Below are 57,671 nucleotides of genomic sequence, written 5' to 3'. Positions count from 1 at the left end.
CGATGGGATCACGTTCGCCCACGACGGACTGTCGACTCCGTCCGGCGATGTGCGGTTGATTCCGGTGATCGACAACGCGTCGAGCGTGGTCGCACTGGCCGGCCAACCAGGTTTGTCCTGGGTACACGGCAGGCAGCTGTCGGCGGACGGCTCTCCCTGGCCCTACGATCAACGCTCGGTTCTCGAGCGGCAGGTGCAACTGGCGGCCGATGCCGGTTTCGAGGTGCGGGCCGGATTCGAGATCGAGTTCGCGCTGACTCGCGAATCGGACGGCCTGTCCGCTCATCGGGGACCTGCCTACTCCGCGAACGCAGTACGCGACGTCGACGAATTCGTCGTGCTGTTGCTCGACGCGCTTGCCGCGAACGGTCTGAGCGTCGGCCAGATTCACGCCGAGTACGGCGCTTCCCAAATCGAGATCGCGCTCAGTCCACTCGATCCACTTGCCGCGGCCGATGCGCAAGTTCTCGCGCGGCAGACCATCCATGCAGCAGCACGGGCCCAGGGGCTGCGGGCAAGCTTCGCTCCCCTGCCCTCGTCGAGCAGTGCGGGTAACGGGTGGCACCTGCACACGTCACTGGTTCGCGACGGCCACAACGCGCTCACTGGCGGCGGAGAGCACGGATTGTCCGAGACCGGGCGGTCGTACATCGCTGGCCTGGTTCGAGAACTCTCGGGACTCACGGCCATCACGGCACCGAGTTCGGGGTCCTTGCTGCGCCGTCGACCCGGCTATTGGGCCGGTGCCTTCGGATTTTGGGGCGTCGAAAACCGGGAGGCTGCAGTGCGACTCGTGCCTGCCACTCCCCTTCTCGGCCCGGAACACACCAACGTCGAGTTGAAGGCGTGCGACGCGTCCGCCAATCCGTATCTGGCGCTGGCCGTCACGATCGCGGCCGGCCTGTCGGGTGTGGCAGATGGCGCGCAGTTGCCGCCACCGGTTCAGGAAGATGTGGGCAGCTGGGATGATGCCCGACGCGACGCCGCGGGCATCTCCCCACTCGCGACGACCCATGCTCAGCAGCGGGAGAACCTACTGTCGTCCGAACTGGTCGCGGATGTGTTGGGCGAGGATCTTCTGGGCGCGTTCGTTGCGTGCCGGGACGCCGATGCAGCATGGGCGGACAGTCACACGGAGGACGAAATGCTCGAATCGTTGCGCTGGATCTACTGACATGCTGCGACGGTTCCCCGGCGCAGGTTCCATCGTCTCTGCACTCGATCGTGTTCTGCCGCAACCGGATCAACTCTGCGGACCGTTCTCGGCATCGGTAGCGCTGACAGCGGTCATCGGCGACGACGCACCGGACGTCACCGCACTTGCGATCGCATCGGGATCCGCGATTTGGCCGGGCGAGATCGAGTCGGCCCGTCCTCCCGGAACGCCCCGGCTCACCGATGGGTGGGATGTGTTGCCGCCGGCCGTATCGACCGACACGGCCGGGACAACAGCGGCAGGTCTCGCGGCGGGCATCGAGACGGCGACCGTCCACCGCGTTGCCGTCGTTCCGATCATGGGGCCCGGTGCCGAGGGATTGCGCCTGTTACTTGCTCGCCTTGCCGACGCGCCCTTCCGATTCGGCCTGGTGGCGAATGTACATACAGCCGAACTGACCGAATTCGATTGGAGCGTAGGACATTTCGTGACCGTCTGGGGATTCGATCCGGTCGCGGACGTCGTAGCGATTGCCGACACCTATCGGGAACTCGGAGCCCCGGATATGCCGCCGGGATGTAGGACCGTCTCCGCCGACGCCTTCGCGTCGGCGATGTCCGAGCGTGGTGTGCTGCTGATCGTCGACAACGAGGTTCATCATGCGGCGGTAGGTCTGGTCCGCTCGCTGGAGCTACGACACGACCTGTGGTCGGTATGAGTCGGAAGCCCTGAGAAACACGAAATGGGCGTGGGTTCCTGTCGAAACCCACGCCCATCAGCGTGGTGTGGTGAAGCCCGGAGGCCTCAGATCACCAGGAGCTCTTGCGAACTCCTGGAAGCTCTCCGGCGTGTGCCATCTCGCGCACGCAGATACGGCAGAGGCCGAACTTGCGGAACACGGAATGGGGACGGCCGCAGCGGTTGCAGCGAGTGTATGCACGCACCGCGAACTTCGGCTTCTTGTTGGCCTTGTTGACCAATGCCTTCTTCGCCATGGACTCAGTTCTCCTTGAACGGGAAGCCGAGGTGCTTGAGCAGCGCGCGGCCTTCTTCGTTGTTGGTTGCGGTGGTTACTACGGTGATGTCCATGCCGCGCGGACGGTCGATCTTGTCCACGTCGATCTCGTGGAACATCGACTGCTCGTTGAGGCCGAACGTGTAGTTTCCGTTGCCGTCGAACTGCGTGCCCGAGAGGCCGCGGAAGTCCCTGATTCGGGGAAGGGCAATGGAGACCAGACGGTCGAGGAACTCCCACATGCGGTCGCCACGGAGGGTGACGCGTGCGCCGATGGGCATTCCTTCGCGCAGCTTGAACTGTGCGATGGACTTGCGAGCCTTGCGGATCTCCGGCTTCTGGCCGGTGATGGCAGCGAGGTCGGCAACTGCACCGTTGATCAGCTTGGCGTCACGGGCGGCGTCGCCGACACCCATGTTGACGACGACCTTGACGATGCCGGGGATCTGCATGACGTTCTCGTATGCAAATTCGGTGTTCAGGGCGTCTTTGATCTCGGCGCGGTAGCGCGCCTTGAGGCGGGGCTGTTCGCCCGCGATGTTTTCGGTGGTAGTCATCTCAGATGTCCTTCCCGTTCTTGCGGGAAACACGAACGCGCTTGCCGGATTCCTCATCGGTCCGGTAGCCCACGCGAGTGGGGTTTCCGTCCGAGTCGACCACTGCAACGTTCGATACGTGGATCGGGGCTTCCTGAGTGACGATGCCACCCGAGGATGCGCCGCGCTGGTTGGCGGAGACCGCGGTGTGCTTCTTGATGCGGTTCACACCCTCGACCAGAACCTTGGAGTCAGCGGGGTAGGCCTGAATGACCTTGCCCTTGGCGCCCTTGTCCTTGCCTGCGATCACGAGAACGGTGTCGCCCTTGTGCACCTTCATTTACAGCACCTCCGGGGCGAGCGAGACGATCTTCATGAACTTCTTCTCACGCAGCTCACGGCCGACCGGGCCGAAGATACGAGTTCCACGGGGATCGTTGTCGGGCTTGATCAGCACCGCAGCGTTCTCGTCGAAACGGATGTACGAGCCATCCGGACGGCGACGCTCCTTGATGGTGCGGACGATGACGGCCTTGACGACCTCACCCTTCTTGATGTTTCCACCGGGAATGGCGTCCTTCACCGTAGCTACGATGATGTCGCCGATTCCGGCGTAGCGACGTGACGAACCACCGAGAACGCGGATGCAAAGGATTTCCTTCGCGCCCGTGTTATCAGCGACGCGTACTCGCGACTCCTGCTGAATCACTAACTTCTCCTTGACCTGGATGTACGTACGTGCCGGATTTCCGTCCCGACACGCGCGGTCGGCTGCCGGGAGCGGGCGCACGAAGGCACACCGCTGCCACAGGCAACCGGTCAAGTGTAGGGGAACGGGCCTCCAGGATCCAAATCGCCATCGTTCGAGCACCGGCCGTCGCCTGCGAACACAGAACTCTCGGTACGGTTTCGGAGATGGGACATCTTCGGATCAGCGGGGCGCGGCGATGACGTCGACGGGCGACGACGGCGGCTGGTGGTCGAGTCTGCCACTGGATCGGGTCGTCCGACTGCACGGTGCCACCGAGCGGGAACTCGCCGAGTCCGTGAACCCTCTGCCGTCGGACGCGCCCTCGATCGTGTTCTTCGCGGTCGATCCCGCGACGGCGAACCGTGCCGTCGATCTCGTCGACGCGGTGGTCGCAGAACTCGAGAAGGCGGCAGTCGACTCGGTTCCGCTGTTGCTCACGGAATTCGACCACCACGAAGGCTCGTCGACGTTGGATCGGCGCGCTGCACGCGTCGCTGCCGTACGGTTCGCCGGCGGCACAGGGCACTTCGGTCCGTACGTCGGGGCCCTCGCCGACGCCGCAGTCGCGGGGCGGTCGCCGCGTCGAACCGCATTCACCGTCGAGACCAGAGCCGCAGGGTCGGCTCGAATACTCGCCTCCGCTCAGCAGCGAAGCACTGCTGCCCTCGTGTCGGTCGTGCCCGTCGGAACGGACGCCGGAGTCGTCGCCGCAGCAGCGGAATGGTTGTGCACGCACGCCGAGATGGCGGTGTGGGTCATCGGAGACGGGGCGTCGGGCATGGATCGGTTCCCGTCGGTGTCGGTGCGTGCACCCGCAGTGCCCACCGGCGTCAGCACTGTCCTCGATCGCTTTCGCCCACTGAGCTATCCACCGATCGCCGGACATCCGCACCCGGCCAGTGATCCGGAGAAGCGCTTGTACCGAGCGCTGGACGTGCACGAGTGGGCCACCGGAAGGGAGCACAATCGCTCGATTCGGCTCGGCGAGCTCAGCAGACCGTTCACCGTCGACGTACTGTGGCGCACCGAGAAGATCGTCGTGGAAATCGACGGCAGCGAACACCGCGCACCCGAACGTTTCGCCGAGGACCGCGTCCGTGACAACGAGCTGCAGACACACGGCTACATGGTGCTGCGCTTCACCAATGCTCAGGTGATCGACGATCCGCAACGTGCGGTCGCTACCATCCGCGAGGCAGTATCGAGAAGACGATCGAAGGGGGATCCTCGATGAGTACCGAAGACCTGAACGGGACCGAAGCGGCTGTGCTGCTCGTCCTGATGGCCGAGGCAAGTCCGGTCAAGAATTCCGAACTCAGAGCGATGGGCCCCGAGCTCGCGAAGCCGTCCCGCGACAAGCTGAAGAACGCCGGTCTGATCGAAGTGAATTCATCTGTGCGCCCGATGACACTCGAACTCACCGACAAGGGGTGGCGCACCTGCGGCGACCTCATCGGCGGTGAACCTCCGGCTCGATCGACCGGCGCAGGAAAGGCCATGTTCACCGTGTTGGCGGGGTTGCGTCGGTGGCTCGATCGCACCGACAGCCGCCCGGCGGATGTGTTCTCACCCCGATCGGACGAGCCTGCACCCGTCGAGAGGACCGACACGACCGTCGACATCGAAGCCTCGATTCGCGCGGCCTACGCACGGCTCGCGAGCGAACCCGGCAGCACTGTCCGACTCTCCAGGCTGCGAAACGAGTTGCGGGACATACCCAGAACCGATCTGGACGACGCACTGGCGCGCCTGCGCCGCGCTGCGGACGTGGCGTTGATTCCCGAAGAGAATCAGAAGACTCTGACCGACGAAGAGCGCGCTGCGGCCGTCGTCGTCGGTAACCAGCAGAACCACCTTCTCTCGATCGAACCATGATGGGCGTTGAGTCGACGATGACGGACAACGAGCAGATCCGAGCTCTCGAATCGGTGCGGTTGAGCTGGGCACCGACACCCGACGACGTGTGGCGTTCGCAGTCGAACGTGCACGTGCCGGGAATGCACGAACGTGTGTTCCTCGAGGTGATGAATGCCTACGACGACGCGGACGCCTCCGACGACGCCAGTCCGCTGGGCGTCGTCGTGCGCGGCCCGGCCGGCTCGGGCAAGACGCACCTGCTCGGCCAGGTACGAGAAGAAGTGCAGCTCAAGGGCGGCTACTTCTTCCTGATCAGGTTGCTCGACGCCGCTGGATTCTGGCGCTCGACGCTGATGGGGATGCTCGACGACCTGATGCGTCCGTCCGGCCGCGGATCGGACAGCCAGCTGGCACTACTCCTCCGACGCCTGTGCGAGATCGGCGAGATCCCCGACGATCAGCGCGCAAAGATCATGGGCGAGAACATGATCGACGCGGACACGTTGAACGACTTCGTCACTGCGGTCTACAAGGTCCACCCCCGCCATCGACGGACGTCGCAGCACACGTTGCGCGCGCTCGTGCTGTCCATCGCCCCCGACTCGGCCGTTCAAGATCTCGGTGACGCGTACCTGCAGTCGATCGACGACGTCGATCCCGACGAGTTCTCGGCCTGGGGCATTCGCCGGGCCGAGCTCGGCCATCAGGGCATCGCCGAGAACATCTCGCGCCTGCTCGCCATCACCGGTCCGACGATTCTCGCGATCGACCAGATCGACACGCTCGTGGCGCAGTCTCGTACCGGATCGGATCAGGAGTTCGCCGACGCGCAGGAAGACAAGGTCGTCGAACAGCTCGCGCACGGTTTGATGTCGCTGCGTGAGACCCTCCCTCGCACAGCCTCGGTCCTCTCCGCGCTGTCGAGCGCCTGGGAACTGATCGCCGCGCGCGGAGTCGCGCCGATGCGTGACCGTTTCCGAGTTACTCAGTCGCTCAAGCCGATTCCGTCGTCGGACATCGGTCGTCTGCTTCTCGGACGGCGCCTGGCAGCGTGCTTCCTCGAAGCCGGCTTCACTCCACCGCACCCGACGTGGCCGGTGGCCCCCGACGCGTTCGAGCAGGCTCCGGACTTCACTCCGCGCCAGCTGCTCATCGCCGTCGACCGGCACATCAGGCACTGCCTCGACACCGGCGTCGCGTCGGAGTTGGAGAGCTTCACCGACAGGTCGGGTCCGACCGATGCGCCGGACCTACCCCAGGCACGGGTCGACGAACTCGACATCCTCGACGATCGCTACAAGCAACTGCGCGAGCAGGTCGACGTCTCGGTTCCACTGCGACCCGACAGCGAGGACTCGATCGTTCCGGCACTGCTGTCGGCGGGATTGACTGCGTGGATTCACGAGCATCAGTCGTCCGACGACAGCCTGGCCCAGGACCCACCGCCGAGCGGCAAGCCCGCGCTGCACGCCCGCCTGCGCCACACAGTCGACACCGATACCGACGACGAGGAGCACTGGTGCTTCCGCGCGGTCACGTCCGGCAACGCCCGCGCCGCGCTGGCACGAGTCGAGCGAGCAGTGACAACGGCTGGCCTGCGCATCGACATGCCGAGGCGACGGTTGATCCTGATCAGAAACGAGCCGTGGCCGAACGGCGCGAAGACCGAGCAGACGATCGCGGCCTTGCGCCGCGCCGGAGGCATCGTGGTGCCCTTCGGCGACGAGGACCGCAGGGCGCTGGCGGCGTTGTCGATCCTGTTGGCCGAGAACTCCCCCGCGCTCACGTCCTGGCTGCTCGCACGTAAGCCGGCACACGATGTCGAACTCTTCGGGGCTGTTCTTCCCGCTGTGAGTGTCGTCGACGACGACACCGCCCTCATCGAACCCGAGATTCCGAGCGTTGCCGCGCAGCCCGCCGCGGCGCGGCGACCGTCCATCGTGGTCGGTGCCGAACTGAGCACCGGCGCGGACGTCGCCATTCCACTCGAAGCGCTGCGCAAGCACACGGCGATCTTCGCGGGATCCGGCTCGGGCAAGACGGTTCTGATCCGCCGATTGGTGGAAGAGTGCGCCCTGCAGGGTGTTTCGGCGATCGTGCTGGACGTCAACAACGACCTCGCTCGGCTCGGCACCGCATGGCCCGAGGACGAGAGGACCTGGCCACCGGGTGACGAGGCCAAGGCAACGGCGTACCTGCGCGACACCGACGTCGTGGTGTGGACGCCGCGCAAGTCCGCCGGTCGTCCACTCAGCTTCCAGCCCCTTCCCGACTTCGCCAGTGTCGTGGGTGACGCGGACGAGTTCGAGGCCTCGGTCGAGTCCGCCTTGGCCTCGCTCGAACCGGCCGCAGGTGTGCTCGGCACGTCGCAGAAGGCCAAACATGGTCGAGCAGTACTGAAGTCGGCCCTCGGTCAGTTCGGTCGTCGTCCGCAGGGCGGGGATCTGTCCGACTTCATCGACCTGTTGGAAGAGTTCCCCGAGGACGCGAGCGAGATGCGCGACGCGGTCCGCATCGCTGCCGGTCTGGCCGAGAACCTCAAGGCCGCCGCCGCGAACGATCCGATGTTCGCCGGCGCGGGCACGCCGGTCGATCCTGCTGTTCTGCTGACTCCGGCCGAGGGTAAGAAAGCCCGGGTATCGGTGATCAACCTCGCGGGCCTGACCACCGACGAGCAGAAGCAGAGCTTCGTCAACCAACTCCAGATGGGGCTGTTCGCCTGGATCAAGAAGAACCCCGCCGGCGACCGGCCCCTCGGTGGACTGTTCGTCATGGACGAGGCGCAGAACTTCGCGCCGTCCGACCGGAGCACCGCGGCCACCCACAGCACCCTGGCCCTGGCGTCACAGGCACGCAAGTACGGACTGGGCCTGGTGTTCGCCACGCAATCCCCGAAGGGCCTGCACAACCGCATCGCTGGCAACGCGTCGACTCAGTTCTACGGCCTGCTCAACAGCCCATCGCAGGTCGAGGCGGCCAAGGAGATGGCGCGGGTGAAAGGTGGCTCGGTTCCCGACGTCGGACGCCTGCCCGCCGGCCAGTTCTACGCGGCGGTGGAGGGCGCGGAATTCCGACGCACGGCCACTCCCCTGTGCCTGTCCTACCACCCGAAGAGCCCGCCGACCGAAGAAGAAGTCATCGAGTTGGCTCGGCAGTCCTGACGCCGTGACAGTGGCACACTGGGTTCGATGAAGACCCTCGCTCGCGGGGAGAACTGCCCCGCTCCGGCCGGCCCCCTGACGGTGACGCTCGCGGCGTCGACCTCGGTCGGCGTCTCCGCGCTGCTGCTGGGGCCGGGCGGCCGGGTGCGTTCTGACGCGGACCTGGTGTTCTACAACCAGCCCACCGCCCCCGGCGTCGAGTACCGCCGTGTACCGACCGGGCACCAACTGATGTTCGACGCCACCGCCGTCCCGGCCGGCGTCGATACCGTGGCCGTGGCGGCGTCACTCGACGGAACCGGACCCGCAACGTTCGCCGCTGCAGGCCCGACGGCGGTGACGGTGTCCGATGCGTCGGGCACCGCGCTGATCGGATTCACTGCCGATGCGCTCGGAGACGAGAGCGCGCTGGTGTGTCTCGAGTTCTACCGGCGCGGCGAGCAGTGGAAGCTCCGCGCCGTCGGCCAGGGATACGCCGATGGACTCGCGGGGTTGGCCACGGCGTTCGGTATCAGTGTCGAGCACGACGAGCCGACGCCCGACACTCCGCACGAGCCATCGCCGACCACCACCTCGCCACCCGTGCATTCACCCGTACCTCCAGGAGTTCTGGCCATGAGAAGTGAACTGTTCACGCCCGCCCACGCCGAGGTTCCCGGTTCGGGTATTCAGAAGCAGGGCAGCAAGATGTGCCGCATCGGGATGAACGGCGACGTGATGGCCCGGGCCGGTTCGATGGTCGCGTATCAGGGCAATCTGCAGTTCGAGGCCAAGGGCTCGGGTGGCATCGGCCGGGCGCTCAAGCAGGCGCTCTCGGGCGAGGGTGTCCCTCTGATGAAAGTCACGGGTCAGGGCGACCTCTTCCTCGCCAATGCCGCACAGGACGTGCACCTCATCGATCTGGACGGTACCGACGGATTGACCATCAACGGTGCCAACGTTCTCGCCTTCGAGAGTTCACTGAGGTACGACATCAAACGTGTACAGGGAGCTGCAGCGGGCGGTAACGCGGGCTTCTTCAACTGTGTCTTCTCCGGGCGCGGTCGGATCGCCATCACGACCGACGGGATTCCGGTGGTGCTGAACGTCGACCAGCCCACCTTCGCCGATCCGCAGGCTGCGGTCGCATGGTCGTCTTCCTTGCAGACGAGAGTCAAGAAGAACGATTCGTTCGGCCTCGGCACACTCATCGGGCGCACCACAGGAGAAAGATTCACCCTCGAGTTCGCGGGTCAGGGATTCGTCGTGGTTCAGCCGTCGGAGCAACCGCCGGGCGGACTGGTCGGCGGCAGCGGTAGCGGTGAACAGGCAGGCGTCGGCGGGGCACTCGGCGGCTTGTTGGGCAGGTAGGGCCGAGGCCGAAACACAAAATGCCCGCTCCCAGGAAGGGAGCGGGCATTTGCGGTGCAGGTACTACTTGGCCTTTTCGAGAACCTCGACCAGTCGCCAGTGCTTCGTGGCGGACAGCGGGCGGGTCTCCATGAGCTGAACGCGATCGCCTACGCCGGCGTCGCCCTTCTCGTCATGTGCCTTGACCTTGGTGGTGCGACGGATGATCTTGCTGTAGAGGGGGTGCTTGACCCTGTCCTCGAGCTCGACCACGATCGTCTTCTCCATCTTGTCGGATACGACGTAGCCGATCCGAACCTTACGGTTGTTGCGCTCTTCAGTCACAGTCTTTTCCTCGCTCATGCCGCGTCACCTGCAGTGTCCTCGGAAGGACCAGATGCCAAGCCGAGCTCACGCTCGCGCAGGACGGTGTAGATGCGCGCGATCTCGTGACGGACGGTGCGCAGTCGACGGTTGTTGTCCAGCTGGCCGGTAGCCATCTGGAAACGAAGGTTGAACAGCTCTTCCTTCGACTCACGCAGCTTGGTGACCAGCTCTTCACCGGTGAGCTCGCGGAGCTCTGCGGCTGGGGTTCCGGTAGCCATCAGAACTGCTCCTCCCTGGTGATGATGCGTGCCTTGATGGGCAGCTTGTGGATGGCGCGAGTCAGTGCCTCACGCGCGATGGTCTCGTCGGGGTACGACAGCTCGAAGAGCACGCGACCCGGCTTGACGTTGGCGATCCACCACTCGGGCGAACCCTTACCGGAACCCATGCGGGTCTCGGCAGGCTTCTTGGTGAGCGGGCGGTCCGGGAAGATGTTGATCCAGACCTTGCCGCCACGCTTGATGTGGCGAGTGATCGCGATACGAGCGGACTCGATCTGACGGTTGGTGATGTAGGCGGGCTCGAGAGCCTGGATGCCGTAGTCACCGAATGTCACCTGAGTTCCGCCCTTGGCGGCACCCGAACGCTTCGGGTGGTGCTGCTTGCGGTGCTTGACCCGGCGGGGGATCAACATGCGTCAGCCCTCCTGAGTGGGTTCGGTCGAGGCCGGAGCCTCGGTTGCGGATGCCGCGCGGCCGGCCTCGGTGCTGGTCGCCGTGGTGCCCGAGGCACCGCTGCGACGCGGACGAGTGGGACGCTCACGACGGGGACGGTCTGCACCGGCGGCCGGAGCCGCAGCGGCAGCGAGTTCACGCCGTCCACCGACGATGTCGCCCTTGTAGATCCAGACCTTCACGCCGATGCGGCCGAAGGTGGTCTTGGCCTCGTACAGCCCGTAGTCGATGTCGGCACGGAGCGTGTGCAGGGGAACGCGTCCCTCGCGGTAGAACTCCGAGCGAGACATTTCGGCACCACCGAGACGGCCGGAGCACTGAACACGAATGCCCTTGACGTTCGGCTGACGCATGGCCGACTGGATGGCCTTACGCATCGCGCGACGGAATGCGACGCGGTTGCTGAGCTGCTCGGCAACACCCTGGGCCACGAGCTGAGCCTCGGACTCGGCGTTCTTGACCTCGAGGATGTTGAGCTGAACCTGCTTGCCGGTCAGCTTCTCGAGAGCTCCGCGGATGCGGTCGGCCTCGGCGCCACGACGACCGATGACGATGCCCGGACGTGCCGTGTGGATGTCCACGCGAACACGGTCACGGGTGCGCTCGATCTCGACCTTCGCGATTCCTGCGCGCTCCATGCCGGTGGCAAGAAGCTTGCGGATCTCGACGTCTTCCTTGACGTACTCCGAGTACTGCTTGTCTGCGTACCAGCGCGACTTCCAGTCAGTGGTGATACCCAAGCGGAAGCCGTGCGGGTTGATTTTCTGACCCACTACTGAGCCCCTTCCTTGGACGCCTGGCCCTTACGACGGTTGCGAGACGTTCCGCCGGTCTTGGGCAGGCTTTCGACGATCACCGTGATGTGGCTGGTGCGCTTGCGGATCCGGAATGCCCGGCCCTGAGCGCGCGGCTGGAATCGCTTGAGGGTTGCACCCTCGTCGACGAATGCAGTGGCGACGATCAGCGTGCTGGGATCGAGATCCAGGTTGTTCTCGGCGTTGGCCGCTGCGGAGGCGATCACCTTGGCGACCGGCTCGCTCGCTGCCTGCGGCGCGAACTTGAGGATGTTGAGCGCGTCCTCGACGGAGCGCCCGCGAACCAGATCCACGACGCGACGTGCCTTCATCGGCGTGACGCGAACGTGCTTCGCTACGGCCTTGGCAGTCGGATTGGCGGTGGGGGTGAAGTTGGTCATCGCCTCTTCGCCTTCCGGTCGTCCTTGATGTGACCCTTGAACGTGCGGGTCGGTGCGAATTCCCCGAGCTTGTGGCCGACCATGGAGTCGGACACGAACACCGGTACGTGCTTGCGACCGTCGTGGACGGCGAAAGTGTGACCGATGAAGTCGGGCAAAATTGTCGATCGACGGGACCAGGTCTTGATGACCTGCTTGGTTCCCTTGTCGTTCTGGACGTCAACCTTCGCGAGGAGGTGATCGTCTACGAACGGGCCTTTCTTCAGGCTGCGTGGCATTCTGAACTCCCTCCTAGCGCTTGTTCTTGCCGGTACGACGACGACGGACAATCAGCTTGTCGCTCGCCTTGTTCTTGCGGGTACGGCCTTCCGGCTGTCCCCAGGGGCTGACCGGGTGGCGTCCACCGGAGGTCTTGCCCTCGCCGCCACCGTGCGGGTGGTCGACCGGGTTCATCACGACACCACGAACTGTCGGGCGCTTGCCCTTCCAGCGCATGCGGCCGGCCTTGCCCCAGTTGATGTTCGACTGCTCGGCGTTGCCGACCTCGCCGACGGTTGCGCGGCAGCGCACGTCGACGCGACGGATTTCACCGGACGGCATACGCAGCGTGGCGTAGGGGCCTTCCTTACCGAGGAGCTGAATGCTCGCTCCGGCGGAGCGGGCCATCTTCGCGCCACCACCCGGACGGAGTTCGACCGCGTGGATGGTCGTACCCGTCGGGATGTTGCGCAGGGGCAGGTTGTTGCCGGGCTTGATGTCGGCGTTGGCACCCTGCTCGATCGGCGAGCCCTGGGCGATGCCCTTGGGTGCGACGATGTACCGCTTCTCGCCGTCTGCGAAGTGCAGCAGTGCGATGTTCGCGGTGCGGTTGGGGTCGTACTCGATGTGAGCGACCTTGGCCGGCACGCCGTCCTTGTCGTTACGACGGAAATCGATGAGACGGTACGCACGCTTGTGACCGCCACCCTTGTGCCGGGTGGTGATACGACCGTGTGCGTTACGTCCACCGCGACCGTGCAGCGGGCGGATCAGCGACTTCTCGGGGGTCGAACGCGTGATCTCAGCGAAATCGGAAACGCTGGAGCCACGACGGCCCGGGGTTGTCGGCTTGTATTTACGGATTGCCATGAGTCTTCTCGTCCTCTATATCCGAAGAGTCCCAGTCGCTTACGCGACCGGACCTCCGAAGATCTCGATGGGCTTGCTGTCGGCGGAGAGCGTTACGAGCGCGCGCTTGGTGTCCTTGCGCTTGCCGTAACCGAACCGGGTCCGCTTACGCTTGCCCTGACGGTTCATCGTGTTGACGCTGGTCACGGTGACGTCGAAGATCTTCTCGACGGCAATCTTGATCTGCGTCTTGTTCGAGTCCGGGTGCACCAGGAACGTGTAGGTGCCTTCTTCGATCAGTCCGTAGGACTTCTCGGAGATGACCGGTGCCAGCAAGATGTCGCGGGGATCGGCGATCGTGGTCACTTGCTTGCCTCCTCGTTCTTTGCAGGCCCAGCGATGAAGGTGTTCAGCGCTTCCACGCTGAAAACCACATCATCGGCGTTGAGCACGTCGTAGGTGTTGAGCTGGTCGGGTGCAATGGGGTGCACGCCGTCCAGGTTCTGAACGCTCTTCCAGGCTGCGATGTCCTCGCGGCCGACGACGAGCAGGACCTTCTTGCGGTCCGAGATCTCGGCGAGGAACGTCTTCGCACCCTTGGTGGACGGAACCTGTCCGGCAACCAGTTCGGTGATGACGTGCAGACGCTCGCTGCGGGCCCGATCGGAGAGGGCTCCGCGCAATGCGGCGGCCTTCATCTTCTTGGGGGTCCGCTGGCTGTAGTCGCGCGGCTGCGGTCCGTGGACCGTGCCACCGCCGACGAACTGAGGAGCGCGGGTCGAGCCCTGACGGGCGCGGCCGGTGCCCTTCTGCCGGTACGGCTTCTTGCCACCGCCGCGAACCTCGCCACGAGTCTTCGTGGAGTGGGTTCCCTGACGAGCAGCTGCCAGCTGTGCGATGACGACCTGGTGCAGCAGCGCGATGTTCGCCGGAGCGTCGAAGATCTCCGCGGGGAGATCGACGGTGCCGTTGGTCTTGCCGCCGGCTTCCTTGACATCGAGCGTCAGCTTGGTCTCGGTGTTCTTCTCGAGGCTGGTCATGCCCGTGCACCACCCTTCAATGCAGACTTGACGATCACGACGTTGCCGCGACGGCCCGGGATCGCTCCCTTGATCAGCAGAAGACCGTTCTCGCTGTCCACCTTGTGGACCGAGAGGTTCTGCGTCGTGACGCGGTCGCCACCCATACGTCCGGACATGCGCATTCCCTTGAAGACGCGACCGGGTGTTGCGCAGCCACCGATGGATCCGGGGCGACGGTGCACGGCCTGTGCGCCGTGGCTCGCGCCCTGACCCTTGAAGCCGTGACGCTTCATGGTTCCGGCGAAGCCCTTGCCCTTGCTGGTGCCGGTGACGTCGACGTATGCGCCGTCCTCGAACACTGCAGCGGTGAGCTCCTGGCCGACCTCGAACTGCGAGGCGTCGGCTACGCGAATCTCCACGATGTGGCGACGCGGCGTGACACCTGCCTTCTCGAACTGGCCGGTGGTGGGCTTGTTCACCTTGCGCGGGTCGATCGCACCGAATGCGACCTGGACGGCGCTGTAGCCGTCACGTTCCTGGGTGCGGATCTGGGTGACCACGTTGGGGCCTGCCTTGATCACGGTCACCGGAACGACGCGGTTGTTCTCGTCGAAGACCTGGGTCATTCCGAGCTTGGTGCCCAGAATTCCTGTTGCAGGCCGGTTCTTGTTATCAGTCATCGTTGTCTCCGCGCTCACTGGATGTTGACGTCGACACTGGCCGGGAGGTCGATGCGCATGAGCGCGTCCACCGTCTTCGGTGTCGGGTCGAGGATGTCAATGAGCCGCTTGTGAGTACGCATCTCGAAGTGTTCGCGCGAGTCCTTGTACTTGTGCGGCGAACGGATGACGCAGTACACGTTCTTTTCTGTCGGCAACGGCACCGGTCCGACGACGCGGGCACCCGTACGGGTGACCGTTTCGACGATCTTGCGCGCTGACGCGTCGATCGCCTCATGGTCGTAGGCCTTGAGCCTGATGCGGATCTTTTGTCCCGCCACGCTTAGTGTCCTTTTCTTGCCGCTTGGTCGTAGAACGGGCCGTTCGGCCTGCTCCACCTCGTCTGCACAGTCCCCGAGCCGTGGGAAACCCACCGACTCGAACTGCCTTCGTGCACACACGACAGTGAAAAACGTTGACGACCAGGCGTGACCTGATTCCGTTGCCGCTCTTCATCTGTCATGGTTCTCCGGTCCACGCGGTCGGGCGTGTCGCGATTCCGCTCATTCTTCTGCGCTGAAACTTTCGCCTCAACCATCCGAATCGAACGAAATCCGCACCGATCGAGCTGGTGTTCCGGACGCGCTCACGTGGAGCGCTGGTCTCATGTTCTTGCTCAGTCGGCTTTTCGGCCGACTCACCTGTTTCAGGCCGCACGCATGCGCGTCCCGTGTCCAGGCAACCCGACCAGTATGCCGCAGACCGGGCACCAGATCAACTCGGGCCCGATCGATGGCCGCCGCATTACCTTACCGAGCAGTAAGGTAGCGCCATGACCACCGTCGAGAATACTACCGGCGCGACCTATCGCGCCTGGTCGAAGCTACCGAACAACACTATCGGCTCCACTGTCTTCTCCGTCGGCATGTGCCTGCGGGTTCCGTACTTCGCATCCGTACTGCCCCGTGTCGTCGCGCTCGAGCCGGGACGCTGCGAGGTCACCGCACCCAAGTGGTTCGGCATTCGCAACCACCTGGGCACGTTCCACGCCATCGCCGCCTGCAATCTCGCCGAGGTCGCCATGGGCATGCTCGCCGAGGCGACCGTCCCCACCTCGCACCGGTGGATTCCCAAATCCATGACCGTGCAGTACCTGACGAAGGCCACCACATCACTGCGCGCGGTCGCCGAACTCGACGAGGTCCCCGACTTCGGGACGATCATCGACGGCATCGACATCGTCGTGCCCGTAGCGATCCGAGACACCGCGGGCATCGAGGTCGTGCACGCGGACATCACGATCTGGGTCTCCGCCGCATCGCGTTGACATACTCGAACGATGAATTCGAGGACACGGTCGAAGCCCGACGACTCCGTGGTCGTGGTCGGAGGCTCGGGAGCGGTCGGCCGCTTGATGGTCGGCCTCCTGATCGCGGACGGCGTGCCGGTGACCATCGTGGACGTGCACGGCGGCTCGGTACCCGGTAGTTCGGCGGTGCTCGCAGGCGATGTCACCGCCCCCGACCGCCGGGTCGAATCGGCGCTGGAAAAGGCTGCCACCGTGATTCTGGCGGTGCCCGAATCCGTGGCACTGCGGGCCGACCTGTCCGCGGTGCACCCCGACGCGCTGCTGGTGGAAACTCTGTCGGTGAAGTCCGGCTTCTCCGACCGTGTGCAGGACGCACGTCCGATCGGAGCCGCGGTGGGAATCAATCCCATGTTCGCCCCGTCGCTCGGAATGACCGGACGCCCCGTCGCCGCCGTTGTGCACCGACCCGGACCGCCGGTGGATGCCTTCCTGGAGAGCATCGCGCGGTGGGGCGGTCGAGTGGTCCTGCTCGACGCAGCACGCCACGATCGCCTCGCCGCGGCGACGCAGGCGCTCACGCACGCCAGTGTGCTGGCGTTCGGCCTGGCTCTGGCCGAACTGGACCTTCCGTTCGTCGACATCGACGCCGTTGCGCCTCCCCCGAACGCAACGATGCTCGCGGTGCTGGCTCGGATCACCGGCGGTGAGCCCGAGGTCTACTGGGACGTCCAGGCAGGCAATCCGCACGCCGCCGAAGCCAGGGCTGCGCTGCGCCGAGCCACGCAGACGGTGAGCGAGACCGTCGATTCCGGTTCCGAGGCCGACTTCGCTCGCCTGTTGGTGCAGGCCGAGGCTGCTCTGGGCGGGAACGGAGATCGGTATCGAGCTCTGTGTGCGGAGATGTTCGGTATCGTTCGAGGTAGCGGTGATCGCCGATAGCCGCGGTCGGACGAGTGCGGAAGCAGAGGCACGCGATGTTGGAGCAACCGTCGTTGCCGGAATTCGACTCCGACGATGTCGTCGAGAGCGCAGTCGTCGCACGGTTGGCGAAGAACTGGTCGCAACGCGCGACGGTCAAGAAGCCCGAACCCGAGCTGGACGATCTGTTCGACGCGTCCAAGCAGGATTTCCCCGACGCTCTGATCCCCTTCGGTGAGCACGACACCTTCACCGGTGCCACTCCCGAGCAGCAGGATCGACTTCGGGCGTGGGGCTGGATCGCGTTCAACAAGAACGTGATGGACGTCGAGCAGCATGTCGTTCATCCCGGTTTCGCCCTGTTGGCGCAAGACGTGTTCGAGACCGGAATGGGTGACACCCTCGCGGTGGCGGTGACCCAGGCCATGGTGGACGAGCAATACCACACCTTGATGCACCTCAACGCGAGCGCAGCCACCAGGCGCGGACGCGGTTGGGCTCTGTCGGAACGCTCACTGCCGTTCAGCTCCACCGTGCGCCGGCAGCGGGCGGCGCAGGCGACCAGCGACGACCCCTGGTCTGCCGCGATCAGTTCGCTCGCGTTCATGACGGTTGCGGAGATCTCCATCACCTCGTACCTGGACCTGATCGAGGACGACGACGTGATTCAGCCCATCAACCGGGCAACCGTCAAACTGCACAACCGCGACGAGTACTGCCATGCATCGATCGCCGACGACATGGCTGCGATCGTCTTCGACCGACTCGGTACCGACGACCGGCAGAAGTTCCTGGACGGCCTGGTCGACGGTATGGACGCGTTCTCGAGCAGCGATTTCTCCACCTGGGCACGCATTCTCGAACTCGAAGGCGTGCGCGGCGGCGACGCGATGCTCACCGACGTCGAGCAGGACAAGAGCCGACGCGCATTGGTTCAGGACTACAGCGGGTTGCGGTCTCTGTGCCGAAAACTCGACGTCGAGAACAGTATCGATATCGACTGGGACTGACTGCGAAGGTCCCTCAGCGACGACCCACAAGTAACATCCACGGCGAATTTCGCTATCAAGTAGTGGCCCTCGACTCCACGGGGTCCGGTCCCACCACTCCCCCCGACAGCTCGGAGATTCGATGTCGTCAGCACAACACGCAGCCGTACACGTGGAGGACGTACACAAGTCCTTCGGCGATGTGCAGGCGTTGCGCGGCATCAGCTTCTCCGCAGAGCGGGGAACCGTGCTGGGCATCCTCGGCCCGAACGGCGCAGGCAAGACGACGACCGTGAAAGTGCTCTCCACCCTGATCGCACCCGACAGTGGCAGAGCGTTCGTCGCGGGTCACGATGTCGCGGCCGACGCGCCGGCAGTACGTCGCTCGATCATGATGACCGGGCAGTACGCGGCCCTCGACGACACCCTGTCCGGCCGCGAGAACATCGAGCTCTTCGGTCGTCTGATGGGTCTGGACAAGAAGGCCGCGAAGGCCCGAGCCAAGGCGCTGCTCGACGAGTTCGACCTCTCCGACACCGGCAAGCGCCCCGTGCGTGGCTACTCGGGCGGTATGCGCCGCCGCATCGACATCGCCTGCGGCCTCGTCGTGCGACCGGAGGTCGTGTTCCTGGACGAGCCGACAACCGGACTCGACCCACGCAGCAGGCAGGGCGTGTGGTCGTTGGTCGAAGCACTCAAGGCACAGGGCATCACCGTGCTGTTGACGACGCAGTATCTCGAAGAAGCAGACGTTCTGAGCGACAACATCATCGTCATCGACAAGGGCACGGTCATCGCAGAGGGCACCTCGGACCATCTCAAGGCCATGACCGGCGGCAGTTACTGCGAGGTCGTTCCACTCGATCCCGGCCAGCTCCGTGCAGCCGCCGAGGCCCTGGGCGACATGGTCCCTGCTGCGGTCCACGCCGAGATCACTGCTGCCTCGGACCGGCTCTCCGTTCCCGCACCCGACGGCGCAGCCACTCTGTCGGAGATTCTGCGCCGCATCGATGCGGTGGGAATCGTGCTCGCCGACATCGCGCTCCGCCGTCCGTCGCTCGACGACGTGTTCCTCACTCTCACCGGGCACTCGCAGACGAGCACCACGCCATGACGGCCACGACGCGAGGCGTAGCCGATTCGCAGGCCAGGACCGTGCAACGGACCGATGTCGGTTCGACGGCGCGGCAGCCGAAGCGGCGGTCGAGGACGAAACCGTCGGGATTCGTGCAGTGGCAGGCACTGACCGGGCGTGCACTGTGGACGATGCTGACCAAGGGTGAGTTGTTGGTCGCGGTCATCGCCCCGCTCATCTTCACCGTCGGCTTCTACCTCCCTCTCAAGTTCGTCATGGGTTTGCAGGGCATCGACTACGCCCAGTTCCTGATGCCGATCATCGTGTTGCAGGCCATGGCGTTCACCGCGATCTCGGCGGCACAGCGCGCCTCGGCCGAGGCGATGAGCGGCCTCAACTCGCGGTTGAAGACCATGCCTGTCGTGCGGGGTGTGCCCCTCGTGGCACGAATCTCGAGCGGTGTCGTCCGCTCGTTGGTCTCGCTCGTATCCGCCCTCGGTTTCGGTTATGTCATCGGCTTTCGCTTCACGGCAGGGTTCGGTCAGGCCCTGCTGTTCTGCGCACTCGCCATGCTGATCAGCACCACGTTGTCGATCGGGGCCGATGCGATCGGCACTCTGTCGAAGAGTCCCGAAGCAACCAGCCAGGTATTGACCCTCCCCCAGCTCATTCTCGGTATGGCGTCGTGCGGGTTCGTTCCGGAAAGTGGTTTCCCGGAACTCATCCGACCGTTCGTACGCAACCAGCCGATCTCGCAGTTCTCCTTCGCAATGCGCGATATGGCCGAAGGCGGAGTCACCTTCCAGGTGTTGTGGCCGTCGCTCGCGTGGGTGACCGGCTTGATCCTGTTCTTCGTACCGCTCGCCATCTGGGCGAGCTCCAGGCCAGAGTGAAGAGTCCGACATGACGATGTCCGAAGCGTCGGTGAACACGACCCGCGTGTCCAGCTTGACCTTCCCCGAACCCAACATGGTCCTGGGCGAAAGGTCTGTCCGTGCCCTCTGGACCCACAGTCTGATCCAGGCCAAGCGACTGTTGATGCGATGGATGCGCGATCCGTCGACGATGATTCAGGCGTTGCTGTACCCCGCCTTGATGCTGGTCATGTTCCGTGTCGTGCTCGGAAACTCGATCTCCGCGGCCACCGGAGCGCCGGCGATCTACGGCCAGGTGCCGATGATCGCTCTCGTCGGAGCGATGTTCGGATCGATCGTCAGTGCGGTCGGCCTCAAGGGCGAACGTAAGTCTGGTTTGTTGTCCCGGTTCTGGACGACACCGACGCATCGTGCCGCCGGCCTGCTGGGCAGGATGATCGCCGAAGCAGTTCGAGTACTCGTCACCACCATCGTCATCACCTGCGCCGGTGTCGCGATGGGGTTCCGATTCACCCAGGGAATTCCGGCCGGCATCTTGTTGATTCTGGTGCCGATCGTGTTCGGTATCGGGTTCGCGGTCATGGTGACATTCCTGGCCACCGTCGCGGGCGACGCACCCCTGGTCGAAGTCGTGTCGATCTTCGCCACGCTTCTGATGTTCTTCAACGCCGGCTTCGTACCCGTGCTGGCCTACCCACCATGGCTTCAACCGGTCGTCGCGGCACAGCCGATGTCGGTGGCGGTCGATGCGATGCGAAACCTGGCAATGGGCGGTCCGGTCCTGACACCGGTGTTGCAGACTCTTGCGTGGTCGCTCGGAATGGCCGCGGTGTTTCTGATCCCGGCAATTCGCGGATACAAGAAGGCATCGTCGGACGGCTGATCGAAGTGGCTCCGGTCGACCCACGGCCCGGAACGGAGGTGACGTCGTGAACCATATGCACACCGCACATCCGTCGATCTCGGTGATCATTCCTGTGGGCTCGCTGGATCCCCTGCTCGACGCACAGTTGCAGGCGTTGGCGGAGCAAGATGTCGACTGTCCGTTCGACGTGCTGATTTCGGACAACGCCGGCGACGGACGAGTCAGCGATCACGTCGCTTCGCATCCCCTGCGGGATCGACTGCAGTTGACCTGCGTGGACGCGTCGCAGCAGGTCGGTGCGGCGCACGCACGCAATCGCGGTGCCGAGAGCGCCTCTGGCGATCTGTTGGCATTCTGCGACTCGGACGATGTCGTGCACACGTCGTGGCTCACCACGCTCGTGCAGAAGGCGTCGTCGTTCGATGTCGTCGGCACTGCAGTCGAAACCGTCACGCTGAACAGCGCCCGGGCGTTGTCGTGGACGCCCACGACGGAGCCGGAGAAGCAGGGCCGCACCGATTTCCTGCCGTTCGCGATCGGCGCGAGTATGGCCTGCTGGGCGTCGGTGTACCGCGATCTCGGCGGCATGGACAATCGCTTCAGGGCGAGCCAGGATGTGGAGTTCAGCTGGCGCGCGCAACTCGCGGGTTACACCCTGGGATTCAGTGACGAGCCGGTCGTCGCGTATCGACTTCGCGCCGAGCTGCGACCCATGTTGCGTCAGTCCTTTCGTCTGGGGTTCGGCTTCGCCAAGCTTCGCGGAATCTACCGGCCACAGGGGTGCCCGGCACTGAAAGTGCGCCGAGTCGCGTCCTGGTGGATGGCGCTGCTGCTGCGCAATCCCTTGTTGCCGACGTCGCTGACCGGGATGTCACGGGGCCACTGGCTCCGCGCGTTCGTGATCCGAGTCGGCGAGCTTCGCGCAGGGATCAGGTACGGAGCCATCGGTTGGTGATGTGCACCACACGCGCTCGCCGACCGGCCTGCGTGGCGGGCACCCTTGACCAGCACGCCTGTTACGTACGCGTGTCCGGCTGTTACGGTCGGTGACGCAGATGCTTGCGAACAGCGGCGGATCCACGCCCCAGACGAGATTGAGGCCATGCCGAAGAAGTTCACGAGAGTACTGCCCACAGCGATTGCTGTCGCGATGGCCGGTGCCCTGTCCTTCACCGGGACGGGCACAGCGGTCGCTGCACCGTCGCCCACCGGCACCTCGGTGTCCGCCACGCCTACGCTCGAGGGTGCCAACGACTTCGGCTGCGTTCCCAGCGCGGCCCATCCCCGTCCGGTTGTGCTCGTCCACGGAACCAAGATGGATGCGTCCACGTGGAAGATCCTGGCACCGCAGTTGAAGAGCGAGGGCTACTGCGTCTTCGCCCCCAACTACGGCGGCGTCTCGCTCCTCCTCGACCCGGGCACGACCATCTGGGGCTCCGGCGACATCGCTGAGTCAGGCCGACAGATCGGCCGTTTCGTCGACGAAGTACTCGCGGCAACCGGTGCCGAGCAAGTCGACATGGTCGGCCATTCGCAGGGCGGCACCGCCACTCGGCAGTACATGAAGTTCGATGGCGGCACCGATGCGCAGGACCCAGCCCGCAACAAGGTGCACACGCTGGTCACCCTCGGTGCCACCAATCACGGCACGACCTTCGGTGGTCTGCAGCAACTCTCCGAATTGCTCACCTCGCTCGGTCTGCCCGGCGACGCACTCACCCCCCTGACATACAACATGGCGGGTGCCCAGCAACTCGTCGGTTCGACGACGCTTACGAGCTTGAACGAGGGCGGAGACGTCGAACCCGGGGTGGAGTACACCGTCATCGCCACGCGCAACGACACCGTCTCGACGCCGCCCGCGAACACCTTCCTCAAGTCCGGCGACCCGGCGATGGTGCACAACGTCTGGGTTCAGGACGTGTGCCCCGCGGCGACGACGTCCCACGTCGGTCTCGTTGCCGATCCCGCTCCCCTGTACATGGTGAAGACTGCACTCGATCCCGACTACGCAACCACCACGCCTGCACCCTGCTGAGCGTTTCTCCACACGCAACGACAAAGGCCTCACGACACGGTGTCGTGAGGCCTTCGTCGTTGCCGAACGGCCTACCGGCGCAATTCCGCGTCCAGCACGGGCCCGATCTCGGTCGATGCCGGCGACGACGCCATCTGCCAGTGCGTCGCATGGACCGGAACGACCGTCACGCCCTCGCTCAGCGCACCGTGCCACGTCGCCGCCGCCACGTTGCCCGTGGGATCGTCGGTGACCGATGCGAACAGCAGTGCCCGACCCGTGAAGGTCTGCGGCACATAAGTTTCGATGAGCTCTGCCGATCGTGCGATGCCGTCGAGTATCCCGGAGACCCGTTCGCGGGAAATCGAGTCGAAGGGTGCGGGCATCGACTTCAACAGTTCGGCCACGGAGTCGACCGTGAGTTCACCGATCTCGGGGTGATCGTCCGTACCGATACCCAGCCCGCCGAGAATTTCGTCCACCGACACCGGCCTGTCGACGAGGTGGTCCGATCCACCCGCAACGAACGAGTCCATCATGGCCAGCGTCGAGACCTCGTGGCCCTCACGTTGCAGTTGCACGGCCATCGCATGCGCGATCAGTCCGCCCATGGACCACCCCAGCAGGTGATACGGGCCCGACGGTTGCACGGCGCGAATCTTGTCCACGAATACGGCAGCCCACTGCTCTATCGACTGCGGCACAGGTTCTGCACCGGACAGCGCGGGCGACTGCAATCCGTAGATCGGGCGGTCGTCGCCGATGTGCGGTGCCAGAGCGCCGAAGGCCCAGGACAGACCCACGATGGGGTGGACACAGAACAGCGGGGCCGAAGAACCACCTACCCGTAGAGGTATGAGGACCTCGAGCCCGCTTGCTTCCGCTCCGCCGACTCCCGATGCCGTGGCAGCAGTGATTCGCGCCGCAAGCGAGGCGACGGACGCGTCCACGAACAACCAGTTCAGAGGAACAGACCGACCACCGAGGGCCCCCTTCAGCGCGGAGACCAACTTGACAGCCAGCAGAGAGTTGCCGCCGAGCGAGAAGAAGTCGTCATCGAGTCCCACACGTTCGACTCCCAGAACGTCCGCGAACACGCCGGCAACAGCTTCCTCCACCGGTGTCTGCGGGGCCCTGAACTCTCGGGTCTCGAACTCCGGAGCAGGCAGCGCACGACGATCCAACTTTCCTGCAGCGTTGAGAGGTAGAGCGTCGAGCACGACGAAGGCCGACGGAACCATGTACGACGGCAGCGCAGACACCGCCTCCGACCGCACCGCCTCGACATCGATGTCGGTGCCGGGAGTGGGAACCAGGTACGCCGCCAACGACTCACCGACCGCCGAGTGCGACACCACGACGACAGCCTGACTCACCGACGACCGCGCCGTCAGCGCAGTCTCGATCTCTCCCAACTCGATTCGCTGCCCACGGAACTTCACCTGGAAATCGGTGCGACCGATGTACTCGAGCCGATCGGAATCCATCGACCACCGCACCAGGTCACCAGTTCGATACATCCGCGCCCCCGCATCGCCGAACGGGTTCGCCACGAACCGCTCCGCCGACAAGTCGGGCCGCGCAACGTAACCCCGCGCCAACTGCACACCCGCCAAGTACAACTCCCCCGGCACGCCCGCCGGTACCGGATGCAACCGCGAATCCAGCACGTACACCGACGTGTTCCACTCCGACACACCGATGGAGACCGAACCGGCCCCCGATCCGGACAACGCCCCGTCCTCGGAGACATCGCGATAGGTGACACTCACCGCCGCCTCGGTCGGACCGTACAGGTTGTGCACCCGCGCATCCGATACGGCCCGCCAGGCATCGACGGTACCCGCGGGCAACGCCTCACCGATGACGAAAACATGTCGCAACGACGAGATCGACTGCGCCGACACCGCTTCGACGAAGACCGTCAGCATCGACGGCACGAAGTCCGTCACAGTCACACCGTGCCGCGAGATATCGGCGGCGACCGCCTCGACGTCACGTTGCGCACCCGGGGCCGCAACGATCAACCGACCGCCGGTTCGCAGCGGCAGGAAGAAACCCCACAGCGAGACGTCGAACGTCGTGGCCGTCTTCTGCAGGTACACATCCGACGGATCGAGACCGTATTCCTGCGTCATCCACAACATCTGGTTGACGATGGCCCGGTGTTCGATCGCCACGCCCTTCGGACGACCGGTCGACCCGGACGTGAACAGCACGTACGCCAGGTCGTCCCCGGAGGCGCGCGGAAACACCACCGACCCGGACGGCTCAGGCGGATCGGTGATGTCGACGATCGGAATCGCTGTCCCCGTAACGAATTCGTCCCGTGCCGTCGACAACACGACAACCGGTGACGCCGTATCGAGAATGTAGTCGTTGCGCTCGGCCGGCTGATCCGGATCCACCGGCACATAGGCCGCACCGGATCGAAGCACGGCATACATGCCGACCACCAGCTCGACCGACCGCCGCATCGCCAACCCCACCAACACACCCTGCCCGGCACCACGCTCCTGCAACAACGACGCAGTCGCATCCACCCGGTCCGAGAACTGCCGATACGTCAACGATTGTTCACCGAACACCAATGCCACCGCATCGGGCGAATCGACCACCGTGCGGTCGAAACCATCCAACAACACCTCGCCCGGATCGACAGCCACTGTGCTGCCGTTGCCCCGCAACATGATTCGTTCACGCTCGGCCGAATCGAGAACGTCGATATCACCGACCACGACATCCGGGCGAGCGGTCACCGCCTCGAGAACAGCCACCAACCGACGCCCGAACGACGCCACGGTCGCCTCGTCGAACAGATCCGTCGCGTACATGAGCTCGCCGGCCAGACCTGCGCCGTCTCCGAGTTCGGTGAGCGTCACCTGGAGATCGAACTTCGCCGAGGCCGCCCCGGACCCGAATGCCTCGACGCCGAGATCGGGGAGCTCGAACGATCCCTGGGAGAAGTTCTGGAAGAACAGCGCCACCTGGACCAGCGGGTGCCGCCCTTGCGATCGCACCGGATCGAGTACCTCGACAAGACGCTCGAAGGGTACGTCCACATTGTCGAAAGCCTCCAGGTCGGAGGTACGTACGGCAGCGAGTACTGCACCGAACGAGGCGTCTCGAGCGATCTGCGTTCGCAGGACCACCGTGTTGACGAACATGCCAACCAGGTCGTCCAACCGTGCGTCGCCGCGGCCACCCACCGGTGCTCCCACGGCGATGTCGGACGTCCCGGACAACGTGGCCAGCAGCACCGCGAACGCTGCGTGCACCACCATGAACGCGGTGGCGTCGTGCTCGCGTGCACACTCGAGTACACGGGCGTGCAGTGCAGCGTCGATCTCGAACGCCGTCACCGCCCCCTGTCCCGATGCGACCCGCGGGCGCGGCCGGTCGGAGGGCAGATCCAACTGCTCGGGGAGGCCGTCGAGCGTGCGACGCCAATAGTCGATCTGCTTGCGGGCCAACGACTTCGGATCCGATTCGGAGCCGAGCATGTCGAGTTGCCAGAGTGTGTAGTCGACGTACTGGACCGGCAGCGGTGCCCACTGCGGTGCCGATCCGCCGTGCCGCGCGAGGTACGCCGTCATGACGTCGCGGGACAGCGGGGCCATCGAGAGCCCGTCCGCCGAGATGTGGTGTGCAACGAAGGCCAGCACGTACTCCGGTGCTGCACCGGCGGGGTCCGTGATGTGGAACAGCCGGACACGAAACGGGATCTCGACGGTGACGTCGAATCCCCGGGTGAAGAACTGTGTGACCGCAGCGAGCGCGTCGTCACGAGCGATGCGGACCACGTCCATCCCGACGTGCGTCTCGGCCTCGTCCCGCACCTGTTGGTACCCGACACCGTCGATCTCCGGGTACACGGTGCGCAACGATTCGTGTCGACCGACCACGTCCCCCACGGCGGCCTGCAACGCGTCGACATCGAGTTCTCCGCGGAGCAACAGAGCGACCGGCACGTTGTTGAGGGCGGAGTCGGTGTCGAGGCGGTTGAGAAACCACATGCGCTGCTGTGCGGACGAGAGCGGGATGCGCTCGGGCCGCTGCCTCGACGTGTCGAGCGCAGCTCGAACCGGACCGTCCGCCGAATCGGCGGCGTGCGCCAAGGCCTCGACGGTGGAGGACTCGAACACCGAGCGCGCCGGAACATGGACGCCCAGAGCCGAACCCAATCGAGCCGCGAGCTGTGTGGCGATCAGGGAGTTACCCCCGAGCGCGAAGAAGTCGTCGTCCAGGCCGACACGTTCGACCCCGAGCAGCTCGACGAAGATATCGGCCACCACATGTTCGGTAGTGGTCGACGGGGACCGGAACTCCGCGGCCTCGAACACCGGTTCCGGCAGTGCGTCTCGGTCCAGCTTGCCGGTGGGAGTCAGCGGGATCGAATCGATCCGCGTGATCACCGAAGGCACCATGTGCGCAGGCAGACTCCGCCCGGCCTCGTCCAGCACCCGGTCCAGGTCGACGTCCGTCCCTGCCACCGGCAATACGTATGCTGCGAGAACGGTTGCGCCGGTGGGACTGCGGTGACCGAGAGTCACAGCGAAATCGACCCCGTCCTGCGCTGTGAGAACGGCGTCGATTTCACCGAGTTCGATTCTGAAGCCTCGGATCTGGACCTGAAAGTCGTTGCGGCCCAGGTATTCGATGGCCCGTCCGGACGCCACCTCCCGCCAGCGCACCAGGTCACCGGTGCGGTACAGCCGACTCTGATCCGAGTTACCCTCGGCCGCATACGGATTGGCGACGAAACGCGCCGCGGTCAGCGCGAATCGTCGATGGTATCCCCGCGCAAGGCCGGCACCGGTCAGATACAGCTCCCCCGGCACCCCGGCGGGCACCTGCCGCAACCGGTCGTCGAGCACGTGGTAGCCCATGTCCTTGGTGGACGGCCCGAGCAGCACGGCTTCGCCCGCGTTCAAGGGTGGCGAGATGTTGCACACCATCGACGCTTCGGTGGGGCCGTAGACGTTGTGGAAACGTCTGCCCGGTGCCCACTTCGACATCAGTTCCGAGGTGAAGGCCTCGCCGCCGATCGCGAGCACTCGCATGTCGGGCACCTCTGCCGGATCGAGTGAGGCCAGCGCTGCCGGGGTGATGAACGCATGGCTGACGCGGTGGTTGCGGAGCATGTCACCCAGATCGGAACCGCCGTAGACACCGGGCGGGACGATGACCATCGTCGAACCGGCGCCCACAGCCATCAGTAGCTCCAGCACGGACGCATCGAAGCTGGGGGACGCGAAATGCAGTGTGCGCGAATCGGAGTCCAGCCCGTAGATCTCGACCTGAGTGGAGGTCAGCGGTGCCAGCCCGGCGTGGGAGACGGCGACGCCCTTCGGCAGACCGGTCGAGCCGGAGGTGTAGATGACGTACGCGAGCGTGGACGGGCGAATCGGTGCCCGTCGGTCGTCCGCCACGACGGGATCGTCGGACAACCCCTGGAGTGCGCCTTCGGTGTCGGACGAGTCGAGGCTGATCCACGACACCGACGTCGGCATCGCCTCTTCGAATTGTGTTGCAGTGACACCCATTCGCACGCCGGAGTCGTTCACCATGTGCGTGATTCGGGTGGCCGGGTAGTTGGGGTCGATGGGCACGAATGCAGCACCGGTCTTCGCCACGGCCCACACGGCCGTGACAGATTCGATCGAACGGGTCAGTGCCAGTGCCACGAAATCCTCGGGGCCGACCCCGCGTTCGATGAGCAACCGGGCCAGCCTGGACGACCGGGAGTCGATCTCTCGATAGGTGAGCGATCGGGTACCGAATTCCACCGCCGTGCCGTCCGGATTCTTCTCCACCGCCGCGGCGAGCAGGGTCGGCAGCGACACCGTACGAGCGGGTCGACTTCGGGTCGGCCGGGCGCGAGTGGGCCGGGGGCGACTCGGCCGTCCCCCCACTCGGCCACCCGACTCGGACGGTATACCGGTCGATCCATCCGAACTCATCTGATCCAAGACTCCTCACCAGTGTTGCCCCGCGCGTGGTCGTGGACGACGCGTCGGCCGATACGACCGTTCATCGTCCACGACGCGGCGAGCGTTGCAGTTCGCCTCACCCTATCGGTCGACGGTTCCTATCGACCCGGGCAGACGATGCACCGGAATGTCGACACCGCTCATCTCGGCACCGTCACCGTCGACCGACACGATCGCAACGAGGGCCTCGGTGTCCTCGGGCTGCAGTCGATCGACCCCGACGATGTCTGCGGCGGTGAGGAACGCATGGGTCACCCACTCGGCCGACACGAGGTCGGCGGCGTCCTCTGCCGATTCCGCCCGGTCGGTCACCAGAGCTGCACCTGCAGCCGCAGCGATCACGCCGGCCAGAACTGCTGCAGCGGTGTCGAACCGGGTGGGAACGGCCAGCCGTGAATCGTAGGCCACGGACCAGTCGCTCACCGCATTCGTCGCCAGCGCAGCGAGCGTTCCATGATCTATGACGGTGCCGCCTTCGTCCACGACCAACGCCGGGCTGTCCGGTCCCAGAACCGCCGTTCTGTCCGAATACGTCACCGGCCGCGCGGAACTCGCGGCAATGGCGTCGACGACGTCCGGTTGCCCGAGGTGAATGGTCGTGACGGACCCGGCCCCGCTCGGCGCGTCGTCACCGTCGAGGACGAGGACGGATGCGCCTGCCCGCTCCAGAACGTCGGAGGAGTTCGACGTGGCAATCGGAGCCACGGCTCCGCCTGCCTTCGCCACCGCCCACCGCGTCACGACTGCCGCAACAGCGTCGGTGACAGTGACGCCGACGACGACTCCGGTTCGGACGCCACGTTCGATCAGTACCCGAGCCATACGTGAGGACTGCTCGTCGAGCTCACGGTAGGTGGTCTCGACTCCGTCCGACGACAACGCGGGCGCATCGGGATCTGCGTCCACCGTCGAGGTGAGTACCTGCGGCAAGGTCAGGTCCGACCGTGCCGGTGCCGCAGTGGAGTCAGCGGTCTGCGGGGTCTCGGTCAGTGCCGCCCGCTCGGAGGCGTCGAGCACGTCGATGTCGCCGACGACGACCGCGGGTGTTGCCGCCACAGCACCCGCGATGCGTGCAAATCGTTCCGCCAGCGACGCGACCGTGGACTCGTCGAACAGATCGGCGGCATACACCCATTCGACGTTCAGGGTTCCGGTGCCGCTGTTCCCGTCGGCGTGCTGGGTCTCCACCGTGACCTGCAGGTCGAATTTCGCTGTCGGCTCGAAGCCGCTGACGGGTTCGACCACCAGGTTCGGCAGCTCGAAGCGCGCCTCGCCGTGGGGCTCCACCGACAGCACCGTCTGGAACAGCGGGGTGTACCCGGCGTTCCGGTCCGGTGCGATGGTGTCGACGACCCGCTCGAACGGGACGTCCGAATTCGCGAAGGCCCGCAGGTCGGTCTCGCGTAGAGCGGTCAGCAGCTCTGCGAACGTCGCATCCGGGTCCACGTCCGTCCGCAGCGCCAGCGTGTTGACGAACATGCCCACCAGTCCGTCGAGCGCCTCGTGCCCGCGCCCGGCGATGGGCGTGCCGACGGCGAAGCTGCGAGAGCCGCTCATCCGCGACAACAGCACCCCGAGGACCGCGTGCAACACCATGAACAGAGTCGCGTTGTTCTCGCGCGCGATCGCGGCGAGCCCGGTGTGTACCGACTCGTCGAGCTCGACACTCACACTGGCTCCGCGCAGGTTGGCGGTAGCCGCCCGCGGCCGATCCCACGGCAACGACACGACCGGGGTGATCCCGCTGAGCTCGTCCGCCCAGAAGGCCAACTGCTGCGACAGAATCGACGTGGGGTCGCTGTCCGAGCCCAGCACCTGCCGCTGCCATACCGCGAAGTCCGCGTACTGCACCGTCAGCGGTTCGGGCGTGTAGTCGGTTCCCGACGCCGCAGCGAGGTACGCAGTCATGACGTCACGGGCCAGCGGTGCTATCGATGCGCCGTCTCCGCTGATGTGGTGCATCACGATGACGAAGACGTACTCGTCCGGGTCGAAGCGGAACAGTGCTCCCCGGACCGGGGGTGCGACGGTGACGTCGAAGCCCTCGTGGACGAGTGCGCGAATCCGTTCGGCGGTGTCGGAGTCGTCGGTCGCGTCGATCGGAGTCAGATCGGGTACGACCGATCCGGCGTCGACGAACTCCTGGTACGGCGAACCGTTCGCATCTTCCGGGTAGCGCGTGCGCAGTGCCTCGTGGCGTTCCACGGTGCTGGACACGGCGCTCTGCAGTGCCGCGACATCCAGCTCGCCTCGCAGACGGAGCGCCAGCGGCATGTTGTAGGCCCCGGACTCGGGGTCGAGTCGGTTCAGTACCCACATGCGCTGTTGCGCGAGCGACAACGGAACGGTCTGTCCGGCCGGTCGGCGACGCAGCGGCACACCGTTCGCGTCGTCGATGCGTGATTCGGCGCGCGCGGCGAGTGCCGAGACCGTCGAGGCCTCGAACAGGTCTCGGACACCGACCTTCTTCCCGAGCGCAGCAGACACCCGTGCCGCCACTCGCGTGGCGATCAGCGAGTTACCACCGAGATCGAAGAAGTCGTCGTCCGATCCGACCCGCTGCACGCCGAGCAGCTCCGCGTAGATCTCCGCCACGATCTCCTCGACCGGCGTTGCGGGAGCACGGAACTCGCGAACCTCGAACACCGGCTCCGGCAGTGCCTTTCGATCCAGCTTGCCGCTGGTGTTCAGCGGGAATTCCGCGAGCACCATCACCGTCGCCGGCACCATGTACTTCGGCAGCGCGCCGCCGACGAAGGTGCGTACCTCGGCCGGGTCCAGCGTTCTACCCGGCGCAGGCACCACGTATCCGACGAGCTGGTCGCCGGCACCGGTGGTCGACACCACGGCCGTGGCCTGGTTGACGTCGGGATGGGCCAACAGTGCGGTCTCGATCTCACCGAGCTCGATCCGCTGGCCACGGAACTTGACCTGGAAGTCGGTGCGCCCGATGTACTCCAGGACTCCTGCAGCGCCCGGCCCCGATCGCCATCGGACAAGGTCTCCGGTGCGATACATGCGCTCGCCGGCAGCCGAGAACGGGTTCGCGACGAAGCGGTCCATCGTCAGGTCGACTCGCCCGAGGTATCCGTCGGCGAGCTGCGTCCCCGCCAGATAAAGCTCACCCGCGGTCCCTGCGGCAACCGGATGCAGCCTGCCGTCGAGAACGTAGGCCTGGGTGTTCCATTCCGGCGCACCGATCGGGACGGTCGCGCCCTCGTCGGCAGACGTCTCCCAGTACGTCACACTCACTGCGGCTTCGGTGGGGCCGTACAGGTTGTGGATCCCGGCAGAGGTGATCGCGCGGAAGTCCTTCACCGTCTCCGGGGGCAGTGCCTCACCCACCACGTAGACGTGTCTCAACGACCGGCACTGCTCCTCGGTGGCGTACGCGGCGAACACCGTGAGCATCGACGGCACGAAGTCCGTGACGGTGACGCCGTGCCGGGCGATGCGCTCCGCGACGTACGCCGGGTCGCGGTGGCCGTCGGGGGTCGCGAGAACGACGCTCGCACCGACCTGGAGTGGGAGGAAGAAGCCCCACAGTGACACGTCGAACGTCGTCGCCGTCTTCTGCAGGTAGACGTCGTTCTCGTCGAGCGAGTACTGGTCGATCATCCACGCCATCTCGTTGACGATCGCGCGGTGCGGCACCGCGACGCCCTTGGGTCGCCCGGTCGACCCGGACGTGAAGATGACGTAGGCGGTGTTCTCCGGGCGTACCGGTGCCAATCGGTCGGCGTCGGCCACGGTGTCTGCCGGGTAGGACGCGAGATCGAGGGTGTCCAGTTCGAGAATCGGGAACCGTTCCGGCAGTCCCGTCCGATCGTGGCTGGTCGAGAGAACGGCGACGGGCACCGCGGTGTCGAGGATGTACTCGATGCGCTCGGCCGGGTGGTCCGGATCGATGGGTACGTATGCGCCGCCGGCTTCGAGGACGGCGTACATGCCGACCATCAGGTCGATGCCTCGCCTCATGCCGAGAGCGACGAGCGACTGCGGGCCGACGCCGAGCGAAATCAGTTTTCTGGCAAGACGATTGACCCGCTCCGAGAACTCGGCGTAGGTCACTGCGGTGCCCTCGTACAGCACGGCCGTGGCGTCCGGGTTCGCCGCAACCCGAGCCCTGAACGGCGCGGTCAACATGATGCCGGCGTCGACCTCGTGCGCAGTGTCGTTCCAGGTGTCGATCACTCGAGTTCGTTCGTCCGAGCCGAGCAGATCGATATCGCCGACCGCCGCCGCGGTGTCGGAGACGAAGATCTCGAGAACACCGACGAGCCGGGACAGGATCGATTCCACGTACGCAGCGTCGAACAGATCGCTGATGTACTTGAGCGTGAACGAGATTCGGTCCTCGGCCACGACGAGCAACGTCAGCGGATAGTGGGTGTTGTCGTTGGAGCTCACGCCCTCGACGGTCATGCCGTCGATGGCCGCAGCCTGTTGCGTCAGTTGCGCTTCGTCCACCGGGTAGGACTCGAAGATGGTCAGGGTGTCGAACAGATTCCCGACGCCGATCGCCCGCTGGATGTCGACCAGCCCCATGTGGTGATGGTCGAGAAGATCTGCTTGTTCACCCTGGATCCGGACCAGGTAGTTCTCCACCGTGTCGGCGGGATCGAAGCGCACCCGCACCGGGATGGTGTTGATGAACAGCCCGATCATCGACTCGACGCCGGGAAGAGCAGCGGGACGACCGGAGACCGTGGCACCGAACACGACATCGGTGCGGCCGGTGATGTGTGCGATCAACAGTCCGTATGCCGCTTGCACCAGCGTGTTGACGGTGACGCCGAGTCTGCCACCGAGCGCAACGAGCGACGCGGTGGTCTCGGCATCGACGAATCGCTCCGTCTCGGCCGAGCGTGCGGAGATCTCTCGTCCGACACTCGGCGGTGCGACGAACGTCGGTTCCTCGACACCGTCCAGTGCCCGGGTCCACGCGCTCAGAGACACGGCCGGATCCTGTCGATCGAGCCACGCCAGGTACGAGCGATACGACCGCACCCGAGGCAGCGCCGCCGTGGAGCTCTGCGCCGCGTACAGGTACAACAGTTCCTTCATCACCAGCGGCAACGACCACCCGTCGAGCAACACGTGATGGTTGGTCATCGCGAGCTTGTACGTGGTCGGCGTGATCCTGACGAGCAGGAACCGCAGCAGGGGTGCCGTGGAGACGTCGAAGTGCCGTCGCTGATCCGCGGCCAGTGCGTCGGCGACGGCAGCGTCGCGTTCGAGCCCGTCGAGATGAGACAGATCGATCGTGTTCCACGGCAGCCGAACGTTCTGCTGAACGATCTGCACCGTCTCGCCGTCCGCGGTCGCGGTGAACGAGGTACGCAGATTGTCGTACCGGTCCAGCAGCGTCTGCGCAGCGTGATGCAACCGTTCGACGTCCACCTCGCCGGCCAGGTCGAGTACGACCTGCATGGTGTAGACGTCGATCGACGCATCGGCGAACAACGCGTGGAAGAGCAGTCCCTGCTGCAGCGGCGACAGCGACCAGATGTCCGTCAGCTCCGGGTACCGCGCCTCGAACGACGAGATGTCGGGCTGTGAGAGTCGCACCAGCGGAACGTCCGACGGGGTCAGGCCACCCGAGCCGGGTGCCTCGGCGTACGTGGCCAGCGCCGACAACGCGTCGGACCACAGCCGGGCGAGACGCTCGACCGTGTCCGCGGACACGGCTCCGGTCGGAAATGCGAAGCTCGCGCTCAGGACCCCACCCTCGTCGGTGTCGCGCACGATCGCGTTGATGTCGATCGTCTTGTTCGCGGCCATGTCGGCGTCACCGGGCGCGGAGAGCTCACCGTCGGCGGCCGGCAACCAGCCGAGCGCCTTCATCTCGTCCGGGACCTCGCCGGTGTCGACCCGACCCAGGTAGTTGAAGCTGATCTGTCCGGTCCCGAGTTCCGCCAGTTCCGCAGCGGTCTCGGAGTTCAGGTAACGGAGCAGTCCCCAGCCCATGCCTCGATCGGGCAGCGCCAGCATCTGTTCCTTGACGGCCTTGACGGCATCGCCGAGCTGCGACCCTCCCGCGAACGCAGCCTGGACATCGATTCCGGTCAGGTCGAGGCGGACGGGGAACAGGCTCGTCAGCCAGCCGACGGTGCGCCCCAGATCCGCTCCGGGAACCACCGCTTCCTCGCGGCCGTGGCCTTCGAGCTGCACCAGCGTTGCCGGTGCGGTGACGCCGCGCTCGGACCGCAGTCTCGTGACGGCCAGAGCGAGCCCGGCCAGCAACCCGTCGCCGACACCACCGCGGAAGATCTCCGGAACGGTGGTCAGCAAGGTGCGCGTGACGTCGGGTGCCAGTTCGATGTTCACCCGTTCGAGCGTCGCCACGACGTCGACCGCGGGATCGAAGGGGCGGTCGCCCAGCACGGGATCCTCGGTGTCGGCGATCGAGCGCCACAGCGGCAACTCGGCCAGCCGGGCCTCGCTCGCTGCCGCGTCGACCAGTGCATGCGTCCACCGCCGCATCGAGGTTCCGACCTCGGGGAGGCTCGGGTCCACTCCCCCGGACACCTGAGCCCAGGCGGAGACGAAGTCGGGAACCAGAATTCGCCACGACACTCCGTCGATCACGAGGTGGTGCGCCGCGACGGTCAGCCTGCCCGCTTCCTCGGGTCCTCGATCGACCCAGACGAGGGCGAGCATGCGCCCGGCCGTGGGGTCGAGCGTTCCGACTGCATCGTCGAACACTGTTGCAGCCGAGCCGGTATCGGCCCGGGTGAGCAGTGCATCCACGTCGACGGTACCGGTGCCCGCAACATCGAGACCCCAGCCGCGGTCGTCGTGCACCAGGGTCGACCGCAGCACGTCGTGTCGATCGACCACTGCGGTCACCGTGGCGAGAATCCCGGCTCTGTCGATACCGAGCGGCAGCTCCAGTGTGACGGCCTGATGGAAGCGTGACCACCCGCCGCCGCGCTCGATCATCGCCACACCGAACGGAGGTAGCGGCATCCAGCCGACGCCGCCGCCGTCGAGTTCCTCGAGCACGGCCGCGTCAGCGCCCTCACCGACGATCACGGCGACCTCGGCGAGACCGGCAACAGTCTTGCGCTCGAACACATCTCGCGGCCCGAACTGAATTCCCCTGGCCTTCGCGCGAGAGACGAGCTGAATCGAGACGATGCTGTCGCCGCCGAGCGCGAAGAACGAATCGTCGACGCCGACGGTGTCGAGGCCGAGCACGTCCGCGAAGACCTCGGCAATGACGCGTTCGGTGTCGGTTGTCGCCGTACGGAATTCGGCATCGCTGCCGAATTCCGGTTCGGGTAGTGCTCTGCGGTCCAGCTTGCCGTTCGGCCCGAGTGGGAGGGCATCGAGCACGATGAGCCCGGCCGGAACCATGTATTCCGGAACCAGGGTGGCGACCGAGGTGGTGACCGCGGCGGTGTCGATCGTCTCCCCGGAGACAGGAACGACGTACCCGACCAGTAGTTCACCTGCCGACGGGGTCCGGCGGACGAGAACCACGGCCTGGTCGACCGTCGGGTCGGCAGTCAACGCGGCTTCGATTTCGCCGAGCTCGATCCGCAGGCCTCGGAGTTTGACCTGGAAGTCGGTGCGGCCGAGGTACTCGAGTTCGCCGTCTGCGTTCCAGCGAACCAGGTCGCCGGTGCGGTACATCCGCGAGCCGACACTGCCGTGCGGGTCGGCGACGAACCGGTCGGCGGTGAGGTCCGGACGGCCGAGGTATCCGCGGGCCAGTTGCCGCCCGGCGAGATACAGCTCCCCGGGTACCCCGACCGGGACCGGGTGCAGGCGTGCATCGAGCACGGTGACTCGGGTGTTCCAGACCGGTGCACCGATGGGAACCGACACGGTGTCCGACGGCAGGACTCGGTGATAGGTGACGTCGACCGCGGCCTCGGTCGGGCCGTACAGGTTGTGCAGTTCGGTGGCAGGCAGTGCAGCGCGCAGGGCGGAGGCAACCGATGCAGGCAGCGCCTCGCCCGAGGCGAAGACCGCACGCAGGCCGGTGCAGCTCGAGACACCGTCCGCGGCGGCGAACACGGCCAACAGCGACGGGACGAAGTGCGCGACCGTGATGCCGCGTTCGGCGACGGTGCTCACCAGGTATGCCGGGTCTCGGTGGCCGTCGGGCACCGCGATGACGAGTTCGGCGCCGATCTGCAACGGCCAGAACAGTTCCCAGACCGATACGTCGAACGTGACCGGAGTCTTCTGCAGGACCTTGTCCTGGTCGGTGAGACGGTACTCGTCCTGCATCCACAGCAGGCGGTTGACGATGGCCTCGTGGCTGACCGCAACGCCTTTGGGACGACCGGTGGAGCCGGAGGTGAAGATGACGTACGCGGTGTCCGCCGGTCGCAGCGGTGCGGTTCGCTCGGCATCGGTCACCGGTGCCGTGGACAGACCTGTCGTGTCGACGGTGTCGACCAGGATCGTGGCGGCGTCGGTCACGAGACCTGCCCCGTCGTGCTCGGTCGTGAGCAGCACTACCGGCGCCGCCGTGTCCAGGATGTAGCCAATTCGTTCGGCCGGAAGGTCCGGGTCGACCGGGACGTAGGCACCACCGGCGGCGAGCACGGCGTAGATACCCGTCAGCATGTCGATCGAGCGGCGCATGGCCGTGGCCACCACGGTTTCCGGGCCGACTCCCTCGGCGATGAGCAGGCGCGCGAGCGCGTTGACCCGCTCGGAGAACTCGCGGTAGGTCACGCGATCGTCGGCGAAGCTCGTGGCGATGTTCTCCGGTGACTCCTCAACTCGGGTATCGAACAGCGACACCAGAGTTGCGCCGGGATCCACCTCGTGCGCGGTCGCGTTCCATTCCTCGAGGACGCGGGTACGTTCGCCTTCCTCGAGGATGTCGATGTCGCCGACGACTCCGTCCGGTGCGTCGGTGAGCGCGTGCAGCACCCGCACGAGCCGTCGCCCGAGAGACGCCATGCTGGACTCGTCGAAAAGATCGGTGGCATAGTCGAATTGCACGTCGATGCCGGCCGCAGCACCGTGCTCGTCGGTGTTCTCCCACAGCGTCACCTGCAGGTCGAACTTTGCGAACGCGCTACCGAGATCGATTCCCTCGACGCTCAGCCCGGGCAGGGCCAACGTCTGACGGTTCAGGTTCTGGAACGTCAACATGACCTGGAAGATCGGGTGACGAGCCTGAGAGCGGTCCGGGGCCAGCTCGTCGACGAGCCGCTCGAACGGCACGTCGGCGTGCCCGAAGGCACCCAGGTCGGCCTCACGAACTGCGGCGAGCTGCTCGCGCAACGTTGCCGCGGGGTTCATCGCGGTACGGAGGGCGAGCGTGTTGACGAACATGCCGACGAGCTCGTCCAGATCCGCGTCACCGCGACCTGCGACCGGGGTTCCGATCGTCACGTCGTCGGTTCCCGCCATCGCGCCGAGGAGCACCGCGAGCGCGGTGTGCACCACCATGAAGTTCGTGGCGTTTCCTGCTCGGGCGGCCCGAGCGATGTTCGACTGAAGTGTCGAGTCGATCGAGAAGTTGTATGCCGCACCGCGATACGACGCCACCGCCGGGCGCGGCCGGTCGGTCGCGAGATCGAGCTGCGCCGGGGCACCGGCCAGAGCCGACGTCCAGTAGGCGAGCTGCTTCGCCAACGGCGAATCGGGGTCGTCCTCGGAGCCGAGCACCTCGCGTTGCCACAACGCGTAGTCCGCGTACTGCACCGGAAGTGGTGCCCACTGCGGGCTCTCCCCCGCGGCACGGGCGGTGTAGGCCACCATGACGTCGCGCGTCAGGGGTCCCATCGAGAACCCGTCAGCGGCGATGTGGTGGGCGACGAACGCCAATACGTGCTCGGTCTCGCTCACCCGCAGGATCCGGATTCGCACCGGAACAGCTCGGGTCACATCGAATCCCGCGGAAACGAAGTCGCGCAGGGCCTGCTCGATCGAACTCTCGTCCACGTCGTCGACGACGACCGTCACGCCGGCCTCCGCGGTACCGAGCACCACCTGATGGCCTCGTCCGTCGACCTCCGGGTACACGGTGCGCAGAATTTCGTGCCGCGCCAGCACGTCGTGCACGGCGTTGGTGAGTGCATCGACATCGACGCTGCCGGACAATCGAATTGCGACCGGGATGTTGTTCACGGCGGAGGTCGGATCGAATTGGCTCAGGAACCACATGCGCTGCTGAGCCATCGACAGCGGCACCGAGTCCGGTCGTGTTCGAGCCGTCAGTGCCCGGCGCGCGCCGGTACCCACCTCGGACTCGATCGCGCGTGCGAGCGACTGCACCGTCGGCGACTCGAAGATCGAGCGGACCGGCACCTGCGTATCGAGCGCCGCCCCCAGCCGGGAGACCACCTGGGTGGCGATCAACGAGTTACCGCCGAGCGCGAAGAAGTCGTCGTCCAGACCCACGCGCTCCACAGCGAGTACCTCGGCGAAGACCGCCGCGACGGTCTCTTCCACCGGGTTGGTCGGTGCGCGGAACTCGGCTGTCTCGAACTGTGGTTCGGGGAGCGCCTGTCGATCCAGCTTGCCGTTGACGCCTCGTGGGAGAGCGTCGAGCACGACGAAGGCCGACGGAATCATGTACGACGGCAGACGTTCGGCGAGTGTCCGGCGGATGCCGTCCTGATCCAGTGTCACCCCGATGGCGGGCACGAGGTAGGCCACCAGCCGTGCGCCCGATCCCGTGTCAGCGAGAGCGATCACGGCGACGTCACGGATCTCGTCGAGCGATCCGAGAGCGGCATCGATGTCGCCGAGTTCGATACGGAAACCGCGAATCTTCACCTGGAAGTCGGTACGGCCGACGTACTCCAGTTCGCCGTCGGCGCGCCAGGAAACGAGGTCACCGGTCCGGTACAGGCGGCCGCCGGGGGTGAACGGGTCCGCGACGAAACGCTCGGCGCTCAGATCCGGCCGCGCGAAGTACCCGTCGGCCAGCTGCGCACCCGCGAGGTAGAGCTCGCCGGCGACGCCGACCGGAACGGGAGCCAGACGCGAATCCAGAACGTAGACACGGGTATTCCACTCCGGGCCACCGATGGGAACCGTGGTGCCGTCGACGGTCGCCACTCGATGCGCGGTCACCGACACCGCTGCCTCGGTCGGTCCGTACAAGTTGTCCAGTCGCGCAGCAGAACTGCGCAGTGCGCGCTCGGCCGTCGCGACGGGCAGGGCCTCGCCGATCGCCAGGATCCGTGTCAGATGCCGCGGTAGGACTCCCGCCGACGCGGTGACCAACGCGTCGAGAACGGACGGCACGGTGTGCAGTGTCGTCACCGATTCCCGGTTCATCAGATCGACGAGGTAGGCGGGATCGCGGTGGCCCTCGGCGTCGGCGACCACGATCGCACCACCGGAGACGGTGGCGACCCAGAACTCCCACACGGACAGATCGAAGGTCGCGGCAGTCTTGAGCAGTACCCGGTCCGTGTTGCCCAGCCCGTAATGGGCGCTCTGCCAGAGCAGCTGGTTGACGATGGCGGCATGACCGACCGCGACGCCCTTGGGACGGCCGGTGGATCCGGACGTGAAGATGACGTACGCGGTGTTCGCGGGCCGCAGCGGCGAGGTGCGCTCGCTGTCGGTGACGGGCGCGTCCGAGACCTCTGCACCCAGCAGTCGAGGATCGGTGTCGACGAGCAGAACCGGAATCGACTCGAAGTCGACATCGTCACGCGCAGTGCTCAACACCAGGGCGGGAGCGGCCACCTCGAGAATGTAGGCATTGCGGTCCGCCGGCTGATCCGGGTCGATGGGTACGTACGCCCCGCCTGCCTTGGCGACGGCGTACATCGCCACGAGCAGATCCACCGAGCGCCTGATCGCCAGGGCAACCGTCACCTGCGGACCGACGCCTGCACCGATCAGGACGCGAGCCAACCGGTTGATTCGACGATCGAACTCGGCGTACGACAGCGATTCTCCCGCATGGACCACCGCGATCGCGTCGGGCTGCGCCTGCACCTGTCGGTCGAACAGCGATACCAGGGTCTGCGACGAATCGACATCGTGATCGGTGTCGTTCCACGTGCGCACGATCCGGGTGTGCTCCTCGGGCGAGAGCAGAGCGAGATCGCCGATGACGGCCGAGGGGTCCTGGGCCACTGCGGCGAGGAGGCGAACGAACCGGTCGGCAAAGGCTTCGACCGTGGCGCGATCGAAGAGATCGGTGGCGTAACCGAATTCGGCCGACAGCTCCGCAGGCGAGCCGTCCGCGTCGTAACGATCCGAGATGGACAGCTGCAGATCGGTCTTGGCCGTCACAGCATCCGCCTCGACGGCACTCACCGTCAGACCCGGCAGCTCGAACGTCGACTCGGCGAGGTTCTGGAAGGACAGGCCCACCTGGAACAGGGGGTTGCGTGCCGTCGACCGCACCGGGTTCAGCACCTCCACGAGACGCTCGAACGGAACGTCGGAGTGCGCGAACGCGGCCAAGTCCCGCTCGCGGGCCTGAGCGAGCAACTGACGGAAGGTCATCGACGATTCGACGGTCGACCGGAAGACGAGAGTGTTGACGAACATCCCGATCATCGAATCGAGAGCCCGCTCGCCGCGGCCGGCGATGGGCGTTCCGACGGCGATGTCCTCGGAACCGGACAGGCGTGCGAGCAACACCGCGAATGCCGAGTGCACCACCATGAACAACGTTGCCTGCTCGGTACGTCCGAGCTCGGCGAGAGCGGCGTGCGTGCCTGCGTCGACGGTGAACCGCACCGCATCGCCGCGGAAACTCTGCGCAGGCGGGCGCGGGCGGTCGGTAGGCAGTACCAGTTGATCCGGGAGCTCGGCGAGCGCATCTTTCCAGAACGACACCTGCTGCGCTGCAACGGAATCAGGATCCGATTCGGTACCGAGCACGGTTCGCTGCCACAACGCGAAGTCGACGTACTGCACTTCGACCGGCTCCCAGTCCGGGGCCGCCCCTGCAGATCTCGCGGTGTACGCGGTCATGACGTCGACGGCCAGCGGGCCCATCGACGCACCGTCGGCCGACACGTGGTGTACGACGAATGCCAGGACGTGCTCGTTCTCACCCACGCGGAACACACGCGCGTCGACCGGCACCTCGACGGTGACATCGAAGCCGCGCCCGAAGAACTCGGTCACAGCCGCAACGACATTCGCACCGGCCACGTCGCGGACGGCGAGGTCCATCGGCACCTCGGACGCCGAGAGCACCTGCTGGAACGGGCCCTGCGCCGAGTCCGGGTACCGGGTACGAAGAGACTCGTGGCGTTCGACGACGTCGCCTACCGCGGACTGCAGCGCAGCGACGTCGAGCTCGCCGGACAACCGCACGGCGAACGGAATGTTGTCCACCGACGACGTCGTGTCGAACTGGTTGAGGAACCAGTACCGCTGCTGCGCCGGCGAGAGCGGTGGGCGCTCGGGACGCGGACCCGCCACGAGTGCAGCTCGACCGCCCGAACCGACAGCGCTCTCCACGTGCGCCACCAGCGCGGCGACGGTCGAGCTCTCGAACAGCGCGCGCACCGGCACGACGGTGTCCAGGGCCGCGCCGAGTCGCGAGACCACCTGGGTGGCGATCAACGAGTTACCGCCCAGGGCGAAGAAGTCGTCGTCCAATCCCACTCGATCGATGTGCAGGACGTCGGCGAACACTCCGGCAACGATCTCCTCGACCGCGGATGTGGGTGCTCGGAATTCACGGGCCTCGAACACGGGTGCGGGAAGTGCTGCGCGATCCAACTTGCCGACAGGGGTAAGCGGAACGGTGTCGAGCACGATGATCGACGACGGAATCATGTAGGCCGGCAGTGATTTTCCGACGAAGGCGGTCAACTCGTCGACGTCGACGACGGACCCGCGCGTCGGCAGAACGTACGACACGAGGGTCGTGACGCCCGACGGCAGTTCGTGACCGAGTGTGACGGCGAAGTCGACCTCGGGAACGGCGGTGAGCGCGGAATCGATCTCGCCGAGCTCGATACGGAAGCCGCGCACCTTGACCTGGAAGTCGGTGCGTCCGACGAACTGCAGCTGCAGGTCGTCGGTCCACCGCACCACGTCGCCGGTGCGATACATCCGTGCGCCGTCGATGCCGTACGGGTTGGCCACGAAGCGCTCGGAAGACAGACCGGGCCTACCGAGATAACCGCGAGCGAGCGCACCGCCCGACAGATAGAGGTCACCCGCGACACCGGTCGGAACGGGTTCGAGTCGGGAATCGAGGATCAGCACGGACATGCCGTGAATCGGTCGACCGATGGTGATCGGCTCGCCGGGCGTCAACTCGGCGAAGCTGGAGATGATCGTGGTCTCGGTCGGTCCGTACCCGTTGAAGTACTTCCGGTCCCCTGCCCACCGGGCGAGCAATTCGGGCGTGGTCACGTCGCCGCCGACCGAGAGCACCTCGAGCGAATCGATCCCGTCGGGACTCATCGTGCCGAGCACCGCGGGCGTGATGATCGTGTGAGTGACCCTCTCCGCCTTCAACAATTCGGACAACTCGGTGCCGCCGAGAATCGATGCCGGTACGACCACCAACGTCGCGCCGACGGAGAACGCCGCCATCCACTCCAGGACCGAAGGATCGAAGTTGGGCGAGCAGACGTGCAGGAACCTCGAGGCCGGTTTCAGGTGGTACAGGTCGGTTGCTGCGTCGAGAACACCGCCGAGTCCGGCGTGCGTGACGACGACGCCCTTCGGCTTGCCGGTCGAGCCCGAGGTGTAGATGACGTAGGCCGGGTTCTGGAACGTGACGGGTCGCAGGCGGTCGGCGTCGGTGACCGGCTCGGCAGAGCGGGTGCGGACCTCGGCCACGAACTCCTCGTCGTCGACGCTCAACCAGAGCAGATCCTGCTGTCCGTCGGCGAGCCGATCCGAGTGCGCCCGGGTGGTCAGGCCGAGTACGGCCTCGGAGTCCGAGACCATGTGGGCGATGCGATCCTGCGGGTACGTCGGGTCGACGGGTAGGTGTGCAGCCCCGGATTTGGCCACTGCCCACACCGCGAGCACCATGAAGTAGGAGCGCTGGAATCCCAGAGCCACAACGGATTCGGGGCCGGCCCCGCGCTCGATGAGCACCCGGGCGAGCTGCGAGGACGTCGCATCGAGTTCGGCGTACGAGATCGAGCGGCCCTCGTAGCGGATCGCGGTCGCCGACGGGTCGAGTGCGGCTCCGGCAGCGAAGATCTCGGCCAGAGTGCCACCGGCCAACACGTCGTCACCGTGGACGTGTGTGAGCCGGTCGTACTCGTCGTCGTAGAGGATGGACAGATCGCCCACCGGGGTGTTCGGTGTCGCCACGATCGCTTCGAGCAGCCAACGGAAACGACGCGAGAACACCTCGATCGTCTTCTCGTCGAACAGGTCTCGCGCATAGAGGAAGCCGGCGGCCAGACCGGTGCCGTCGGACTTCTCGTGCAGCGTCAACGACAGGTCGAACTTGGCGGTGTCGACCTCGACGTCCACAGCCGAGACCGTCAGACCAGGTAGGTGCAATTCGCTCGGCGGGAGGTTCTCGAATGCGATCGCCACCTGGAACAGCGGGTGCCTGGCTGTCGTGCGCTCGGGTTCGAGCAGATCGACGAGACGCTCGAAGGGGATGTCCGCGTGTGCGAACGCATCGAGGTCGACGTCCCGGACGTGGCCGAGGAGGTCGGTGAATCCCTTGCTTCGATCGACCGATGTGCGGAGCACCAGGGTGTTGACGAACATACCGATCACGTCGTCCAGGACGGCCTCGCCGCGGCCTGCGACGGCGGTACCCACCGCAACGTCGTCCGACGTCGACATACGAGCGAGGAACAGAGCGAGTGCACCGTGCAGCACCATGAACAGGGTGGTTCCGGTCGACCGGGCCAGATCGTCGAGCGAGGCGCGCAGCTCCGCATCGATGTCGAACTGGAACCGCCCGCCCGAGTACGTCTGGACCGCAGGACGCGGCCGGTCGTACGGCAGGGTCAGCTCACTGGGCAGGTCCGCCAGTGCCGAACGCCAGTAGTTCGCCTGTGCTGCCATCAGGCTGCTCGGATCCGCATCGTCGCCGAGCACGGCGCGCTGCCACAACGCGAAGTCGGCGTACTGAACCGACAGGGGCGTCCACTGCGGAGCGTCGCCGGCCACACGAGCGAGGTAAGCCGTCATCACGTCGCGGGTCAGCGGCCCCATGGACCACCCGTCGGCACTGATGTGGTGAACCACGACGACCAGCACGTACTCGTCGTCGGTGACCCGGAACAATCTGGCGCGCAACGGAATCGATTGGGTGACGTCGAATCCTTCGGAGGCGAAGGCGATCACGTCCGCCACTGCACCGTCGGCGGACGGTGCGATGGGCGTCAGGTCCGGTGTCACCGATGCGGCAGGCAGGATCACCTGGTACCCCGCTCCGTCCGCACTCGGGTAGACGGTGCGCAGTGCTTCGTGCCGGTCGAGAACGTCGGTGACCGCCGCGTTCAGGGCCGCGGTGTCGAGTGCTCCGGTGAGCCGGATCGCCACCGGGATGTTGTTGACCGCCGATTCGGGCTCGAATCGGTTGAGGAACCACATCCGCTGCTGGGCGAGAGAGAGCGGAATTCGTTCGGGGCGTTCCTGCGGCACCAGGGGCGCGGACGCTCCGTGGCCGACATGGCTTTCCAACGCGGCAGCCAGAGCTGCCACCGTGCCTGCCTCGAACATCGTTCGGACGGGCACCGTCGTGCCCAGTTCGGCACCGAGTCGTGCCGCGACCTGAGTGGCGACGAGCGAATTGCCGCCGAGCGCGAAGAAGTCGTCGTCCACACCGACTCGGTCGAGTCCGAGAACCGCGCCGAACACGTTTGCGACGATCTCTTCGATCGGATCGGACGGTGCTCGGTAGGGCGTTGCCTCGAATTCCGGATCGGGCAGCGCTTTTCGATCGAGCTTGCCACTTCCGCCGAGCGGGAACTCCGCCAATTCCACGACGGTGGACGGCACCATGTACTCGGCCAGACGCTCACGTAGTGCCGTGCGTACCCGGTCCACGTCGATCGAGCCTTCGGCGGGAACGACATAGGCGACCAGTTGTTCTCGTCGGACGAGCACCACGGCCTGAGCGATCTCGGGCAGATCCAACAGTGCCGATTCGATTTCGCCGAGTTCGATACGCAGGCCACGCAGCTTCACCTGGAAGTCGGACCGGCCCACGTACTCCACTTCGCCGGTGGACAGCCATCGCACCACGTCGCCGGTGCGGTACATCCGCTCACCAGCGACTGCGAACGGATCGGCAACGAAGCGATCCGCGGTCAGATCGGGTCGGCTCACGTATCCCCTGGCGAGCTGGACACCCGAGAGGTAGAGCTCTCCCGACACTCCGACCGGAACCGGCCGCAACGACGAATCGAGAACGTACACATCGGTGTTCCACACCGGCGAGCCGATCGGCACCACTGCGGTGTCCGCGTCGGTGACCGCGTGATACGTCACGTCGACGGCAGCTTCGGTCGGGCCGTACAGGTTGTGCACCGACACCTGCGGGAGTGCGCGGCGCAACGAATGTGCAGTAGCAGGCGCAAGCGCCTCCCCCGAGGCGAACACCGTACGCAGCGACGCTCCCGCGTCCGGCCTGCGCAGTGCCTCCGGCGCGAACACCGACATCATCGACGGCACGAAGTGCACCACCGAAACCTGTTCGCGCGCAATGACATCGAGCAAGTACGACGGATCCCGATGGCCTTCGGGAACGGCGACGACCACCGATGCGCCGATCTGGAACGCCCAGAAGAACTCCCACACCGACACGTCGAACGTCGCAGGCGTCTTCTGCAACACCACGTCCTGCGGACCGAGGGGGTACTCGTGCTGCATCCACGACAACCGGTTGACGATCGCCGCGTGCGATACGCCGACGCCCTTCGGCCGACCCGTCGACCCCGAGGTGAAGATGACGTATGCGAGGTTCTCTGCCCGCAGCGGTGCCGTCCGCTCCGCATCGGTCACCGGCGCCGACGAGTACTCCGACACGTCGACGGTGTCGATGTCCACCGTCTCCACACTCGGGAACTCGACGTGGTCTCGGGTGCTCGAGAGCACCCGTACCGGCGCGGCCGTGCTCACGATGTACTCGTTGCGCTCCGCCGGCTGAGCCGGATCGATGGGTACGTACGCGGCACCGGCCTTGACGATCGCGTACATGCCGACGAGCAGCTCGATGCTGCGGCCTACCGCGAGGCCGACCGTCGAATCGGTCCCGACACCCACGGACATCAGGTACCGCGCCAGGCGGTTCGCGCGCGCGTCGAGCTCGGCGTACGTCAGCCGGACGTCCTCGAACACCAGGGCCTGCGCGTCGGGAGTCTGCTCGACGCGAGCATCGAACCGATCCACCAGCGTTGTTCCGCCGGGGATCTCGTGCGCCTGCCCCGAACCGAACGCCAGCACGGACTTCTGCTCGACCGAGTCGAGCAGGTCGATCTCTCCGACGGCTACGGCGGGCGCTGCGGTGACCGCACGAAGAACACGAACGAACCGCTCACCGAACCGGTCCATCGTCGATTTCTCGAAGAGGTCCGCAGCATAGGTCAGGGCGACCGTCAGGCCTGCGGGCTCGGAGCCGGCCGGTGCCGAATCCCACAGCGTCACCTGCAGATCGAACTTCGCCAGGTCTGCTTCGTAGTCGACCGCCGCGATGGTCAAGCCGGGCAGTTCCACCGAGGTTCGGTCCAGGTTCTGGAACGTCAACATCACCTGGAACAGCGGGTGCCGTGCCTGCGAGCGCACCGGGGCCAACACGTCCACCAGACGCTCGAACGGCACCTCGGCGTGCGAGAACGCGGCGAGGTCCACCTCCCGCGTCTCGCGCAGCAGATCGTCGAACGACGTCCGTGGATCGACTTCGGTGCGCAGCACCAGTGTGTTGACGAACATCCCGACGACGTCGTCGAGGGCCGCATCACCACGGCCGGCGACCGGAGTACCGATACTGATGTCGTCGGCGGCGGCGAGCTTGGCCAGCAACACCGCCAGTGCGGCATGCACGACCATGAACGTCGTTGCGTTGTGGTCCCGTCCGAGCTTCTCCAGCTCGCGGACGAGGTCGGCGTCGATCTCGAACGTGTGCGTGCCGCCGTTGGTGGTGGCGACAGCCGGGCGAGGACGATCGGTCGGTAGCTCCAATTGGTCGGGAGCACCACCGAGCTGGTGCCGCCAGTAGTTCTCCTGCGCCGAGATCAGCGAATCCGGATCGTCCTCGCTACCGAGGACGGCTCTCTGCCACAGCGTGAAGTCCGCGTACTGCACCTCGAGCGGAGTCCATCGAGGGGCCTGGTCGTTCGAGCGGGCAACGTAGGCCGCCATCACGTCTCGCGTCAGCGGGCCCATCGAGAATCCGTCGGCCGCGATGTGGTGCACCACGAACGCAAGCACGTGCTCGGTCTCGGACGTCTCGAGCAGCACCGCACGGAAGGGCAGTTGTACCGCCAGATCGAAGGGCCTGAGCGCGAATTCGAGCAGCGCGGCGGGGACGTCGGCTCCGGTGGCCGTCGCTCGCTCCAATTCCACTGCCACCGAGTCCGATTCGAGCACTCGCTGGAAGCCGATACCGTCGTGATCGGGGTAGACCGTCCGCAGCGATTCGTGCCGATCCAACACGTCGACCAAGGCCGACTGCAGGGCCGTGAAATCGAGTTCACCACTCAACGCGATGGCGACCGGGATGTTGTTCACAGCCGAGTCCGGCTCGAATCGGTTGAGGAACCACATCCGTTGCTGGGCCAGCGACAGCGGCACACGTTCGGGCCGCTGCTGCGCAACCAACGCCGGTCGCGCGTGCGTCGAGCCTGCGGCGTCGACTGCCGCGGCGAGTTCGGCGACGGTCGGTGCGTCGAAGAACGACCGCACATCCACCGCGGTGCCCAGTTCTGCGTTGACTCGCGCGATCACGCGGGTGGCGTTGAGCGAGTTTCCGCCGAGGACGAAGAAGTCGTCGTCGACGCCGATGCGATCGATTCCGAGCACGGTCTCGAAAATCGCCGCCAAGGCCGTTTCGGTGTCGGTGCTCGGGGCGCGGTATTCGCGTACGAGCGACGCGAAATCGGGAGCGGGCAACGCCTTTCGGTCGAGCTTTCCGCTGGCACCGAGCGGGAACTCGTCCAGGACGACGAATACCGACGGCACCATGTACTCGGGCATACGACGGCGCACCGCGTCCGCGAGGCCGTCGTGATCGAGCTCGGGTTCGGTACTGACGACGTAACCGACGAGCTGCTCGCCCAGCTGTGCCTGCGACCGGTCGGCATGAACGAGCACAGCGGCCTGAGTCACCTCGGGCTCGGCGAGCAGCGCTTGCTCGATCTCGCCGAGTTCGATGCGGAGGCCGCGTAACTTGACCTGGAAATCGGTGCGGCCGATGTACTCGATCAGACCGTCGCCGCGTCGGCGAACCAGGTCGCCGGTGCGGTACATGCGGTCACCCGGCTCACCGAACGGGTCGGCCACGAATCGATCGGCCGTCAGGTCGGTGCGTCCGAGGTATCCGCGAGCGAGCTGCACGCCCGCGAGATAGAGCTCTCCCTCGACTCCACGGGGTGAGCGTCGCAGACCCTCGTCGAGCACGTAGAGGTCGGTGTCGTCGACGGCAGCGCCGATCGGTACCGAGGCCTCTTCCACCTGCTGGGTTCGGTAGTACGTGACGTCGACGGCCGCTTCCGTCGGCCCGTAGAGGTTGTGCAGTTCCGCGTTCGAGATCGAGTGGAACGCGTTGACGGTCCGCGCCGGGAGGGCCTCACCGGAGGCGAACACCAGCCGAAGCGAATCGGCCTGCGCAGCAGTGGGTTCGGCGACGTACACCGAGAGCATGGACGGCACGAAGTGCGTCACGGTCACGCTGCGCTCGCCGATGATGCGGGCGAGATAGGCGGGGTCGCGGTGTCCGTCGGGCTCGGCGATCACGAGCGTGGCACCGATCTGCAACGGCCAGAAGAACTCCCACACCGACACGTCGAACGTGAACGGAGTCTTCTGCAACACGACGTCGGCAGCGCTCATCGCGTACTCGCGCTGACGCCAGGAGATGTTGGCGACGATGGCGCGGTGGCTCACCGCCACACCCTTCGGACGTCCCGTCGAACCGGACGTGAAGATGACGTAGGCGAGGTCGTCCTCGGTCAGGGTGCCACGTCGATCCGCATCGGTGATCCGCCCTCCCGGCACATCGGTCAGGTCGACGTCGTCGACGAGAACGGTGACGGTGCCCTCGGGCAACTGCGGCAGGTCGATCGTGGTCGTCAGGACCAGGACCGGTTTCGCGGTGTCGAGAACGTACCCGAGTCGATCGATCGGATGATCCGGGTCCAACGGAACGTAGGCCCCGCCTGCTGCGGAGACGGCGTACATACCCACCAGCAGATCGAACGATCGGCGAATCGACAGTCCCACCGCCGAATCGGGGCCGACTCCCCGTGCGATCAGCACTCGGGCGAGACGCTCCACCGAGGCTGCGAACTCGGCGTAGGTTCGAGTCTCGTCGCCGAAGACGAGGGCAGGTGCGTCCGGGGTGCGCTCGGCCTGATCGGCGAACAACGTGTACAGCGTGGTGGCTTCGGGATCGGCCGGGCTCGACGTCGAATCGTCGTCGCCGAGAACCGACACTGCATCCGCGACGACGGTCGACACGACGGCGTCCAGACCACCCTCGGTGGCCTCGATGAGGCCCGCGAGAGTGTTGGACAGCACGACCGGGACCAGCGCGTCGGGGCCGAGGACGCCGCCCATGGCCGCATCGAGGGTGGTGATCTCCTCGTCCAGGCGGGCGTAGGTCAGTTCCGTACCGAGGTGCACGAGCGCTACGCGGTCGGGTTCGACCGCTGCAACGCTCCGAACCAAGCGCGGAAGGTCCTCGACCGTCAGAGCTGCATCGCTTCGACGTCCTACCGCCATCTAACTTTTCCTCCTGATCGATCCACGTGCACAACCGGCGAACTCGGTTCTCGTCACGACGACGCGATCACCGACTCCGCCCGTTCGATCAACGATGCCAGAGCGGTGTTCAGCCCCTCAGCACCGAGGGCGGGCAAGATACCCGGAACCAGTGCCGACAGTGTGACCGTCACCAGAGCCTGCGGCTTCATAGCCGAGCCCATCGTTGCCGACATCTGTGCCAGTTTGGCGTGCAGAGCAGCGAAATCGATCGTCGTCGATTCGTGTTCGAGTGCCACCGCATCGGGTGCGACGTTCGCTGCCCGGGCAACCAGTTCGGGTAGATCGTCCACCGTCTTGGGCTTGGTTCGCGGTGCGAACTCGGCCTTTTCCTCGTCGGAGAGGATGTCGATGGACCGCAGCACCACATCCGGATCCGAGACGACGGCGTTCAGAATCCGCAGCAGTCGATCGGCGAACGTCGCGATCGACGACTCGTCGAGGATCGCCGTCGCATAGGTGAACGTCGCGTCGATGTCACGCAAAGCGCCGGTGTCGTCGAATAGTTCGACTGCGGTCAGCTGCAGATCGAACTTGGCCTGGTCGTCGCCCGCGGGCAAGGCCTGCACTTGCAGACCCGGCAACTCGAACGTTCCGGTCACGTGGTTCTGGAAGGTCAGCATGGCCTGGAACAGCGGGGTGTAGGCACTCGACCGTGCCCGGCCCAGTGCGTCGACGAGCCGCTCGAAGGGGACGTCCGCGTGGCCGAACGCCGCCAGGTCCTTGTCCTTGGCCTGCTGCAGCAGCTCGGTGAACGTGCCGCTCTGATCGAGTCGAGTTCGCAACACGAGCGTGTTGACGAACATGCCGACGAGCTCGTCGAGTTGCTGTTCACCGCGACCTGCAGTGGGAGTGCCGATGCTGATGTCGGAGGAGTTGCTCAGCCTCGAGAGCAGCACGGCGAAGGCACTGTGCACCACCATGAACGTCGTCGCCGAGTGTTCGCGCGCGATCTTCTCGATCGCCGATGCGATGTCGGTGCCGAACGAGAAGTCGTACGAGGCACCCTGCATCGTCGGGCGAGGCGGTCGCGGCCGATCCAGCGGGAGCGCCAACTGTTCCGGCGCTCCTGCCAACTCGGTCGTCCAGTACGCCAGTTGCTTCGCGAGCGGACTCTCGGGGTCGCTCTCGCTGCCGAGCACGTCACGCTGCCACAGCGCGAAGTCGGCGTACTGGACCGGTAGCGGCGTCCATGCCGGCATCTCCCCCGCAACCCGAGCGGTGTAGGCCACCATGACATCACGGATCAGCGGACCCATCGAGAAGCCGTCGGCGGCGATGTGGTGTGCCACTACAGCGAGTACGTGCTCGTTCTCGGCGACCTGCAGCAGCGCGGCCCGCACCGGAACCGACTTCGTGACGTCGAACCCGGCACCGAGGGTCTCGGTCAGGCGCGAGATCACAGCATCAGGTTCCACCCGCTCGGGCGTCAGGTCGACCCGCACGTCGGCGACGGAACCGATCTGCTGCACCGGCCCGTCGACCGAATCGGGGTATGCCGTGCGCAGAATCTCGTGGCGTCCGAGAACGTCGTCGAATGCCCCGCGCAGGGAGTCGATGTCGAGTGTGCCGGTCAGCCGGACCGCGACAGGAATGTTGTACGCCGAGGAACCGGGGTCGATCCGGTTGATCGTCCACATTCTTTCCTGAGCGATCGAGAGCGGAAGCAGATCGGGTCGCTCACGGACGGTCAGTTCTCGGCGCGCACCGCCACCGACGAGCGGGGCGATGTGAGCGGCCAGACCTGCAACGGTGGACGCCGCGAACACTGCTCGCACCGGAATCTGGGCGTCGAGCGCCTGGCCCAGCCTCGAGACCAATTGCGTTGCGACCAATGAGTTTCCACCGAGCGCGAAGAAGTCGTCGTCGAGTCCGGCGCGATCGAGACCGAGTAGTTCCGCCACGGTGGCCGCGACGATCTCCTCGATCGGAGTGACCGGGGCACGGAACTCGGCAACCTCGAACTGCGGTGCCGGAAGGGCCCGTCGATCCAATTTGCCGTTGGCGTTGAGCGGGAGGGCGTCGAGGACGACGAACGCCGCAGGAACCATGTACGACGGCACGGCGCGAGCGAGTTCGGCTTCGACACTCGCCACGTCGAGTACAGCTCCGGACTGTCCGACGACGTAGGCGACCAACTGGTCCCCCATCGATTCGCCGGAGTGCACCACGACGGCGGTGTCGGCCACCGTTGCCTGTGTGCGCAGGGCAGCCTCGATCTCACCGAGTTCGATGCGGAATCCGCGAATCTTGACCTGGAAGTCGGCACGCTCGATGTAGTCGAGGCGGGCCGCTGCCGGCGCACCGTCGACGAGCGGAACTCGCCAGCGTACGAGGTCGCCCGTGCGATACATCCGCGTTCCGTTCGCGTCGAAAGGATTCGCCACGAACCGCTCGGCGGTGAGGTCTGCTCGCCCGAAGTATCCTCGCGCCAGTTGCGCACCGGCGAGATAGAGCTCTCCGGTGACTCCGGCAGGAACCGGATGGAGGCGAGAGTCCAGCACGAACACGGCGGTGTTGGCCTCGGGCACGCCGATCGGCACGGCCACGGTGTCGGCATCGGTGACCGGGTGCGAGGTCACCGACACCGCTGCCTCGGTCGGGCCGTAGAGGTTGTGCAGCTCGGCGGAACCGTTGTGCCGTCGGAAATCCTGCGCCACCGCTGCGGGTAGTGCTTCACCGATGGCCAGGACGCGTCGCAGATCGGGTGACAGCTCGCCCGCGGCAACGGTGCCGAGCATCGACAACATCGACGGGACCAGATGCAACGTCGTCACCGCGTGCCGACGGACCAGCGTGAGCAGGTAGTCCGGATCGCGATGACCCTCGGGGTTCGCGACGACGAGCCGCCCACCCGAGGTCAGCTGCGACCAGAACTCCCACACCGACAGGTCGAATGTCGCTGCGGTCTTGAGCAGCGAAGCATCGGTCTCGTTCAGGCCGTACTCCGCGCGCAGCCAGTTCAACTGGTTGACGACGGCACCGTGCGAGACCGCCACGCCCTTGGGTCGCCCGGTGGAGCCGGACGTGAAGATGACGTAGGCCGTGTTCTCGGCGGAGAGCACACCGCGGCGCTCGGAGGTCCCCACAGGCGTGGACGACCGGCTCGTGAGATCGAGCTGTGTCAGATCGACGACCGTTGCTGCAGAAGAGATCTCCGGCCCGACGGCACCGGATGTCAGTACGCACAGCGGCGCAGCGGTCTCCAACACGAGCGCGTTGCGCTCGGCCGGCTGATCCGGATCGATCGGGACGTAGGCACCACCGGCCACGGATATGGCGTACATGCCGACGAGCAGATCCACCGATCGCCTGATGGCAAGTCCGACTGGAACTTCGGGTCCGACACCCAGGCCGATCAGGTGACGGGCCAGACGCGACACCCGCTCGGAGAACTCGCCGTACGTCAGCGTGCCGTCGTCGTGCACGAGGGCAACGGCGTCGGCGTGACGCGCTGCCGAGTCCGCGAACAGATCGGCGAGAGTGCTGCCCACTGCGGAATCGAACTCACGGTCGGTGTCGTTCCACTCGTCGACGATGGCGGGCAGCTCACCGTCGAGGAACAGATCCAGGTCGCCGACCGGGGTCGACGGCGACGCCGCGACGGCGTCGAGAACGGCCTCGAACCGCGCGACGAGCGAGCGAGCAGTGCGCTCGTCGAACAGATCGGTCGCGTAGGTCAACAACGCATCGAAGCCACCGGACGCCTCGTCGTCGCGCGGGGCGTCGGAGACGATCAGGTGCAGGTCGAACTGCGACGTTCCGGTCTCGGTGTCCAGTGCCGAGATGTCCAGTCCGTCGAGCTCGAATTCTCGGCGCGCGAAGTTCTGGAACGAGAAGCCGACCTGGAACAGCGGGTGACGGGCCGTCGACCGGGTGGGGTTGACGACCTCGACGAGCCGCTCGAACGGTATGTCGGAATTGGCGAAGGCCTGCAGATCGGTTTCTCGAGCTGCGTCGAGAAGGTCCTCGAAACTCGCTCCGGCAGCCACGTCGAGCCGCAGCACCAACGTGTTCACGAACATGCCGACGAGGTTTTCGATCTCCGCTTCGCCACGACCCGCGATGGGGGTTCCGACGACGATGTCCGGCGATCCCGACATGCGCGAGAGCAGCACGGCGAACGCCGCGTGCACCGCCATGAACACCGTCGCGTTGTGCGCGCGTGCCAGTTCGGACAGTCGAGCGTGCGCGGCTGCGTCGATCCGGAAATCGACGCGGCTGCCCCGGAAGGTCTGCTCGGCGGGACGCGGACGATCGAGCGGTAGTTCGATCTGCTCGGGCAACTCGGCCAGAGCATTCTCCCAGTACCGAATCTGCTGCGCAGCAATCGATTCCGAGTCCTCCTCGGACCCGAGAACCTGTCGCTGCCACAGCGCGTAGTCGGCGTACTGCACCGGCAGCGGTGCCCACGCCGGATCGGAACCGCGGGTGCGCGCGGCATATGCGGTCATGACGTCGGTGGACAACGGCATCACCGAAAGACCGTCGGCACTGATGTGGTGGATGACCATGCCGAGTACGAATTCGGTGTCCGAGACGCGGAAGAGCGCGGTCTTCAGCGGCACCCGGGTCGTGACGTCGAACGTCGCCGACAGCAGCTCCAGAACTCGAGCGGTCACCGACTCCGCGTCGGTGTCGATCACCTCGAGGGTGGTGGGAACCTCCGACATCGGCACTATCACCTGATGTGGGCCCTCGGGTGAATCCGGGTACACCGATCGCAGAGTCTCGTGACGCTCGATCACGTCGGAGACCGCACGTTGCAACGCGTCGACATCGAGACGTCCGCTGAGCCGAAGTGCGAACGGGATGTTGTACGCGGTGGACTGGGAATCGAAGCGGTTGAGGAACCACATCCGCTGCTGCGCGAGCGAGAGCGGCACTCGGCTCGGTCGCGTCGATGCCACCAGCGCCGGACGCGCGCCTGCGCCCGAACCCTGCTCGACCCGCGCAGCCAGAGCCGCGACCGTCGGTGCCTCGAACAGAGCGCGCACGGGAACAGTCGTGTCCGCTGCGGCACCCAGCCTGGACACCACCTGTGTTGCCACCAGCGAATTGCCGCCGAGCTCGAAGAAGTCGTCGTCGAGACCGACACGTTCGACGCCGAGAACATCGGCGAAGACGTCAGCGACCATTTCCTCCACCGGAGTGGTCGGTGGCCGGAATTCACGAGTGCGCGCAGCCGGCTCGGGCAGGACTCGTCGATCCAGCTTTCCGTTGGCGGTCAACGGAATCGCGTCGAGCACCACGAAGGCCGAGGGCACCATGTACTCGGGAAGGTTCTCCCCGATCGCGGCCCTGACGACGTCGATGTCGATGGTCGACTCGGCCGCGGGCACGACGTAGGCAACCAGGCGTGCGGCACCGGGAGTGTCCTCGCGCACGATCACCGCTGCCTGCCCGACGGCAGGAGCGGACGCAACGGCGGATTCGACCTCGCCCAGTTCGATTCGGAAACCGCGGATCTTGACCTGGTCGTCGGCGCGACCGACGAACTCGAGTTCGCCGTCGGTCGACCACCGAGCGACATCGCCGGTGCGGTACAGCACGGATCCGTCACCTGCGAAGGGATCGGCGACGAATCTCGTCGCGCTCAATCCGGCTCGGCCGAGATACCCGCGCGCGACCTGACCACCGGAGACGTACATCTCCCCCGGCACGCCTGCGGGTACCAGCGACAACCGCGAATCCAGTACGTACACCGACAGCCCGGAGATGGCGCGTCCCACCAGGGATCCCGATGCCTGCGCCGCGGACCGCGCGTCCACGACACGGTGCGAGACGTGGACCGTGGTTTCGGTGATGCCGTACATGTTGACCAGTTGCGGGGAATCGTCGCCGTGACGATCGAACCAACCGGCCAGTCGTCGCAGTTCCAGCGCCTCGCCACCGAACACGATGTACCGCAACGAATAGGCATCTGCCGAGCCTGCGGTGCGATCGACCTGATCGAGCTGGTAGAACGCAGACGGAGTTTGGTTGAGAACGGTGACACGCTCACGAATGAGCAACTCCCGCAATGCCTCCGGCGACCTGGAGGTGAAGTAGTCGACCACGACGACGCTACCGCCGGTGGTCAGCGGGCCCCACAGTTCCCACACCGAGAAGTCGAACGCGAACGAGTGGAACAGCGTCCACACGTCGCCTCGACCGAAACCGAAGTGCCGCGCGGTGTTCGCCAACAGCCGTACGACGTTGCGATGCGGGATCAGCACGCCCTTGGGCTTGCCCGTCGAGCCCGAGGTGTAGATGACGTACGCCGTCGCAGCCGCGGTCGCCGGAACCGGATCGGTCGCCGGCAGGTCGCTCTCGGCCGAGGCGGTGTCGATGTCGATCCTGGGAAGCGCTGCGGGGAGCGCCACCTCCACACCGGTCCACGTCAGGACGGCCACCGGACGAGAATCGGTGAGGACGAATTCGATGCGGTCCGCCGGGTAGGACGGATCGATCGGTACGTAGGCACCCCCGGCTTTGAGCACCGCCAGCAGTGCCACGACGAGATCGGCGGTGCGCGGCAGCACGACGGCCACCAGCGACTCCGGCCCGACCCCCTGGGCGGCGAGAATTCTCGCCAGCGCCGTCGAGGACTCGTCGATCTGTCGGTAACTCGTGGAGGCACCCTCGAACACCACTGCGGGAGCGTCGGGGTCCTCGGCCACCCGAGCGGCGAAGAGATCGACGATCGTGTCGAGCGAATCGGCGACGGCAGGCGCGTCCTGGGCGAGTGCGAGAACACGGCCGCGTTCGGCTTCGTCCATCACCGGGACGTCGCCGATTCGCTGACCCGGGTCGAGTGCCACGGACTCGAGGACGCGGATCAGACGTTCGCCGATTGCACGCGCCGTGCTGTCGTCGTACAGGTCGCGGGCGAAGGTGACATCGATGGTCATGCCGCCGTCGAC

The 57,671-nt window shown here is 65.8% G+C and carries 32 protein-coding genes (2 of these 32 cut by a window edge); 14 read left to right on the top strand and 18 right to left on the bottom strand.

The window, feature by feature from the left end; translation table 11 throughout:
* Together ABZ677_RS15870 and ABZ677_RS15865 are read left to right on the top strand one after the other, a co-directional pair.
* Nucleotides 1–1,174 carry the 3' portion of a glutamine synthetase family protein gene (locus ABZ677_RS15870; RefSeq protein ID WP_358370856.1) on the top strand. The gene continues 194 nt to the left of window position 1, outside the view, so only the last 1,174 of its 1,368 coding nucleotides appear in the window; its start codon lies off the left edge, out of view; it ends in the stop codon at nucleotides 1,172–1,174.
* Nucleotide 1,175: 1 nt separating this feature from the next.
* Nucleotides 1,176–1,874, top strand: a complete 699-nt coding sequence (locus tag ABZ677_RS15865; RefSeq protein WP_358370853.1) for a hypothetical protein — start codon at nucleotides 1,176–1,178, stop codon at nucleotides 1,872–1,874.
* A gap of 91 nt (nucleotides 1,875–1,965) precedes the next feature.
* Here the strand turns inward: ABZ677_RS15865 and ABZ677_RS15860 are convergent, their stop codons facing one another.
* Genes ABZ677_RS15860 through rplN form a run of 4 tightly spaced genes read right to left on the bottom strand, consistent with a single transcriptional unit; the run spans nucleotide 1,966 to nucleotide 3,416 of the window.
* The gene (locus ABZ677_RS15860) at nucleotides 1,966–2,151 is read right to left on the bottom strand and encodes a type Z 30S ribosomal protein S14 (protein WP_008718273.1); all 186 of its coding nucleotides are present in this window, start codon (nucleotides 2,149–2,151) and stop codon (nucleotides 1,966–1,968) included.
* A 4-nt stretch (nucleotides 2,152–2,155) separates the two neighbouring features.
* Nucleotides 2,156–2,728, bottom strand: coding sequence for a 50S ribosomal protein L5 (rplE, locus tag ABZ677_RS15855; RefSeq protein ID WP_008718275.1), 573 nt, complete (start codon nucleotides 2,726–2,728; stop codon nucleotides 2,156–2,158).
* A 1-nt stretch (nucleotide 2,729) separates the two neighbouring features.
* Entirely contained in the window at nucleotides 2,730–3,047 is a 318-nt protein-coding gene (gene rplX, locus ABZ677_RS15850) for a 50S ribosomal protein L24 (protein ID WP_008718278.1), read from the bottom strand.
* Nucleotides 3,048–3,416, bottom strand: a complete 369-nt coding sequence (gene rplN / locus ABZ677_RS15845) for a 50S ribosomal protein L14 (RefSeq protein ID WP_032397538.1) — start codon at nucleotides 3,414–3,416, stop codon at nucleotides 3,048–3,050. It abuts the gene before it with no gap.
* A 238-nt stretch (nucleotides 3,417–3,654) separates the two neighbouring features.
* Between rplN and ABZ677_RS15840 the strand changes: the two genes are divergently transcribed.
* From ABZ677_RS15840 to ABZ677_RS15825, 4 genes are read left to right on the top strand one after another with little or no spacing between them, the layout of a single operon-like run.
* The gene (locus tag ABZ677_RS15840) at nucleotides 3,655–4,692 is read left to right on the top strand and encodes a DUF559 domain-containing protein (protein WP_358370849.1); all 1,038 of its coding nucleotides are present in this window, start codon (nucleotides 3,655–3,657) and stop codon (nucleotides 4,690–4,692) included.
* Nucleotides 4,689–5,333, top strand: coding sequence for a hypothetical protein (locus ABZ677_RS15835; RefSeq protein WP_358370847.1), 645 nt, complete (start codon nucleotides 4,689–4,691; stop codon nucleotides 5,331–5,333). Before ABZ677_RS15840 ends, ABZ677_RS15835 begins: the two co-directional genes overlap by 4 nt.
* Before the next feature lie 17 nt (nucleotides 5,334–5,350).
* The gene (locus ABZ677_RS15830) at nucleotides 5,351–8,476 is read left to right on the top strand and encodes an ATP-binding protein (protein ID WP_358370845.1); all 3,126 of its coding nucleotides are present in this window, start codon (nucleotides 5,351–5,353) and stop codon (nucleotides 8,474–8,476) included.
* Between the two features lie 27 nt (nucleotides 8,477–8,503).
* A complete protein-coding gene (locus ABZ677_RS15825) occupies nucleotides 8,504–9,826 on the top strand; it encodes an AIM24 family protein (protein WP_358370842.1) in 1,323 nt (440 codons plus the stop codon).
* Between the two features lie 63 nt (nucleotides 9,827–9,889).
* On the opposite strand, the gene rpsQ is transcribed toward ABZ677_RS15825, so the two are convergent.
* The 11 genes from rpsQ to rpsJ are packed head-to-tail and all read right to left on the bottom strand — an operon-like array spanning nucleotide 9,890 to nucleotide 15,190.
* The gene (gene rpsQ / locus ABZ677_RS15820; protein ID WP_032397542.1) at nucleotides 9,890–10,168 is read right to left on the bottom strand and encodes a 30S ribosomal protein S17; all 279 of its coding nucleotides are present in this window, start codon (nucleotides 10,166–10,168) and stop codon (nucleotides 9,890–9,892) included.
* Nucleotides 10,165–10,410, bottom strand: coding sequence for a 50S ribosomal protein L29 (gene rpmC, locus ABZ677_RS15815; RefSeq protein WP_027496314.1), 246 nt, complete (start codon nucleotides 10,408–10,410; stop codon nucleotides 10,165–10,167). Before rpmC ends, rpsQ begins: the two co-directional genes overlap by 4 nt.
* Complete coding sequence (gene rplP, locus ABZ677_RS15810; RefSeq protein ID WP_027496313.1) at nucleotides 10,410–10,826, bottom strand: 50S ribosomal protein L16; 417 nt, start codon at nucleotides 10,824–10,826, stop codon at nucleotides 10,410–10,412. The genes rpmC and rplP overlap by 1 nt, the downstream gene beginning before the upstream one ends.
* Nucleotides 10,827–10,829: 3 nt before the next feature.
* Complete coding sequence (rpsC, locus tag ABZ677_RS15805) at nucleotides 10,830–11,639, bottom strand: 30S ribosomal protein S3 (RefSeq protein ID WP_027496312.1); 810 nt, start codon at nucleotides 11,637–11,639, stop codon at nucleotides 10,830–10,832.
* Nucleotides 11,639–12,061: a 50S ribosomal protein L22 gene (gene rplV, locus ABZ677_RS15800; RefSeq protein ID WP_037188319.1), complete on the bottom strand. Its 423-nt coding sequence runs from the start codon at nucleotides 12,059–12,061 to the stop codon at nucleotides 11,639–11,641. Before rplV ends, rpsC begins: the two co-directional genes overlap by 1 nt.
* A complete protein-coding gene (rpsS, locus tag ABZ677_RS15795) occupies nucleotides 12,058–12,339 on the bottom strand; it encodes a 30S ribosomal protein S19 (RefSeq protein ID WP_008718309.1) in 282 nt (93 codons plus the stop codon). Before rpsS ends, rplV begins: the two co-directional genes overlap by 4 nt.
* Nucleotides 12,340–12,352: 13 nt before the next feature.
* The gene (gene rplB / locus ABZ677_RS15790) at nucleotides 12,353–13,189 is read right to left on the bottom strand and encodes a 50S ribosomal protein L2 (protein WP_008718311.1); all 837 of its coding nucleotides are present in this window, start codon (nucleotides 13,187–13,189) and stop codon (nucleotides 12,353–12,355) included.
* 39 nt (nucleotides 13,190–13,228) lie between these two features.
* Nucleotides 13,229–13,534, bottom strand: coding sequence for a 50S ribosomal protein L23 (gene rplW, locus ABZ677_RS15785; protein ID WP_027496310.1), 306 nt, complete (start codon nucleotides 13,532–13,534; stop codon nucleotides 13,229–13,231).
* Complete coding sequence (gene rplD / locus ABZ677_RS15780) at nucleotides 13,531–14,208, bottom strand: 50S ribosomal protein L4 (protein WP_008718317.1); 678 nt, start codon at nucleotides 14,206–14,208, stop codon at nucleotides 13,531–13,533. The genes rplW and rplD overlap by 4 nt, the downstream gene beginning before the upstream one ends.
* Nucleotides 14,205–14,870 (bottom strand): 50S ribosomal protein L3, encoded by a 666-nt coding sequence (rplC, locus tag ABZ677_RS15775; RefSeq protein ID WP_027496309.1) that lies wholly within the window; start codon nucleotides 14,868–14,870, stop codon nucleotides 14,205–14,207. The genes rplD and rplC overlap by 4 nt, the downstream gene beginning before the upstream one ends.
* A gap of 14 nt (nucleotides 14,871–14,884) precedes the next feature.
* Nucleotides 14,885–15,190, bottom strand: a complete 306-nt coding sequence (gene rpsJ / locus ABZ677_RS15770) for a 30S ribosomal protein S10 (protein WP_003938093.1) — start codon at nucleotides 15,188–15,190, stop codon at nucleotides 14,885–14,887.
* Between the two features lie 491 nt (nucleotides 15,191–15,681).
* On the opposite strand from rpsJ, the gene ABZ677_RS15765 reads away from it, so the two are divergent.
* The 8 genes from ABZ677_RS15765 to ABZ677_RS15730 all read left to right on the top strand — a co-directional run bounded on the left by ABZ677_RS15765 (nucleotide 15,682) and on the right by ABZ677_RS15730 (nucleotide 22,918).
* The gene (locus tag ABZ677_RS15765) at nucleotides 15,682–16,176 is read left to right on the top strand and encodes a hotdog fold domain-containing protein (protein WP_358370832.1); all 495 of its coding nucleotides are present in this window, start codon (nucleotides 15,682–15,684) and stop codon (nucleotides 16,174–16,176) included.
* A gap of 12 nt (nucleotides 16,177–16,188) precedes the next feature.
* Entirely contained in the window at nucleotides 16,189–17,097 is a 909-nt protein-coding gene (locus ABZ677_RS15760) for a prephenate dehydrogenase dimerization domain-containing protein (protein WP_358370830.1), read from the top strand.
* 35 nt (nucleotides 17,098–17,132) lie between these two features.
* Entirely contained in the window at nucleotides 17,133–18,086 is a 954-nt protein-coding gene (locus tag ABZ677_RS15755) for a diiron oxygenase (protein ID WP_358370828.1), read from the top strand.
* 121 nt (nucleotides 18,087–18,207) lie between these two features.
* Nucleotides 18,208–19,179: a daunorubicin resistance protein DrrA family ABC transporter ATP-binding protein gene (locus ABZ677_RS15750; RefSeq protein WP_037188328.1), complete on the top strand. Its 972-nt coding sequence runs from the start codon at nucleotides 18,208–18,210 to the stop codon at nucleotides 19,177–19,179.
* Nucleotides 19,176–20,033, top strand: coding sequence for an ABC transporter permease (locus tag ABZ677_RS15745; RefSeq protein WP_037188330.1), 858 nt, complete (start codon nucleotides 19,176–19,178; stop codon nucleotides 20,031–20,033). Before ABZ677_RS15750 ends, ABZ677_RS15745 begins: the two co-directional genes overlap by 4 nt.
* Nucleotides 20,034–20,043: 10 nt before the next feature.
* Nucleotides 20,044–20,898, top strand: coding sequence for an ABC transporter permease (locus tag ABZ677_RS15740; protein ID WP_052047376.1), 855 nt, complete (start codon nucleotides 20,044–20,046; stop codon nucleotides 20,896–20,898).
* Between the two features lie 55 nt (nucleotides 20,899–20,953).
* Entirely contained in the window at nucleotides 20,954–21,835 is an 882-nt protein-coding gene (locus ABZ677_RS15735; RefSeq protein ID WP_037188333.1) for a glycosyltransferase, read from the top strand.
* 147 nt (nucleotides 21,836–21,982) lie between these two features.
* Entirely contained in the window at nucleotides 21,983–22,918 is a 936-nt protein-coding gene (locus ABZ677_RS15730) for an alpha/beta fold hydrolase (RefSeq protein ID WP_037188336.1), read from the top strand.
* A 71-nt stretch (nucleotides 22,919–22,989) separates the two neighbouring features.
* Here ABZ677_RS15730 and ABZ677_RS15725 read toward each other — a convergent pair whose 3' ends face one another.
* The 3 genes from ABZ677_RS15725 to ABZ677_RS15715 form a co-directional block, all read right to left on the bottom strand.
* Entirely contained in the window at nucleotides 22,990–28,743 is a 5,754-nt protein-coding gene (locus ABZ677_RS15725; protein WP_358370823.1) for an amino acid adenylation domain-containing protein, read from the bottom strand.
* A gap of 228 nt (nucleotides 28,744–28,971) precedes the next feature.
* Entirely contained in the window at nucleotides 28,972–50,727 is a 21,756-nt protein-coding gene (locus ABZ677_RS15720; RefSeq protein WP_358370820.1) for a non-ribosomal peptide synthase/polyketide synthase, read from the bottom strand.
* A gap of 53 nt (nucleotides 50,728–50,780) precedes the next feature.
* A protein-coding gene (locus ABZ677_RS15715) for a non-ribosomal peptide synthase/polyketide synthase (RefSeq protein ID WP_358370817.1) crosses the window boundary here: on the bottom strand, nucleotides 50,781–57,671 show its 3' end. 13,980 nt of this gene lie beyond the right edge of the window; the window shows 6,891 of its 20,871 coding nt (coding positions 13,981–20,871); its start codon lies off the right edge, out of view; the stop codon is at nucleotides 50,781–50,783.

The sequence above is a fragment of the Rhodococcus sp. NPDC006774 genome, assembly GCF_040636045.1.
GTDB lineage: Bacteria > Actinomycetota > Actinomycetes > Mycobacteriales > Mycobacteriaceae > Rhodococcoides.
Note: the sequence above shows the minus strand (reverse complement) of the source record. Positions and strands in the feature narration are given on the sequence as shown.

Bases quoted from the DNA above. Each gene is read 5' to 3' on its own strand.
- ABZ677_RS15840 (WP_358370849.1), top strand. From the start codon at position 3,655: ATGACGTCGACGGGCGACGACGGCGGCTGGTGGTCGAGTCTGCCACTG.
- ABZ677_RS15750 (WP_037188328.1), top strand. From the start codon at position 18,208: ATGTCGTCAGCACAACACGCAGCCGTACACGTGGAGGACGTACACAAG.
- rpmC (WP_027496314.1), bottom strand. From the start codon at position 10,410: ATGGCTACCGGAACCCCAGCCGCAGAGCTCCGCGAGCTCACCGGTGAA.
- ABZ677_RS15830 (WP_358370845.1), top strand. From the start codon at position 5,351: ATGACGGACAACGAGCAGATCCGAGCTCTCGAATCGGTGCGGTTGAGC.
- rplB (WP_008718311.1), bottom strand. From the start codon at position 13,189: ATGGCAATCCGTAAATACAAGCCGACAACCCCGGGCCGTCGTGGCTCC.
- ABZ677_RS15860 (WP_008718273.1), bottom strand. From the start codon at position 2,151: ATGGCGAAGAAGGCATTGGTCAACAAGGCCAACAAGAAGCCGAAGTTC.
- rplC (WP_027496309.1), bottom strand. From the start codon at position 14,870: ATGACTGATAACAAGAACCGGCCTGCAACAGGAATTCTGGGCACCAAG.
- rpsQ (WP_032397542.1), bottom strand. From the start codon at position 10,168: ATGAGCGAGGAAAAGACTGTGACTGAAGAGCGCAACAACCGTAAGGTT.
- rplE (WP_008718275.1), bottom strand. From the start codon at position 2,728: ATGACTACCACCGAAAACATCGCGGGCGAACAGCCCCGCCTCAAGGCG.
- ABZ677_RS15765 (WP_358370832.1), top strand. From the start codon at position 15,682: ATGACCACCGTCGAGAATACTACCGGCGCGACCTATCGCGCCTGGTCG.
- ABZ677_RS15825 (WP_358370842.1), top strand. From the start codon at position 8,504: ATGAAGACCCTCGCTCGCGGGGAGAACTGCCCCGCTCCGGCCGGCCCC.
- ABZ677_RS15835 (WP_358370847.1), top strand. From the start codon at position 4,689: ATGAGTACCGAAGACCTGAACGGGACCGAAGCGGCTGTGCTGCTCGTC.
- rplV (WP_037188319.1), bottom strand. From the start codon at position 12,061: ATGACCAACTTCACCCCCACCGCCAATCCGACTGCCAAGGCCGTAGCG.
- ABZ677_RS15760 (WP_358370830.1), top strand. From the start codon at position 16,189: ATGAATTCGAGGACACGGTCGAAGCCCGACGACTCCGTGGTCGTGGTC.
- ABZ677_RS15730 (WP_037188336.1), top strand. From the start codon at position 21,983: ATGCCGAAGAAGTTCACGAGAGTACTGCCCACAGCGATTGCTGTCGCG.
- ABZ677_RS15745 (WP_037188330.1), top strand. From the start codon at position 19,176: ATGACGGCCACGACGCGAGGCGTAGCCGATTCGCAGGCCAGGACCGTG.
- ABZ677_RS15740 (WP_052047376.1), top strand. From the start codon at position 20,044: ATGACGATGTCCGAAGCGTCGGTGAACACGACCCGCGTGTCCAGCTTG.
- rplD (WP_008718317.1), bottom strand. From the start codon at position 14,208: ATGACCAGCCTCGAGAAGAACACCGAGACCAAGCTGACGCTCGATGTC.
- ABZ677_RS15755 (WP_358370828.1), top strand. From the start codon at position 17,133: ATGTTGGAGCAACCGTCGTTGCCGGAATTCGACTCCGACGATGTCGTC.
- rpsS (WP_008718309.1), bottom strand. From the start codon at position 12,339: ATGCCACGCAGCCTGAAGAAAGGCCCGTTCGTAGACGATCACCTCCTC.
- ABZ677_RS15865 (WP_358370853.1), top strand. From the start codon at position 1,176: ATGCTGCGACGGTTCCCCGGCGCAGGTTCCATCGTCTCTGCACTCGAT.
- ABZ677_RS15735 (WP_037188333.1), top strand. From the start codon at position 20,954: ATGCACACCGCACATCCGTCGATCTCGGTGATCATTCCTGTGGGCTCG.
- rplP (WP_027496313.1), bottom strand. From the start codon at position 10,826: ATGTTGATCCCCCGCCGGGTCAAGCACCGCAAGCAGCACCACCCGAAG.
- ABZ677_RS15720 (WP_358370820.1), bottom strand. From the start codon at position 50,727: ATGGCGGTAGGACGTCGAAGCGATGCAGCTCTGACGGTCGAGGACCTT.
- rplX (WP_008718278.1), bottom strand. From the start codon at position 3,047: ATGAAGGTGCACAAGGGCGACACCGTTCTCGTGATCGCAGGCAAGGAC.